This is a genomic window from Limnothrix sp. FACHB-406, from assembly GCF_014698235.1.
Classification (GTDB): Bacteria; Cyanobacteriota; Cyanobacteriia; order CACIAM-69d; family CACIAM-69d; genus CACIAM-69d.
In genome coordinates this window covers 115,344-158,919 of sequence record NZ_JACJSP010000009.1, presented here as the reverse complement: position 1 = coordinate 158,919, position 43,576 = coordinate 115,344, and the positions used below count along the sequence as shown (strand labels likewise).

The 43,576-nt window shown below is 55.3% G+C and carries 35 protein-coding genes; 19 read left to right on the top strand and 16 right to left on the bottom strand.

From position 1 onward, the window contains the following. Positions 1–110: 110 nt before the first annotated feature. From H6G53_RS11040 to petB, 6 genes are all read right to left on the bottom strand, one after another. Positions 111–536 (bottom strand): biopolymer transporter ExbD, encoded by a 426-nt coding sequence (locus H6G53_RS11040; RefSeq protein ID WP_190532872.1) that lies wholly within the window; start codon positions 534–536, stop codon positions 111–113. Between the two features lie 73 nt (positions 537–609). Beyond that, positions 610–1,338: a MotA/TolQ/ExbB proton channel family protein gene (locus H6G53_RS11035; RefSeq protein ID WP_190532869.1), complete on the bottom strand. Its 729-nt coding sequence runs from the start codon at positions 1,336–1,338 to the stop codon at positions 610–612. 143 nt (positions 1,339–1,481) lie between these two features. Continuing rightward, positions 1,482–2,663, bottom strand: a complete 1,182-nt coding sequence (locus tag H6G53_RS11030) for a hypothetical protein (protein WP_190532866.1) — start codon at positions 2,661–2,663, stop codon at positions 1,482–1,484. A gap of 270 nt (positions 2,664–2,933) precedes the next feature. Then, entirely contained in the window at positions 2,934–4,088 is a 1,155-nt protein-coding gene (locus H6G53_RS11025) for a sulfate ABC transporter substrate-binding protein (RefSeq protein ID WP_190532864.1), read from the bottom strand. A 452-nt stretch (positions 4,089–4,540) separates the two neighbouring features. Then, entirely contained in the window at positions 4,541–5,023 is a 483-nt protein-coding gene (gene petD / locus H6G53_RS11020; protein WP_099533292.1) for a cytochrome b6-f complex subunit IV, read from the bottom strand. A 215-nt stretch (positions 5,024–5,238) separates the two neighbouring features. Then, positions 5,239–5,886, bottom strand: a complete 648-nt coding sequence (gene petB, locus H6G53_RS11015; RefSeq protein WP_099533293.1) for a cytochrome b6 — start codon at positions 5,884–5,886, stop codon at positions 5,239–5,241. A gap of 315 nt (positions 5,887–6,201) precedes the next feature. On the opposite strand from petB, the gene ctpA reads away from it, so the two are divergent. Then, positions 6,202–7,476 (top strand): carboxyl-terminal processing protease CtpA, encoded by a 1,275-nt coding sequence (ctpA, locus tag H6G53_RS11010; RefSeq protein ID WP_370567814.1) that lies wholly within the window; start codon positions 6,202–6,204, stop codon positions 7,474–7,476. A 147-nt stretch (positions 7,477–7,623) separates the two neighbouring features. Here ctpA and H6G53_RS11005 read toward each other — a convergent pair whose 3' ends face one another. The 5 genes from H6G53_RS11005 to H6G53_RS10985 form a co-directional block, all read right to left on the bottom strand. After that, positions 7,624–8,400, bottom strand: a complete 777-nt coding sequence (locus tag H6G53_RS11005; protein ID WP_099533294.1) for a BMC domain-containing protein — start codon at positions 8,398–8,400, stop codon at positions 7,624–7,626. Between the two features lie 132 nt (positions 8,401–8,532). Continuing rightward, positions 8,533–9,561, bottom strand: a complete 1,029-nt coding sequence (locus H6G53_RS11000; RefSeq protein WP_190532862.1) for a hypothetical protein — start codon at positions 9,559–9,561, stop codon at positions 8,533–8,535. A gap of 36 nt (positions 9,562–9,597) precedes the next feature. Next, entirely contained in the window at positions 9,598–11,565 is a 1,968-nt protein-coding gene (locus tag H6G53_RS10995; RefSeq protein ID WP_190532859.1) for a ribulose bisphosphate carboxylase small subunit, read from the bottom strand. Between the two features lie 346 nt (positions 11,566–11,911). Beyond that, a complete protein-coding gene (locus H6G53_RS10990) occupies positions 11,912–12,247 on the bottom strand; it encodes a EutN/CcmL family microcompartment protein (RefSeq protein ID WP_099533297.1) in 336 nt (111 codons plus the stop codon). Between the two features lie 471 nt (positions 12,248–12,718). Beyond that, positions 12,719–13,027 carry a carbon dioxide-concentrating mechanism protein CcmK gene (locus tag H6G53_RS10985; protein WP_099533298.1) on the bottom strand — a complete coding sequence of 103 codons (309 nt, stop codon included), beginning with the start codon at positions 13,025–13,027 and terminating at the stop codon, positions 12,719–12,721. Between the two features lie 954 nt (positions 13,028–13,981). Here H6G53_RS10985 and H6G53_RS10980 point away from each other — a divergent pair. The 6 genes from H6G53_RS10980 (at position 13,982) to H6G53_RS10955 (ending at position 22,488) form a co-directional block, all read left to right on the top strand. Continuing rightward, positions 13,982–15,835 (top strand): NAD(P)H-quinone oxidoreductase subunit F, encoded by a 1,854-nt coding sequence (locus H6G53_RS10980; protein ID WP_190527173.1) that lies wholly within the window; start codon positions 13,982–13,984, stop codon positions 15,833–15,835. Between the two features lie 148 nt (positions 15,836–15,983). Further along, on the top strand, positions 15,984–17,495 hold the full coding sequence (locus tag H6G53_RS10975; protein WP_190527171.1) for an NADH-quinone oxidoreductase subunit M: 1,512 nt from the start codon (positions 15,984–15,986) through the stop codon (positions 17,493–17,495). A 273-nt stretch (positions 17,496–17,768) separates the two neighbouring features. Continuing rightward, on the top strand, positions 17,769–18,893 hold the full coding sequence (locus H6G53_RS10970) for a CO2 hydration protein (RefSeq protein WP_190355494.1): 1,125 nt from the start codon (positions 17,769–17,771) through the stop codon (positions 18,891–18,893). Positions 18,894–18,950: 57 nt separating this feature from the next. Next, complete coding sequence (locus H6G53_RS10965) at positions 18,951–19,337, top strand: DUF4346 domain-containing protein (protein ID WP_099533300.1); 387 nt, start codon at positions 18,951–18,953, stop codon at positions 19,335–19,337. Further along, entirely contained in the window at positions 19,291–21,756 is a 2,466-nt protein-coding gene (locus tag H6G53_RS10960; protein ID WP_190532856.1) for a hypothetical protein, read from the top strand. The genes H6G53_RS10965 and H6G53_RS10960 overlap by 47 nt, the downstream gene beginning before the upstream one ends. 138 nt (positions 21,757–21,894) lie before the next feature. Continuing rightward, positions 21,895–22,488 carry a Uma2 family endonuclease gene (locus H6G53_RS10955; RefSeq protein ID WP_190532854.1) on the top strand — a complete coding sequence of 198 codons (594 nt, stop codon included), beginning with the start codon at positions 21,895–21,897 and terminating at the stop codon, positions 22,486–22,488. A 4-nt stretch (positions 22,489–22,492) separates the two neighbouring features. Here the strand turns inward: H6G53_RS10955 and H6G53_RS10950 are convergent, their stop codons facing one another. From H6G53_RS10950 to H6G53_RS10940, 3 genes are all read right to left on the bottom strand, one after another. Further along, positions 22,493–23,176, bottom strand: a complete 684-nt coding sequence (locus H6G53_RS10950) for a Uma2 family endonuclease (protein ID WP_190532850.1) — start codon at positions 23,174–23,176, stop codon at positions 22,493–22,495. A 45-nt stretch (positions 23,177–23,221) separates the two neighbouring features. After that, positions 23,222–24,625 carry a (Fe-S)-binding protein gene (locus H6G53_RS10945; RefSeq protein ID WP_190532848.1) on the bottom strand — a complete coding sequence of 468 codons (1,404 nt, stop codon included), beginning with the start codon at positions 24,623–24,625 and terminating at the stop codon, positions 23,222–23,224. Positions 24,626–24,730: 105 nt separating this feature from the next. Beyond that, positions 24,731–26,029, bottom strand: a complete 1,299-nt coding sequence (locus H6G53_RS10940) for an FAD-binding oxidoreductase (RefSeq protein ID WP_242030833.1) — start codon at positions 26,027–26,029, stop codon at positions 24,731–24,733. Between the two features lie 502 nt (positions 26,030–26,531). Between H6G53_RS10940 and H6G53_RS10935 the strand changes: the two genes are divergently transcribed. From H6G53_RS10935 to H6G53_RS10915, 5 genes are all read left to right on the top strand, one after another. Next, entirely contained in the window at positions 26,532–27,116 is a 585-nt protein-coding gene (locus tag H6G53_RS10935; protein WP_190532842.1) for a hypothetical protein, read from the top strand. A 274-nt stretch (positions 27,117–27,390) separates the two neighbouring features. Next, positions 27,391–28,269: a hypothetical protein gene (locus H6G53_RS10930; protein WP_190355488.1), complete on the top strand. Its 879-nt coding sequence runs from the start codon at positions 27,391–27,393 to the stop codon at positions 28,267–28,269. Positions 28,270–28,770: 501 nt separating this feature from the next. Further along, positions 28,771–30,270 carry a TAXI family TRAP transporter solute-binding subunit gene (locus tag H6G53_RS10925; protein WP_190526973.1) on the top strand — a complete coding sequence of 500 codons (1,500 nt, stop codon included), beginning with the start codon at positions 28,771–28,773 and terminating at the stop codon, positions 30,268–30,270. A gap of 857 nt (positions 30,271–31,127) precedes the next feature. Then, entirely contained in the window at positions 31,128–33,173 is a 2,046-nt protein-coding gene (locus H6G53_RS10920) for an elongation factor G (protein ID WP_190532839.1), read from the top strand. Positions 33,174–33,508: 335 nt separating this feature from the next. Continuing rightward, entirely contained in the window at positions 33,509–34,567 is a 1,059-nt protein-coding gene (locus H6G53_RS10915) for a Fe(3+) ABC transporter substrate-binding protein (RefSeq protein WP_190355485.1), read from the top strand. Positions 34,568–34,837: 270 nt separating this feature from the next. Here the strand turns inward: H6G53_RS10915 and H6G53_RS10910 are convergent, their stop codons facing one another. Together H6G53_RS10910 and H6G53_RS10905 are read right to left on the bottom strand one after the other, a co-directional pair. Next, complete coding sequence (locus H6G53_RS10910) at positions 34,838–35,851, bottom strand: hypothetical protein (protein ID WP_190532837.1); 1,014 nt, start codon at positions 35,849–35,851, stop codon at positions 34,838–34,840. Continuing rightward, positions 35,848–36,363, bottom strand: coding sequence for a pentapeptide repeat-containing protein (locus H6G53_RS10905; protein WP_190526965.1), 516 nt, complete (start codon positions 36,361–36,363; stop codon positions 35,848–35,850). Before H6G53_RS10905 ends, H6G53_RS10910 begins: the two co-directional genes overlap by 4 nt. 770 nt (positions 36,364–37,133) lie before the next feature. On the opposite strand from H6G53_RS10905, the gene H6G53_RS10900 reads away from it, so the two are divergent. From H6G53_RS10900 to rpsF, 7 genes are all read left to right on the top strand, one after another. Continuing rightward, positions 37,134–37,397, top strand: coding sequence for a DUF3493 domain-containing protein (locus tag H6G53_RS10900; protein WP_099532774.1), 264 nt, complete (start codon positions 37,134–37,136; stop codon positions 37,395–37,397). Positions 37,398–38,105: 708 nt separating this feature from the next. Continuing rightward, positions 38,106–38,666, top strand: coding sequence for an LptA/OstA family protein (locus H6G53_RS10895; protein ID WP_242037334.1), 561 nt, complete (start codon positions 38,106–38,108; stop codon positions 38,664–38,666). 58 nt (positions 38,667–38,724) lie between these two features. Then, on the top strand, positions 38,725–39,453 hold the full coding sequence (gene lptB, locus H6G53_RS10890; RefSeq protein ID WP_099532773.1) for an LPS export ABC transporter ATP-binding protein: 729 nt from the start codon (positions 38,725–38,727) through the stop codon (positions 39,451–39,453). 153 nt (positions 39,454–39,606) lie between these two features. Further along, the gene (locus H6G53_RS10885; RefSeq protein WP_190355538.1) at positions 39,607–40,728 is read left to right on the top strand and encodes an LptF/LptG family permease; all 1,122 of its coding nucleotides are present in this window, start codon (positions 39,607–39,609) and stop codon (positions 40,726–40,728) included. A gap of 298 nt (positions 40,729–41,026) precedes the next feature. After that, positions 41,027–42,178, top strand: coding sequence for a tRNA guanosine(34) transglycosylase Tgt (gene tgt, locus H6G53_RS10880; protein ID WP_199291584.1), 1,152 nt, complete (start codon positions 41,027–41,029; stop codon positions 42,176–42,178). A 125-nt stretch (positions 42,179–42,303) separates the two neighbouring features. Then, complete coding sequence (locus H6G53_RS10875; RefSeq protein WP_190532834.1) at positions 42,304–42,777, top strand: Tic20 family protein; 474 nt, start codon at positions 42,304–42,306, stop codon at positions 42,775–42,777. Between the two features lie 173 nt (positions 42,778–42,950). Then, on the top strand, positions 42,951–43,289 hold the full coding sequence (gene rpsF / locus H6G53_RS10870) for a 30S ribosomal protein S6 (RefSeq protein ID WP_099532772.1): 339 nt from the start codon (positions 42,951–42,953) through the stop codon (positions 43,287–43,289). Positions 43,290–43,576 lie beyond the last annotated feature (287 nt).

Here is a 43,576-nt window from a genome sequence, read left to right as displayed (position 1 = left end):
AATGAGCGTAACATTGGTGTACTACTTTTTGATTGTTTGGGGTAAGAATTACATCTTCTTACCCCTTTTTTATAACCTGAATCTGTCATTCAACACTTCTGCATGACTATCTAGGGTGACTCGATCGCCAACGACACCCGATCGCCCCCGGCTTTCTGCAACTTACCCAAGAGTTTGGCGAGTTGCTCATAGGCAACTTTGTTATCGGCTTTTAATAAAACAGCACCTTCGGGACTTTTGCCCAAATAGGTTTGCACCTGCGAGATCAAATCTGCTTCGGAAACCAGTTGGCTACCCACCGAAATTTGCCCAGTATTCGACAGGCTCACCATCAAAGGATCAGGCGTTTTTTCTTTGCTAGCTGGGGGCGCATCTGCCTTGGGCAGGTTAATTTTTAGGGCGCTATTATTCCCCGTCAAGGTCATGGAGACAATGATAAAAAAGGTCAAAATAGTCATGATCACATCCATCATAGGCACCAAGTTAACCTCGGGAATCTGCGAAGAAGGCTGATTACGACGATTGCGGGAATACATATCCTGTGCTCCTAGAAAACTGTTTTCTGCGCTGCATCAATCAAGCTTTATTCATGACTTGACTTGGCATAAGTTAGTTAGTTGTTGCAGTTTTTTCAGATCTTAGATTGATGCCATTCAAGTTTGAGTCAGATTCTGCTTCTAACGCATTCGTGTTTGAATCATCTCGGTTGGCTTCATACCAAACCTGCCGATAAATCAGTTCGAGGGCAGCGCCTACCTGGGAAAAGTACTGCATTTGCTTAGTTTGGAAAGTTACTAAAATTCTGAGGATACTTAAGGCTAAAATCGCCGCGATCATTCCTCCAGCCGTTGTGGTGAGGGCTTCCCCAATCCCGGCTGCTGCTTTACTAGCTTCTTCTCCACCTCCGGAGCCGCCAATGTTGAGGTTGGCAAAGGTGGCAATCAAGCCAGTCACTGTTCCCAACAGACCCAGGAGCGGGGCAATGCCCACAACACTTTCGAGGAGTTTGTCCCCACGATGCATTTCAATAAACTCGCGATCGGCTGCTGTTTCCAGGGCGAGGCGAAAGGTTTCTGGGGTGGGATCTTGGAGCCGCAAAGGGGCTAATAAAAACCGCCCGATCGGCAATTCCTTGGCTTGGCGGGCGATCGCTGCTGCATCTGCCAAATCGTAGTGGGCGGCTTCTAAAACTTCCCGCACAATACGATCTTCACGGCTCAGGAGTTGATACCAAAACCACGATCGCTCTAGTCCGCAACCAACCGTGGCGATCGACATCCCGACAATGGGGATCATCACCGGCCCACCAACAGCAATCAACTGAAACAAATTCGACATCGATTCCTAGCTCCTATTTGGGTTCCTGAACAATGGCTACGATCGGGCGATCAATGAATCCATATTTTGTGGAAGTTGATCATTGGAAATTAAACAGGCGATCGCCCAAGTCAATTCTGGTTTTGTGCGGCTGGGTTAATGTCTCATTGAGGTGCAACCCGCCAAACAACCACGATCGTGCCGCTGTTGTCAGCCGTGGGCACTAGGTTGAGGTAAAGCACCAAGCTGGCTTTTTTCACGCGATAAACAAAACCGCCGCCATATTGCTGATTGGTTTCTTGGGGATCAAAGCCGTTGTTGACCAGGTTGGTGCGGAAATAGGCATCAAAGAACGTCGTGGGATCTTCGCCAGCCACAAACTTCATGGCAGCAATTTCCGATCGAACCGTGCCAGCCGGGAAGAAATCATTGGGTTGAGCAAACTGAGCGGCGGTTGCATCCTCTGCCGCCAAACCACTCAGCACGCTGTAGATTTCGTTTGGCACTTCGATCGCCTTGGTCAAATCTCCCAAGCCAACAGGCTGCTCTGACAAAACATAAATTGCCCCCAATTCCTCCGCATTCAAAATGCTCAAAAATTGCGTTAACCCATCACGGGAAACCTGCAAAACAATCCCGCCGTTGGCACTGCCATTAGCCGGTTGAACTGAATACTTGCGAGCCGCCAATTCCTTTTGGAAAAATTGCGACACTTCCGCCAAGGATTTGCCCGTACTGAGGCAAGACTGCAAATTAAAGCAGCCTGGTTTTGCCCCTGGATATTGTGGAAAGTCTTGCCAGGGGTTGGCTCCGGTGGCGGGTGGGGCGGTGGTCGCGGGTGCAGTGGTCGCGGGTGCAGTGGTGGCAGGCGGGGTCGTCGCGGGTGGCGGGGTTTGGCGAGGCCGCTGCACGATCGGTCGCTGGGCTGGACGTGAAATAGGGCGGCTAATGGCCGGTCGTTGAATGGGCGATCGCGCGGGCGGTGTGGGTCGTGCCGGTGTCAGGGGGGCTGCCTTTGCGATCGGCTGGCCCGGCATGGGCAACTGCACGATGCGCACCTTTTTCTCTTGAGGATTGGTGGGCGGTGCTTTTGCCTCATCTCCAGTGGAAATGAAGCCGAGCACAAGATGCAGACCCAATGCCAACGCCATCGTGCCCCAAAACAAACCCTTCGATTGCGGAACCGGACTTTCTAAAACATGCAACCAAGCGATCGCCTCGGGGGAATCGTCATCAGGATTCGCCGCCAAATCGACCTCGATCGAGGGCTGAAACTCTCCGGTCTTTCGTTCAAAAGCCAGAGAGTCCAAATTCGGTAATGAAGGAAACAGTTTAGGTAAAGCCACGATTAGGGAGCGAGGAAGGAAGCGTCACGTCAATTGACGAGATAATTCACTAGAGGCAAGCAATGAAGGCAAACAAAACCACACAACATCATCAGAGAAGTCATTCGAGGTTAACGTCTTTGCTTACAAGGAAAGGCTGCCTTCGCAAATTCACTCATTTTCGTGAACTTGCAAAAACTGCCTTTGAGTTAACCTCGACATTCTTCAACAAACTAGTCAAGCCACTCCAGAAAGTTAATTACTTTTGATGTTGCTCAAAAGCATCTTTCACTAGCGGTTGGTATAGATTTGGTCGAAGACTGCACCCTCATCAAAGAACTTTTTGTTGACGGCATCCCATCCACCAAAGTCATTGACCGTGTAGAGTTTGTTCACCTTGGGGAATTTGTTTTCAAACTCACGGACAACACTAGGCTCCACAGGACGGAAGCCAAATTTGGCAAATTCGCGTTGGGCTTCTGGCGTGAATAGGAATTTCACGAAAGCTTCCGACACCGCCCGAGTGCCACGACGGTCAACAATTTTGTCAACGACGGCAACGGGCCCCTCGATCGAAATGTTGGTTTGCGGAACCACATAAAACAGGGATTGTTGACCTTGCAGCCCGGCCAAAATCACTTCGTTTTCATAGTTCAGCAACACATCGCCTTGGTTGGCTCGGAAAAACACATCCGATGACTCACGGGCATCCTTGGGCAGCACCGGCACCTTGCGATAAACCTGCCGCACGTAGTCCAAGGCTTGCTCTTCGCTACCACCGGTATGGGTAACTGAACCCCAAAGACCCAGGAAATTCCAACGAGCCACCCCGGAAGTTTTGGGATTGGCGGTAATGATACTGACTTCAGGCTTCAGCAAGTCTGGCCAATTTCGCACAGCCTTGGGATTGCCCTGACGGGTGACGAACGCAATCACCGATCGCGTCACGATCGCATTATTGGGCGCTTCACTTTCCCAACCGGGGTTAATTAATCCACCCTTTTCGAGGCGCTTGGTGTCTGCGGCCAAGGCCAACGCCACCACGTCCGCTTCTAGACCATCCAAAACCGCGCGCGTTTGGGATCCGGAGCCACCATAGCTGGCGTTAACAACAACATCTTGTCCCTGTTCGCGTTTCCATTTCTCCACGAACAACGGAATGATTTTGTCGTAGGCAGCTCTGGTAACGGCATAGGTCACCAAGGTAATTTCTACAGGCTTGTTCTGGCTAATTTGTAACGGCTGATTTTGGGGAGACGGATTGCCTAGGCGTGCGCTCGCCGCATTGGTGCTGGTGGGCGACAGTGCCAAAACACTGAGTCCGCTGGCCACGGCCAGGGCGATCGATCGCAGGGCTGTGCGGCGGCCAAGGCGCTGGGCCTTTGAGTTCAGGGGGTCGAGCTGTGAGCGGAGAGCTTGCAGGGATTGGAGGAGAGACAATCGCATGGTGCTTGGCTGAAGGGGGGCAGGCTGTTTTTTATAAACCCCGGTATTCCGATCGGCTTTTAGGATTTATTGAGCAAGATGATACTCATGCCCCCAGGGAAAGTCAATCGAATTTGCTCAAAAACGGTCTAAAAATCAGGGAATTCTCAATTAGCTCCGCAAAACAAAAGCCGCCTATCAGTTTGCTAAGCTCAAGACAAGATCTTTAGAATACAAAAACGGAATACAACAACCAAAATAGGCAATTCGGCACTTGAGCTTAAGCCAGCAATAGAAAGATGAAACTAAACAGAAAGCTCAAACCAAGCAAAAATTCAATCAAGAATCCAATCAAGAACCCAATCAAAACGGGGCGATCGAACTGAATCGATCGCCCCGTTTGATATCAATGGCAACTGATAGCAACTAATCGCCGCAATCAGTTTCAGCAGTTGTCCAGCAAACCCGCTGCCTTAGAACAGGCCCAAGGTCAGGGACTTGTCGATCGGCATGATTGCGCCGATACCCAACCAGATGGCAAAGGCAGTTCCAAACAGGAACGAAGCCATGGCCACCGGACGACGGAAGGGGTTTTGGAACTTGTTCACGTTCTCAATGAACGGAACCAGCATCAAGCCCAGAGGAATGCCGCCCATGCAGGCGATACCCAACAGCTTGTTCGGCAGAATCCGCAGGATTTGGAACACCGGATACAGGTACCACTCCGGCAGAATTTCCAGCGGCGTGGCAAACGGATCCGCCGGTTCACCCACGATCGCCGGATCCAGCACAGCCAGACCCACCATCAGGGCGAAGGTTCCCAGGATCACCACCGGGAACACATAGAGCAAATCGTTCGGCCAAGCGGGTTCACCGTAGTAGTTGTGACCCATGCCCTTGGCCAGCTTCAGGCGCAAGTTCGGATCGCTCAGATCCGGCTTTTTGAGGATGGACATCGCTAAACGCTTCTCCGTGAAGGGAATTTAAAACGGCAGGTGGGACAAGGGTGGAGCCGGTTGCTCCCTGTGTTCTTTAGTCCGATCCTGAACGATCCTTAAGACCAATCCTGAAGACCAATCCTAAAAAAGCTCCCGAGGGAGTTCAAGACGGCGATACACAATTCAACAACCGGCGAATGAGCACCAAGCCAGCCACACCCGGTAGCGCATCTTTAGAGGGGGCCCGAGATCCCTTGCTTGCGGATCATCAGGAAGTGCATCAGCATGAACACGGCGATCATCCAGGGCAGGACGAAGGTGTGCAGGCTGTAGTAGCGAGTGAGGGTGCCTTGGCCAACGCTTTCGCCACCGCGCAGCAGTTCAACAATGGTCGAACCGACGACCGGGATCGCCTCAGGCACGCCGGACACGATCTTCACAGCCCAGTAGCCCACTTGGTCCCAGGGCAGCGAGTAGCCGGTCACACCGAAGGAAACGGTCAACACGGCCAACACCACACCCGTTACCCAGGTCAGTTCGCGGGGCTTTTTGAAACCACCGGTCAGGTACACGCGGAAGACGTGCAGGATCATCATCAGCACCATCATGCTGGCAGACCAGCGGTGGATGGAGCGGATCAGCCAGCCAAAGCTCACGTCGGTCATGAGGTATTGCACCGACGAGAACGCTTCTGCCACGGTGGGCTTGTAGTAGAAGGTCATGGCAAAGCCGGTGGCAAACTGGATCAGGAAACAGACCAGCGTGACACCGCCCAGGCAGTAGAAGATGTTGACGTGGGGCGGAACGTACTTGTCCGTCACGTCGTCGGCGAGTGCTTGGATTTCCAAACGCTCGTCGAACCATTCGTACAGTTTCGACATAGCTGCGGAGTCCCTTGCTGGAAACGGATGAGGCTGAAACTTAAAAATGCATGGCGCTTTTTAAAAAATTTAACACACTGGAAATCCTCCCAACCTGATACGGAGACCCGATCAGTGGTGCGATCGCGCGGAGGGGGGGATTTACTTTGCCTTCGGGAGTGCCTGGCTATGGCGCTGACCCATCCGGGGAGTCCGTAAGCCATTCTCAGGAAGGGGATGGCTCAGGGGGCGATCGCGCCGGGACGGGTTGTCACTCGACCGCGCAAGTTAAACAATTTTGGGTAGGGTTTGAGGAAGCCCCTTTCAGCAGTTAGGATCGGTTTCATGCTTAAGAATCTGATTCAAAAACCATTTAGGGTTGGACTCCTCCTAGGGTTATGGGTGCTGCTGCTGTGGCTGGGTGGGCCCACCGATCGCGCTTGGGCCATGACCCAGGAGCAAAAGCTGCTGAGTGAAGCATGGCGAATTGTTAACCGCGCTTATATAGACGACACGTTTAATCATCAAAACTGGTGGTGGATTCGTGAAAAGGCGCTGAAAAAGCCCTTGCGCGATCGAACGGAAACCTATGGAGCGATTCAAGAAATGCTGGCGGTCTTGGGGGATCCCTTCACCCGATTCCTGTCGCCGGAGCAATATCGCAGTTTGCAAACCAACACCTCCGGGGAACTGACCGGGGTGGGGTTACAAATCGCGCTCGATCCCGAAACGGGCGCTTTGACGGTGGTGGCTCCCTTGGCGGGTTCACCGGCCGATCGCGCGGGAATTTTGCCCCAGGATCAAATTCTGAGCATTAACGGCATCCCCACCAAGGCCATGAGCTTGGATGAAGCGGCGGAGCGGATGCGCGGCCCCTCGGGCAGTCAGGTGCGATTGCAAATTCAGCGATCGGGGGAACCGGAACCTAAGGACTACGACTTGGTGCGCGATCGCATTGCGATTAATCCGGTAGTGGCGGAGTTGCGGCGCGATCAGGGGCGCAATATTGGCTACCTGCGCCTCAGCCAGTTCAATGGCAACGCAGCGGCGGAAATGGCCACCGCCATCAAGCAACTGTCGCGACAAGGGGCTGAGGGGTTTGTGCTCGATCTGCGCAATAATCCCGGCGGACTGCTACAGGCGGGCATTGCGATCGCCCGACAATGGATTGATAGCGGGCCGATCGTTTATACGGTGAATCGCCAAGGGGTGTTCGACTCCTTCGAGGCCAGCGGCAATGCCCTCACCGATGCGCCGTTGGTGGTGTTGGTGAATCGGGGAACCGCCAGCGCCAGCGAGATTTTGGCCGGGGCGTTGCAAGATAGCGGCCGGGCCCAATTGGTGGGCGAACGCACCTTTGGCAAGGGGTTAATTCAATCCCTGTTTGATTTGGCCGACGGCTCCGGATTGGCGGTAACCATCGCTAAATATGAAACCCCATCCCACCGGGATATCAACCAAGCCGGCATTGAGCCGAATCGCCCCATTGATGGCCCACCCCCGCTGCCGATTGGGGATCGATCCGCCCCCGATCGGGTCGATCCCCAATATGATGCAGCGGTGGAGACCCTACTGGCCAACTTGACGGGCACGGTAACGGCCCGTCGCTAAAATCAGCCGCAAAATCAGCCCCTGGCGCAATCATCATGCTCAGGGGCTATTAACTTGGCTATTCAATTTGCAGGTTTTGGCTGGATGCAGATTGGCCGGATGCAGATTGGCTTCAATCAGGCAACCATCACGAAACCCAAGCGCGTCCTAGAGGCGCTCCTCAAAGCGTTCCAACTGCTGAGGCTCACGCATCGGCAGCTCCACTGGTTCTAAGCGTTGCAGCTCCGGCAGGGCCACCGGTTGCATCACCCGCCGCTCCACTTGATGCAGCTCGATCGGGATCGCCCGACGAGTTTCCACTGTCGCTTGCCAATGTTCCGCCAAGGGCAAGGCCCGTTCCAAGTCTTCCAAGGCGCGGGGAATCACCATCACCGCGTGGAGTTGGCCAATCCGTTCTGCTTCAGCCATGCCAATTTGAATCGCCATGCCCACGTCAGCCACGGAGCCGCGAATGATGGCGGTGCAAAGGCCGTCCCCGATCGTCTCGTAGGCGGCCAACCGCACATCGGCTCCCTTGAGCATGGCATCGGCGGCTCCCACCATGGCCGGAAAGCCGACGGTTTCTAATAAGCCCACCGCTTGGTTAGCAAACGGGCTGCGGGGCATTTCCGCCAAAGCGTCCCAACTGGGTGGCCGAATCGGCAACACCGCATCCAAGTTGGGCAGCGGCCGCGGAATCACGGTTTTGCCCACCAGTTGCCCAAATTGTCCGGCAGTTTCTGCGCCAGCTTCCACAGCAATTCGCACATCGGCGACGTTGCCCCGCACGATCGCGGTGCAATGGCCGCTACCGGTTTTCTCGAAACCCACCAGGGTCACCCCCGACGATTTCAGCATCATGTCCGCAGTGCCGACAATTGCCGGAAAACTGCGGGTTGAGACCATGCCGAGGGCAGATTGATTTGCGGGAGTGGCAGCGGTCATCGGAGAAAAGGGAGGGACGCAAGGGGAACGATCGGGGCAATTCGGGGCAATTCAGAACATTGCTGCCTCTATCTTAGGCCTGCCACAGGTTCGGCCCGCCACAGAGATTGGCGCGATCGGGTGAACAGAGACTCAGGGTTCATCCCGATCATCCGCGCCTGGTGAGTGGACAGAGGGCAGTTGACCGGCTCCATGGGTTCCGTTCAGGGATTGCTGATAGGGAAACATCATGGACAGCAACCGATTCACGTGGCTGCGTCCATAGACTTCCACCTTTTGCTCCACAATTTGATGCTCAGTGGTTTGGGTAACGATCGCGCTTGGGGTAGGCGGCGGCTCGGCCACAGTCGGTGTCGAGGTCAGCGGCTCTGAGGTGGTTGAGGTTGCTGAAGTGCCGGGAAGAATGGCTGGCGTGGCGATCGGGCGCGGCTGGATGGGGCTGACACCGGGAGCCAAACCCGGCGGTGCTTGGTAGGGCACGGGTTCCGGCAAGGGCGGCGCGGCGGGCGGTGCAGGCGGAAAAGGACTTCCGGAAAATCCCGGGCGATAGAAACGGCCACTCCGATCCTGGCGTTCTTCATCGTCCTCATCCCAGGGAGAGGGCAACGGATCGGGCGGGTCGTCGGTCACCGGGGCGTTTGGTTGTGGGCTGGGGGCGATCGGGGTTTGGTTGAACTGAGCGGCGGCCGGTAAATCTTCAGCCCTCAAATCTCCCGTATTTAAATTCTTAGCCCCTGGATTTTCAGCCCCTGAATTTCCCGGATTTGAATTTTGAGTTCCTGAATCTCCTAGGTCTGAATCTCCTAGGCCTGAATCTCCTAAGTATTGACCCGGCGCAATTAGCTGACCAGGGGCGATCGACTGGTTCAAAACAGTCGTGCTGGGGCCAATGCAAGCCGATCGGCCCACCCGTACCGCGCCAATCAGCAGCACAGCGGCCCCCAGATGGGCCGAGGCTTCCAGGACAATTTGCCCCCCTTGACAGGCATGGACAACTGCGCCCATCCCGATCGTCACGTGGGGGCCGATCGTAATTCGGCTGCCCGGATCCGCCTGTAACAGCACCCCGGGGGCGATCGTCGCCGTTGGATCAAGCGTCACTTCGCCGGAAATCCAGGACTGGCGATCGTCCACCGGATGTAGCGGTTGCAGGGTCATCATGCGGCAGCCGAATAGGGGGATGGGGGCCTCCGGGTCTTAGCGACCGGGACGCTGAACCACTTCTTCGTAAACGCGCTTCTTGGCCGTCGGGTCGATGCCAATCACACGCACGTAGCTCGTGGGGTTATTTGCCAAGCAAGCCGTCAGGGCCGCCAGCACTTGGTTAGCCGAGGAGCCTTCCAGACCGCCGCAGCTCGTCCAAGCATTAGCCCGGAACCGACGCGCATCGGCATATTCAGCGCCAATTCGGTAGCCTTGGCTCAGGAGCTTTTGGATTTGCTGGGCCACGGCAGCGGGCACGTTTCCGGCACTTACCGGAGCAGAGCCATTGGTGCTGGCCGCCGCAGGAGCGCTGAAGCTCACCGCATTGTTGGCCGCTTGCACGCCGGGACGCTGAACAATGATTTCAGCGGCGCGGCGCTTGCTGCCGGGTTCCACAGCCACCAAACGCACATAGGCGGTGGCGTGCTCAGCCATGCAGGCGCTCAAGGACGTGATCGCCTCCCGTTCCGAAGTGGCTTGCACCGAACCGCAAGTCGTCCAAGCGTTGGCTCGGAAGCGACGCACATCGGCAAATTCCGCCGTGATTTTGCAACCCCGGGCTACCAGTTGCCGAATTTGGGCTGCTGCTTCCGCCGAAATGCCACCCGTAGCCACCGCTGCACCATTGCTGGCAGCGGCTGCCGAAGCACCGGTCACCGCCTTGGCTCCGGAACCGTCGGGCCGTTGAATCACCGATTCAAAAACGCGCTTCTTAGCCCGTTTATCAATCCCAATCAGGCGCACATATTCGCCCGCGTGGTCGGTCAAGCAGCCTTGGAGCTGGCTCAACACCTGGGACTCGCTGGTGGAGTCGATCGGCTTGCAGCTCGTCCAAGCATTGGCCCGGAAGCGGCGCGGATCCGCATGTTCCGTACCAATTTGGTAGCCCTGGGCTAGCAGTTGGCGCACTTGGGTGGCCAAATCGCCACCAACCGCACCATTGCTGGTCGGAGCTTTGGAGCCGTTGCCGTTACTGCTCGGTTGGCTGGCTTTGGCACTGGTGACCGTGCCTTGGCCCACCTTGTCGCCCGGGCGATGGACAACCGATTCATAAACCCGTTTCTTAACCGCAGGATCAATTCCGATCACCCGCACATATTCACCCGCGTGATCACGCAGGCAGCCTTCTAGGGCCGTCAGCACGTCGCTTTCATAGGCCGATCGCGGCAGGGCGCAGCTCGTCCAGGCATTGGCCCGGAAGCGGCGTGCGTCGGCATATTCAGCGCTGACTTGGTATCCCTGAGCCAGCAATTGGCGAACCTGTTGCACCAACTCGGCGCTCAACGTCGTCGTAACCACGGAACCCCCAGAACCTTCAGAACGATAATCTTGAACAGCAGAACCGTTGGCGGGCCAATTGCCCGTCGGGTTGGCGATCGCCCCCTCAGGCCAATGATCCAACCCGGCCAACTGGCGCACAAACTCCCGATCGCGCTCCCGAGCCACCGGCAACGCATCGGCCTGTTCCTGCGTCAGAATCGTTGAACCCGACGGCACGTAACGCCCCGACGGAATTTCCACGTCTTGAATCAGCACATGCATCATCACAATACAGCCATCGCCGACCCGCGCATTAAACACGGTCGATCGAAAGCCAATGAAGCAATCGCTGCCGATGTAGGCGGGGCCATGAATCAGCGCCAGGTGTGATACTGTCGCCGATTCACCAATCCAAACCGCATAATCTTGGCCGTCATCCCCCAACACACAGCCGTCGGCCAACCCATGGATCAACGCTCCATCTTCCACCGATGCCCCCGCACCGATGTGAAACGCTGCGCCCCGATCGGCTCGCACCGATGTGCCTGGCCCCACCCTTGCCCCAGCGGCGATCGTTACTTGACCAACCACATTGGCGAACGGATGAACTTGAGCCGTGGGATGGATGGCGGGCCGCACGGATTGATCGGAAGCCAGTGACTTCCGATCAATAACCGTTCCATTTGCCCCTCGCGATCCCATGCTTAAAACCTCCGTCACGACTTCACTAACAATTGCTGCGATTCGCTAGCGAATGCTGCAACCAGGAAGCTTCCTACTCAATCGCGGTGCAGGTGGCTGCGTTTGCGACCCAGGCTGGCAGGGCCGAACTGGCTGCCTTCCATGTCGTTGATTTAGATGATCAAGTGACTCCATTGAGTTGACCTGATCACTAGATCGCCGCACTTCAGTTGCCATTCACCCAAGTTGCCATTCACCCAAGTTGCCATGAGTCCCCATTGCCATTAGCCACTCTTAATTGCAAATCCCTGGAACAGACCTAGAAGTAAGTCCATAGACCATTCCTGGTAACTCCGCACTGGTGACCCTAATTCGGCAACCGGGCATTATTGGGCAACAGCAGCCGGTCTTCATCACTCTTGCTGTACAAGCGCATATTCTCAGCGCTCACGGTGTCGATGATCGCAATGGCCGCCGCGTCAATTGGACGACCTTCGCCCCCCTCCACTTGACGAGCAGCACTGCCCCGGGCCACCAGCACCCATTCATCCATGCCAGCCCCCACCCCGTCAGCCACCACCTCATATTTCGGCGTGAGCTGACCAGCCGCATCGACCAACTGCACTAACAGAAACTTCACACCCCGTAGGCTGGGTTCCTTTTGGGTGCTAACCACCGTGCCGCAGACCCGTGCAATTTGCATAGCAACTGATTCAAACCAGCACTGTGAACGATCGCGAAAACAACAGGCACTTTGAAGCTTTTTTTACGAGGACTCACCCTCAACACTCCTATCCGTTTTAGCCACTGACCTGATCGAAGCGATCGCCTCGATCAGAAAGTTCTAAAAACGCTTTGCAATTCAATAAATTGCATTGTTTCGGAATATCGGGACAAGCACTGACTAACCGACAGTGCGATCGAGTCGTTATCAGACCCAAACAAAAATTTTTGGCCCGTTGGATGAAGTTAGGTCTTAACCAATTTCGATAGGGCGATCGCGTCATGCCAGCGCATTCGGAACCTTGATCTCAACACCAATGGTTTAAGCTCCCCAGTGCCCTGGGGTTTGCCCGCTGATGGAGACGACTGATTCTCATGCTCGATCGCTTAAAAACTGCTGCCCGCTGAAATTGCGTCAAAGCCTAACGCAGCCAACTTCGCGCTTGGATGACTATTCCGAGAACTGTTGCACTGCCTCGGTGTAGCGGATCGGCAGCACATACTCCAGGTTTTCGTGGGGACGGGCAATGATGTGGGTCGAAACCACTTCACCACCGTTCACGCGGCGCACAGATTCCACGCCAGCGGCCACGGAAGCTTGCACTTCCGACACATCGCCACGGACGATTACGGTCACGCGGGCGCTACCAATCTTTTCGTAGCCCACCAAGGTCACCCGAGCGGCCTTCACCATCGCATCAGCGGCTTCCACAACGGCGGGAAAACCACGGGTTTCAATCATTCCGACTGCAATAGGCATTGCCGAACTCCTTATGTTGTGTCGTAAACGCGAATGTTGTAGAACGCCTTGGTTGTTTCCAAGGACGATCGTCCCTGCGCTAGTGCGATCGCGGCATTTATCGTACCCCCCTTGGGGATCTGGCGCTAGCCATTATTTCTCAAGAATTGGAAATAATACGCACGATAGAGCGCGGGTTTTCGTAAAAAAACCCACTGAACCCGCGATTCCCCCGCAGAATAGCGTTGACGAACTTCCCAAGCCTAGTTACGGCTCCCTACGCATTAGGCTACAGGGGGCAGCACCTAAGGCAATTCGCCCCGCAACGATTCGTTACGGATTGCTACCTGGGCAGGAATGAACGCTTTACTAACTAGTTTGCCTATTTCCTAGTGTAGTGAAAAGCGTCCCCAATCAGCTTTTTTAATCTCAATCGTTTTGATAACTTGCGGTTAAGCCCTCGTTCGCTTATCAGAAAATCAGAAAAATTAATCCCCCTGCAAAGGAATTGCAAAGTTGATCTCGATTGCCCAAGGCATCCCATCAACGCCTTTGCATGACCTTTGCATGAAATGATCAAAAACATTGGATCATCGTCTTCAACGTTGATATCCTCCCCAGCCTAAAGGCGTAGGGATTCCGGCCCTAACCGAACAACCGAAGTTGCTCGACTAGACCATGGGGTCAAAATACCCGATCGCCCCAGGTATGGCTCCCTTGGCAGCGGCACGAACCCAGCTACAGGGGATGCCAAACTGAGGATCGCAGAGGATCAAAACCGATCCAATCCCTTGCTAGGCTTAACGATGGCCGGCCAACTTGCCGTCCGTTTTGCGCCTGATTGTTTTTAGCTCTATTGCTGGCTATTGCTGGCTATTGCTGTCTTTTTCGCCTGATTGCGCCTTTTTGCGCCTTTTTAAATTTTCCTGTTCACCCTTACCTTGAGCGCGATCGCCCATGACCGCCTTACCCCCTCTGACTCAATGGCTGGTGCAAACCGTCTGGCTTGTGCCGGCCTATGGCTTGATTGGGGCGTTGATGACCCTGCCTTGGGCCACGGGAACCATCCGACGCACGGGGCCCCGGCCCGCCGCCTACATCAACCTATTGATGACGATTTTGGCCGCCATCCACGGCGGTTGGCTGTTTCGGGAGTTTTGGGGTCAGGAGGCGCAATACCTCAGTTTTAATTGGCTGGAGGTGGCGGATTTCAAGCTCTCCTTTGTCTTGGAGGTTTCTCCGGTCAGTTTGGGGGCCATGGAGCTGGTCACAGGGCTGAGTTTGGTGGCGCAGGTCTACTCTCTAGGTTACTTGGAAAAGGACTGGGGCTTAGCGCGATTCTTCGCCATGATGGGCTTTTTTGAAGGGGCCATGAGCGGCTTAGCGATTAGCGATTCTTTGCTGTTGAGCTACTGCCTGCTAGAGATGCTGACCCTTTCCACCTATCTGATCGTGGGCTATTGGTATGCACAGCCCTTGGCCGTTACAGGGGCCCGCGATGCTTTTCTGACCAAGCGGGTGGGGGATATTTTGCTGCTGATGGGGACATTGGCCCTTTCGACCCTCAGCGGCAGTTTGAATTTTTCGGACTTGGCGGATTGGGCCCAAACGGCTCAGTTAACGGACTGGCAAGCAGGTTTGCTGGCGATCGCCCTCATTGCGGGGCCCACGGGCAAATGTGCCCAATTTCCGCTGCACCTGTGGCTGGACGAAGCCATGGAAGGGCCCAATCCAGCTTCCCTGATGCGGAATTCGATCGTGGTGGCCTGTGGAGCCTATGTGCTGATTAAGCTGGCTCCGGTGTTGGCCCTGTCGCCCTTGGGGTCGGCGATTCCCATTGCCTTGGGAACCATGACGGCGATCGGGGCTTCGTTGGTGGGAATTGCCCAAATTGACCTGAAGCGGGCCCTGTCCCACACCACCAGCGCCTATCTGGGGTTGGTGTTCATTGCGGTGGGGTTGCAACAAACGGATGTGGCGTTGCTGTTGCTGCTGACCCATGCGATCGCGAAGGCGGCTCTGTTCACCAGCATTGGCGGTGTCATTCTGAACACCAGCACCCAAGACATGACCCAAATGGGCGGCCTGTGGTCAAAAATGCCCGTTTCGACTATGGCTTTTGTGGCTGGCTCCATGGGGATGGTCGCCCTGTTGCCCTTGGGATCCTTTTGGGCCATGGAGCGGTGGCTCAGTGAGCCAGCCATGCCCAGTTGGTCGATCGCGGTGGTCTTGCTGGTGAATGGCTTGACAGCACTGAACTTGGCCCGGGTGTTTGGGCTGGTGTTTGGTGGCTCCACACAACCCAAAACTCGCCGGGCCCCGGAGGTGGGCTGGACTATGGCCGTGCCGATCGTGTCCTCGATCGTCCTGACCCTGTTGGTTCCCTTGATGTTGGAGCGGTGGCAACTGCTGTTAACCCGGGTGGGAATGCTGCAATTTCCGATCACAGAAACGATCGCCCTGGTGACTTCGGCGGCCCTGGGCGCGGCGATCGGGATTGCCATCTATAGCTTTGGGGTTGTGGCGCGGCCGGTGAAGTTGCCGATTCCAGCCCTGCAAGACCTGTTGGCCTACGACTTTTATATCGATCGAATCTATCGGTTCACCATTGCCCTCGTGGTCGGGGCGGCGGCCCGGTTCACGGCCTGGATCGATCGCTACGTCATTGACGGCCTGGTGAATTTGGTCGGGGTAGCGGCCCTGTTTGGTGGCGAGGGCTTGAAATACAGCACCTCCGGCCAATCCCAAGGCTACGTTTTGGTGGTGCTGATCAGCGTCAGCATGATGGTGGTCTTGGCTGGATGGTCTCTGGCGCAACTGTGGTTCTAGGAACCCAATGGGCAAGAAACGGAAGATTCAGAAGCGAATAGCAGGCGAGTCACGGGCGAGCCACGGGCCAATAAACGGCTGATTGATGGCTGAGATAGATGATTGGTTGCTGATGATTGATGGCTGAGACAGAGAGGCAAAAACTGTGCTGCTGAGTTTGTTGGTTTGGATTCCCATTGTCGGCGCGATCGCGATCGCCCTTTGGCCCGGCAAAGTCAACGCCACCCAGGCCCGCCAGGCGGCCATCTTGAACTGGATTGGCCTGACAATTATTACCGGAGTGATCGTGACCCAATTTGACCCCGGCACCGATCGCCTGTCCCTGGTTGAATCCTTCCCCTGGATCGATCGACTCGGCCTCAGCTACAGCCTCGCCATCGATGGCCTGTCCTTCCCGCTGGTGGTGCTCAACACCATGCTGGTCGGCATCGCCATCTTCAGCACCAACGAAGCCATCAACCGCCCCCGGTTTTACTACAGCCTGCTGTTGTTACTCACCAGCGGTGTCTATGGAGCTTTCCTAGCCCAAGACCTGCTGCTGTTCTTCCTGTTCTATGAACTAGAACTCATCCCGCTCTATTTCCTAATTGCCATTTGGGGCGGGGCCCGGCGCGGCTATGCGGCCACCAAATTTTTGATCTACACGGCCGTTTCTGGAATCTTGATCTTGGCCGCCTTCCTAGGATTAGCCAGCGCCGCCGGTTTCAGCACCTTTGGCTATGAACCCCTGCGGGAATTTGCGATCGCCCAAGCCACCGCCCCCGAATCCCTCTTGCCTGCCGCGTCCCAACTCTTGCTGCTGGCGCTGCTCGTGGTGGGCTTTGGCATCAAAATTCCCCTGGTTCCTCTCCATACCTGGCTGCCCGATGCCCACGTGGAAGCCTCCACACCCATCTCCGTTCTGCTAGCCGGTGTGCTGCTGAAGCTGGGAACCTATGGCTTAATCCGGTTTGGGTTGGGCATGTTCCCCGAAGCCTGGACCCAAATTGCACCTTGGATGGCCGCCTGGGCCGTGGTGAGCGTGCTCTATGGTTCCTTTGCCGCCATTTCCGAAGGCATCGCCAATGGGGACATGAAACGCCTGGTCGCCTACAGTTCCGTGGGGCACATGGGGTTTATTTTGCTGGCGACGGCAGCGGCCACCCCCGTCAGCCTCATGGGTGCGGAATTTCAGATGGTGGCCCATGGCTTGATTTCTGGCCTGTTGTTTCTGCTGGTGGGGATTGTTTATAAAAAGGTGGGCACTCGCCAACTGAGCGCCCTCAGCGGGTTGTTTAATCCCCAACGGGGGTTGCCGGTGGTGGGGTCGCTGATGGTGTTGGGGGTGATGGCCAGCAGTGGCATTCCCGGAATGGCGGGCTTCATTGCGGAGTTTTTGATCTTCCGAGGCAGCTTCCCCACCTATCCGATCTATACCTTGCTCTGCATGGTTGGCACGGGGCTAACGGCGGTCTATTTCCTGATTTTGCTGAATCAGTCGTTTTTTGGGCGGCTGACGGAGCGGGTGGCCAATTTGCCCTCGGTGAGTTGGCTCGATCGGGCCCCGGCCATTGCCTTGGCTGTCCCGATCGCCCTGTTTGGTCTGCAACCCAGTTGGCTAGCCTACTGGAGCGAGCCGGTCACCACCGCGATCGCCCTAGCGGCCCATCACAGTCCCTAAATAATCACCGCTTCAGGCCCCGTTTCAGGGCTTTGCACTGCCCGATCGCCCGTCATCACCCCGCGATCGGGCACGAACATCACCAACCGCCGGCCGATTCTGATTGCTCCTTTGGGATCCTCATATAATCAGATCATCAGAACTGTCAGTTCCCAGAAGTCAAACTACGAATTCAAACTGCGAATTTAAACCGCGAATTTAAACCGCAAATTCAAGCTGTGAATTCAAGCTGCGAACTTCAACACCATTGCCCCAGCTTAAGGTTTTCAACCCATGCTCTCTATGACTGCCACCCATCCCCTAAACAGCACGATCGAGCGGCTCTTGCAAGGGGAAGCCATGCTGAAAGATAGCCCCAGCAACGTGCTGGAAGTGGTGGGCATTCTGCATAGCTACGGCATTGTTTTAGATGCCTATTCTAACAACCTAAACTATATTGCTCTGCATCAGTTTTTGCGATTTTTTCCATTTTTTAAATACTTTAATGGCGAAATTTCGCTACCGAAGTTACTGAAACATTGGCGGCATGATCGAATCAATTTTGAATATGCCGAATATTGCATGAAGGCTATGTTCTGGCATGGGGGCGGCCGATATGATAACTATCTAGATTCACCAGAATTTATTGCCCTGGCCAAAAAAGCGATTCGGGCCCGTTTTGCCAAAAACCCGATCGTCTTGGGAATGGATCAGCTCTTTCCTGAGTTTTTGCTAGAACAAGTGCGGCAATTAGCCTATTACCGAGCCTTGGGGCAATTTTGGCGAATCATGAGCGACATGTTCATGAGCCTTTCAGATCAGTACGATCGCCGCAAAATCACCACCATTCCCCAAGTGGTTCAACATATCCAAGATGGTCTGGTGGCGGGGGCCAATTCCCCCATTGAATATGCCGTGGAATTGGGCGGGGTGACCTATGACATTGTGCCCCGATCGGCCAAGATGACCTTCCTAATGGATGCGGCTGTGCCCTACGTGGAGGCGGTCTTTTTCCGAGGAACCCCCTTCAGCGGCACGATTTCCTACAATGCCCAAGCGGCCCGCATTCCCACCGAACAGGGCGATTTTGCCTATGGTGCGCTCTATGCTGACCCGTTGCCCGTGGGCGGCGCAGGCATTCCGCCAACCCTCCTGATGCAGGACATGCGGCATTTTGTGCCCGATTATTTGCACCAATTCTATGAAAATAGCCTGCGCCATGAAGACGATTTATTGGTGAAAATTTGCCAATCATTTCAAAAGTCCATGTATTGTGTCACCACGGCGGCTCTGCGTGGCTTGGCTCCCCATCCCCTGGAGTCGGTTGACCCGGCCCATCAATCGGCTAATATTGCCTACTTGAATGGTTGGATGGATCGGTTTATTTCGTCGCAGCTTGGCAATGTGAACCGTGATTAGGCATCAAATTCATCTGATAATTGATCCATTCATCTACCCGTCAATATGTCAGTTGATATGACCCTCAATTCTGTGGAAACACGCCAGGCGATCGACGATGAATTATCCAAACGGCCTTTAGACCTTGACCCGGCTGGCTATTTCGTGATCTACCTCGATCGGGAACAGGCCTTAATTTGCGCCAAACACTACAGCACCGTGATTAACGATCGGGGCTTGGCCACGGATCCGGTCACCGGCAAGGTGATTCCGGCGAAGGGTTCTGTTCCGCGCACGGCCGAGGCCCTCTATACCGGACGCACCGCCAAGGAACTCTGTGTGAAATTGCTCGAACAAACCCAGCCGATACCGGTTTCAATGCTGGATCATGCGGCTTATTTAGGCCGAGAGTTCATGCGTGCAGAACAGGCTTTGGCCACCGGTGCGGAATATATTCAAGACTAAGACCAAGGCCCTGGCAGCGGCCTGGCGCAGCGCCCGAACACAACATCCTCAGGGGTGGTGGTTGGCGGCGCTGTTGTATGGTCTGCTGGGGGTTTTGATTTTGGGGCCCCAGCCCTGGCTCCCGGTGGTGGGAGCGGGGGACACGGATCTCTGGGAAGCGATGGGATTTTATGTGCGGGAGCATTGGCACTGGTGGCCCCTGCCGCATATCGATTTAGTCAGCGATCGGGCGTTTTATCCCTACGGGGGGCAAGTGGCTCTCCAGGCCTGGGGTCTGGAGCGAGATTTGTTCTATGCCTTGCTCTTCAGTCTGGGCGGGGCGGGCCCTTGGCTGAAGCTATATTTTCTGCTGTCGGTGGCGATCGCCCTCTTTGGCATCGCGCGAATTTTGCAGCCGGACTTTGGGGAACGGCGGGCAATTTTAACGGCGATCGGGGCGGTGTTTTTGAACATCTACGCCCTGATTTGTAAGTTTCCGTTTCACAGCAACATGGCGATCGTCCATTGGCTGGGTCTGAGCCTGGCCACGGATTTTGTGTTGGTGTGGCGATTTGTGCGGGGCCGGGCGATCGGGCGGGCCTGGTGGCTGGGGCGCGGGGCGTTGGCGCTCCTGAGCTTGGGCCAGGACTTGGGCTATGTGGCAGGGTTTGGGCTGCTGTCGCTGGTGCTGTCGGGGGGATGGATGTTGGCGGTGAGGTGGTGGCGGTGGCGAACCCAAGCAATTGAGCTGGCCGCCGATGCCCACCAAGACGCAAAGAACCCAGATTGGCAGCTCCGGCTTGGCTATTGGATTTATGGCTGGCCGCCCTTCCGCCCGATCGAGTGGGGATTGATCGCCCTCATCATTTGGGCCGCTTGGTTATATCTGCTGCCGGTGATTCCCATCGTGCAGTTAGCCAAGGAGTTGGACTGGAGCAACACCTTCGATCGCGCTTGGTTTGCCCATCCCCTGCGCCTTTTGGCCCCCTATTGGCCGCAAATCAACCCGATCGCGGCGGCCGGCTGGTGGCGAGCCGTGCTGCCCAGTCCCCTAGAAACAGATTTTGATGGGGTGGTTGGCTGGGGGTTGTTGCTGGCGGGGGCGATCGGCTGCTGGCAACGGCGGCGCTGGTGGGCGGCTTTTGTGCCCCTCGGTTTGCTGATGGGCTGTTTAATCGCCTATCGCCCCTGGGATTTACCGATTTTGCAGTGGTTTCCCTGGTTTTCGTTTAATCGCGTGGCCGGACGGGGTACGGTGGTCTTCCCGATCGTCCTGGCCCTATGCAGCCTGGGTTGGCAGCCGGATGCGGGCCGATCGGCCCGAACGCGACAATGGAACCGCTGGGCCGCCTTGGCCGTGGCAGGCATCTGCTTGCTGGACTTGATCGGCGGCTATGGCCTCAAGCTCCGCGCACAACCCCTAGACCCCAGCTTTCAGCCCTATATGGCCCTAGTGGCCCAGCAGCCGGGCACGGCTGTTTTGGACTGGCCCTTTTGCGTAACAGGGGGAAACGGCGTGGGCAGTGGCGATGGCACCTGCCCTTTTTTTGCCCATCATCCCAGCACCCACGCCCTCAGCCGGTTTCACCACAAAGCCACCGTGGGGCAATACTTGGGGCGATTGCACCCCAGCCAGCTCACCCCCTACCTCGAAGCCGGTTGGCAATATTTGGCCCTGCCCGATCATCCGGATTTAAACCAAACCCAACGCCAGCGCCGCTGTTTTCGCAGGGACGAGTGGGAATTTTTTCGACGATTCTTTCAATTAGGCGATTTTGCGGGCATTAATCTCTATATCGATCGCCTAGCCCGGGGATGTGAAAAGGAGTTTTATGCCCAATTGGGCCACCCGATCGCCCAAACCACCGTGCCGGGCATGGGGCGTGTGGTGTTTATTCCCAAGCCAGCCCCCTGGCAAGGCCTAGTTGATTTGGATCAGGCGCGACTGTTGCGTTTTTCGCCCTTTCTCGACCCAGCCCCCGTCAGCCCGGATCCTGCCAATCGCGATCGCCTGGATCCGGAAGCCGCCCCCCTGAAAACCGCCGTGCCGGAGCTAGACCTCGTGCAGTTCGGAACCGTGCGCGGTGTGGAAATTCGCGGCGGGTTAGATCGCAATCGCCAAGGTCAACGCTGGGGTTTGGCCCCCATGACCGTCCTGGATTTGCAGAGCGATCAGTCTCAAACTCGACAGCTCAAAATTCAAGCGACAGTTCCTGTGACCAATCAGCAACTCAGCATCTTTTTAGATGATCAACTCCTGTGGCGCAGTGAGCTTTTATCCCGTAACCAAGCCCTGGATTTGAACTTACCGATCGCCCTACCGGCCGGCAGGAGTCAGCTATGCTTGGTTTATGAACAATCCATCATTCTGCGCGATCAAATTCCTGCGGCTGGCAACCGCCCGATCGCGTTAACTTTCCAGCATTTAGCAATTGAATAATTGTCAATTCAAGTTACTTAAAATCACAATAATCACTAGCCCAAATCACGATCAGACAAAATCCCAAGCTATCTCGAACTTTAATGGAATCAAGATTTCAAACAAGAACCAAAATAGCCAATATCAGGACAGAACTCGATGGTTACAACTCGCGATCGCCTCTTGACCTTTGAGGACTATCTGAATCATCAAGCCGATGACTCAGCCAGTGATGTTCGTTATGAATTAGTGGATGGTGAACTAATTCCCATGAATCCACCCAGAATCGAGCACTTTTTGATTGCTCAGTTTTTAAGTGACTATCTTCGCCAGGTAATTGGTCAAAACAACCTACCTTGGATGGTATTTGCCGAAATTGGTGTCAGAACGGGATTTAGGCGATCGCGCGTGGTGGATTTATGCGTTGTGCAACGGGAGCAGGTGCAGGAATTAGCAGGGCGATCGGCGGTTTTTGAAACGCCGCCCTTGCTCGCTGTGGAAATTGTCAGCCTTGATTCGATCGGGCGGGATTACCGCTACAAGCGATCGGAATATGCCGCAGCGGGAATTCCTGAATATTGGATTGTGGATCCCCTCGAAAATCGCTTGACTATTCTGCAATTACAAGAAGGGTTATATGACGAAATTCCCCAAGATCAGTCTGGGTTAATTCTGTCGCCAACCTTGGCTCAATTCAACCCATCACCACCCCTGATGGTTGAGCAAATTTGGCAAGCAGCCAAGGTTGATTAATGCCTTAAAGGGCTGAATCATCAGACACCGAAGCCAACTCAGACGCATTGTCTAGATTGCGATCGAGCCGAACTTCCTCATAGATCATCGCCAAAGTGCTGTTGAAGTTCAGGCTTTGGAGTACAAAGGAAATTTCAGCTAGTAAGCACTGTTGCTGATCGAAATCGATCGCCTTGGGATTAAACTCAGTTGCCCCATAACGGGTGAACTCCCAGCAATTCGGGGCAGCATTCTCGGGCCGATAGTAGCGATCGAGAGCCGGGCGATCGCTGCTAATCAACACATATTCCTTGAGGGATTCCATCCGCGCGTATTGCTGAAACTTTTGGTCGCGATCGAACTCAGCCGTTTCGGGCGACAAGACCTCCGCAATCAAGCAAGGATATTGAATCGCTTGGCGCGATCGAAAATCCCGAGGATCGCAAGTCACCACCAAATCAGGATAGAAATAGGGCCCTTTTTCCGAAACGTAAACCTTCACATCACCGATAAAGACTCGGCAGGGTTTACCGCGTAGGTAAGCTTTCAGTGCAAAAAATAGATTTCCAGCGATCGCATTGTGGTCAAGCGTGCCGCCAGCCATGGCGTAAGCTTCACCGTTGAGGTATTCATGGCGCTCCGGCTGTTGTGCTTCCCACGCCAGAAATTCTTCGGGGGAGAAATAGCGGGAATCCATTGCATCAACCATGGCCGGACTGACAGGCTGGCTTATTGAGATGGGATGAAACCCAGTCTAGCGATCGCCCTTGGGCAATGCTTCACCCCGCATGGCACGATCGAGCAGTTCGATCGGGTGTAGCACGGGCACGGTTTTGCCCTGCAATCCCAGGTGTTTTTGAATTTGCAACGAACAGCCCGGATTGGGCGAGGCGATCGCGTCGGCTCCCGTGTTGGTCAGGTTTTGCACCTTCAGTTCACCCAGCTCGTCGGCAATTTCCGGTTGCAGCAGGTTGTAGATCCCGGCACTGCCACAGCAGAGTTGCGAATCGATCGGCTCGCGCAGGGTCACGCCGGGAATTTGCCGCAGCAGGTCGCGGGGTGGGGCGCTGATTTTTTGGCCATGCAACAGGTGGCAAGCATCGTGATAAACCAGCGTCACCGGCTCCGGGGCGATCGGCTGGAGCGGCGCAATCCAGCCCACTTCCGCGAAAAATTCGTGGATGTCGCGCACTTTGTCCACAAAGGCCGCAGCCCGATCGCGGTACTCCGGATCGTCTTGCAGGATGTGGTGATATTCCTTGAGCGTGTGCCCACAACCGGCGGCGTTGATGATGATGTAGTCCACATTGGTGGCCGCGAAGGCATCGATCATCTGGCGGGCGATCGCCTGGGCCTGGTTGGTTTGGCCCTGGTGGGCGGGCAGGGCCGAGCAGCAACCCTGGCTGGGCGGAATCACCACCTCGCAACCGTTGGCCGTCAGGGCCCGCAGGGTAGCGGCATTCACCCCGCTAAAGAGGGTGCGCTGCACACAACCGAGAATCATCCCCACCCGATAGCGCTGGGTTCCTTGGGCGGGAATGGTTTCGGGAAAGTCGCGGTTGAGGGTGTCCCAGCTCAGGCGCGGCAAAATTTCTTCCATGGCCGCCAGGTTGGGCAGCCATTTTTTGAGCAGGCCGGTCGATCGCACCAGGGTTTGCAAGCCCGACTGTTGATAGAGCAACAGAAACGGCATCAACAGTTTCAGGCGATCGGGATAGGGAAAAACCTGGAAAATCAGCGTTCGCAGGGCCTGTTCCGGGAGGGATCGGGGCACGTTGCGCTCCACCTGGGGCCGGGTGGCGCTGATCAGTTGGTCATACTTCACCCCGGACGGGCAGGTGGTGACGCAGGCCAGGCAACCCAAGCAGGTGTCGAAATGCTGGGCGGTGGTGCGATCCAGCTCGGCCGTGCCTTCGTTGATCGCATCCATCAGATAGATGCGGCCGCGGGGTGAGTCGGTTTCCTTGCCCAACACGCGGTAGCTGGGGCAGGTGGAAAGGCAAAACCCGCAATGGACACAGGAATCGAGCAGCTTGGGATCGGGCGGCGAGTCGGGGTCAAAGCCCGATCGCTGACCGGCGGCCAATTCACCCAAGTGGGGATTTTGGGCCAGAAAGTTGCTCTCTTTGGCGGGAATCGGGCGATCGCTCGTTTGCATGGGTCGGTGGGGTGAAACCAATGGGCGATGGCAATGAACAAACCGTGAACAAATCGTAGGGGCGCACCGCCGTGCGCCCTCCATAATCTGGGGCTAAACCGGGCGCTAAACCACGAATCGGCCGAGATTCAGGAGCTGGTGCGGATCGAACTGCTGTTTTATTTTCCCCATTAGGGCTAGGGCAGAACCGCGATCGCCCCAGCGATCCGATTGCTTAAACTGATGGGTCAGTTCAGGGGGCACTTGCAGCAGCGTCAAAAATCCCTGTTCCGCTTCGCAGGCGGCCCGCAATTGCCGAATCCAACGGGAAGTCCGCAGCCAGTCGCCCTCGATCGCCCCGAAGCTGGCCCAACCGAGGCCGCTGCTGGCGTGGATTTGCCCTTGGCTGACCGGGCCGCTGGCCAGGCGATCGAGCAGGGCCGGGGCCGCCGTGGGCAATGCACCAAACTTGAGCGTGATCGGGCGATCGGCTGTGGGGGCAGTGCTGGCGGCGCGGCTGGCCTGCCAAAAGTCCGCCTCCTCCGGTTCGCTCAACACCCGGGATTGCAAGCCCAACTGCTCGGCCAGGGCGATCGAGCGGCGTACCTGTTCCGCCACGCTGGGGGCCACACTGCCAAACCGCAGCGCCAAGCTCATCGCCCGCTCCGGCAGGGCCGGGTTGCCCCAAATCCAATCCAGGGCGATCGGGGTGAGGGTGGAATTGCGGAGGCCTTGGGCCGCCTGGGCCAGGGCCGGGCGATCGCCCCACAGCAACAGGGTTTGGCACTGTTCGGGAATCGGGTAAGTCCGCACGGTCAGGGTCGCCAGCAGGCCCAGCGTGCCAAAGGAACCGGTAAACAGCTTCATCAGGTCATAGCCCGCTACGTTTTTGACCACGCGGCCGCCGGCTTTGGCGATTTGCCCATCCCAACGAACGATCGACAGGCCCAACAGCAAATCCCGAATGCCGCCGTAGCGTTGGCGCAGGGAACCCGTATCCGCCGTGGCCACAATGCCGCCCAGGGTGGCCGTTTCCGCAAAGGCCGGGTCGATCGGCAGCCACTGACCCGAGGGAGCCAAGGCCGCTTGCAGATCCCGCAGTTTCATGCCCGCTTCCACGGTGGCTACCAAGTCCGCCTCGTCATGCATCACCAGGCGATCGAGCCGGCCCAATCCCACGGGTAACACCGATCCCTTGGGAACATCGCCCCAAGCCAACTTGCTGCCGCTGCCGAAGGGGGCGATCGGCTGGCGTTGGGCCGCACAGGCCGCCATCACCTCGGTCAACTGCTCGATCGACTCGGGCATCACCGCCGGGCGAGCCAACTGGCCGATCGATCGAGCAATTAACTGATCGATCGATGGATCTAATAAATCATTGAAAGCATTGGGATCATTCAGATCGTTTGGATCGATCGCACGCATCACGGGCCCAACCTCAAGACAATCAGCAATTGATTTGAAATACCTTGAAATGCATTGAAAATGCTTTGATCAGGTTTTCTAGAATTCACCCCAGGCAACGGGTTAAATTTAGCCTTAAAAAACGCCGAAATTTCCAGAAGGTCAGGGACGATGGAGCAAAATCCATCATTCTTCAAGGTTGCCGTTTTGCTGTCCCCAGCAACCGTTCCGCACCGGAGCGATCGGGTCGACCGCCCATCAAGTCCCCATCGATCATTAACCAATTCTTAAATCATTGACTGAATTGATCGAATGTAATCGATTGGATTAATTGGACTAATTGGACTAGTTAGATGGATCCCGAGGCCAATTCGATCCGAATTCAATTCCCCTGCTTGCGCCGATCGCTGCCAAGTGTGGTGAACCCATCTTCTCGGGCGGTGGGCACATCTGTCCGGTGATGAAAAACGCTGCCTAGACTGGAAAACAAGTGACCAAACCCTCATGATAAGGAAATTTGCCCATGAATGCGCCGTCTAAGGCCGGTCGTTGGCTGGCGGGTGCTGTTTTGACCCTGTTGCTGGTGGTGGGCGGTTGTGTGGCCCTCAACGATCGCAGCGATCGCGGCCCGGCTCCCAGTCCCACATCAACCACGGTGGTCGATCGCTCCGGTGATCAGTCCACCGATCGTGGTTCCGATCGTCGATCACCCAAACCCAGCCCCAGCGTCAGCCCCTCGCCCATTGATAAAAAGCCAGTGGCGGGCGGCAAGCTGAATAAGTATTTCCCGAAAACTAGCGATGGCTACAGCCTGGTTTTCCAACAGGAAAAGAAAGGATTTGCGGAAGCCAAACTGAAGAAGTCGGGCGAAGAAGTGGCCAAGTTGTCGATTAATGACTTGGCGAACAATGCGAGCGGTCTCAGCAAATTCCAAAGCAGTGATGATGACATTGACGGCTATCCTGCCGTTCAAGTGGGCAAAAATCAAACGGCTGTCTTGGTGGGCGATCGCTATCAGGTGAAGGTGCAGTCTACGACGCTCAAACCAAGCGATCGGGAAGACTGGATTGAGAAATTTAATCTCTCAGGCTTGGCCCGTTTGAAGTAGTTGGCTTTTCTATTTTCCGAATTGGCGCTTAGTTTGGACTTAATAGCGTGGCAAGCTGATTTTGATCAATCAGGTCAAATAGCTATCACCGTTGCCTAACCATTAGGCAGCAATGGGCTTAAGCCCATTGTTATGACGACTGATTCCGAAACTTTGCCCCTACGATCTAAAACAGTCACGCTATTAACTTGCGTCTAGCCCTTGCCTAGTTTCGGTTGAGCTTGTTGTTTGTTTCTTGTTTGGAAACCCTGTGTCTTAGTGAGGATCAAAATTCATGGGTAAATCCATTGTGCAATTGGTTGATGAATTGCCCACCAGCGGCATGACCATCACGGTTCTGAATGCGTTGGATTTTGTGGTTCCCGGCGAGTGGGACAACTTGATTGGGTTCGATCGCACGATCAAAACCGTCACGGGCGAAGATGATCCGGGCTTAATTTCCCAAATCAAAGACCGGGCGATCGAGCTTTATAACGACGAAGGCGAGGGCTATCAACGCGCCGTTTGGCTCTATCAAACCGTGGACACGGCCGCAAGTGCCTTGGGCACGGCTGCCATGGCCAATAAGGTGGGGCAAGATATTTCGTTTTTGGGCTTTTTGCAAAATTTGACCCCCAAACCCGAAAAGGCCCAAGCGATCGATTTGGGAATGAAAATTGTGGTGGAATTGCTGGCCTATTGCCAAATTAATGGCATTCCTGGCGACAGCATTGGCGACTTTTTGGGTTCCTTGGCCGACTACGGCGGGGAATCCAAAATGCGGATGGCCGCCATGGTTTGCTTGGATGGCTTAGTGCCCTTGGGCCCGAACTTCATCAAAGCGGCCGGCGATTGGATCGGCAGCGCCACCCAATCCAGCTTGGAAGAAAACGAGGCTTTCCGGAATATTCAAAAGATGATTCCGGGCACTGACAAGGTGGCATTTGTTGGCCAAGCGTTCAACTCGGTTTCGAGCTGGATGGGGAACTTTGTGAGCGATCGCGGTCTCAGTCCCCAAACCATCCTGCAACACCTACAAGGGTTTGTGGATATTGCCGATGACAAGCTGGATTATGTTGGTGCATTTTTGGACATGAGCACCAATTATTACTATCACACGGGTGTCCAAACGGTTGCCAAGCGCCTGATCGATCGCGCCTATGCTGAAATTTAGCGCTTGAGCTGGATTTGCTGAATTCAAGCAACGATTGATTATTGGCTAGATTTTTATTAATCATCTGATCAACAATCACTTGGTTAAAAATCACCTAATTCAACGTTGTTCAAATTCCAGTCGCTAAAGCGTTCAAAAGGCGACATTCAAAAAACGGGGCTGCTAAGCTGGAGTCGTGATCCTAATTCATGACATGACCCAGGGTGGCCCCGCTTTTTGTTTATATTTTGATTGAATATTTTCAGTGACCCGTAGCCCGTAGGGTGGGCAATGCCCACCGAATCGTTACTTCATGGCATCTGCGATAGGGCGTGCCAATTATTTTAGGTAAAGCCTGTATTCTGGTTGAATATTTTTAGGTTCAATATTGTTAGGTTGAATGTTTTTAGATCGAACTATTTAGATATATGGTGTAAGCGCATATTTCTTGGACACATAATTTTGGACGCATAATTTTGGACGTATGGTTTAGTATTTTGGGAATTTGCCGGGGGATTTTTGATGGTGAAGCTCAAACAACGGGGCTGGGGCTTGGTGTCGCTGGTGATTGTGGGGGTGATTGGGGTTGGCGGTTGCGGCCAGTCCAAAAACACGGTCTCGATTTCTGCGGGCAAGGCCGGTGTGGGCTATGACCTGATTAGCGAGCAATTGGGGCGATCGACCGATCGAATCGTGAGCCTGAAGCTGACCGACGACAAAAACTCCAATGGTTCCCGCGATAACCTCGATCGCCTGGTGCAAGGTCGGGTTGATTTTGCCCTCGCCCAACTCGACGTTTCCCGCGATCTGCTGCGCAGTGGCCAGGTGGAAACCGTCGCCATTTTGGGTCATGAATATCTGCATTTGTTGGTGCGGGCCGACTCTCCCTTCAAAACCCTGACCGACATCAACGGCAAACGGGTGGCGATCGGGATTCAGGGCAGCGGCACCAACTTCACCACTACCCAAATCTTGACCCGCAGCGGCTTGCGAGTGATCACCAGTGCGCCTCCCCTGAAGGAAGGTCTGGCCAAGTTGAAGGCCGGAGAGCTGGATATGGTGGCCTACGTGGGCCCCTTGGGATCCAGCAGCATCATTCAAAATGCCATTACCAGCGATCCGCCCCTGCGTTTGCTGGAAATTCCCCCCTCCATTACCAATCACCTGGCGGTGCGCTTCCCTGAGTCCTATCGCTCTTCGGTGATTCCCGCCGGAACCTATGACCCCCTGCGCCCCGAGCCGCCCCAGGATTTGCCGGTCTTGTCCACGGGAATTGGCTTGATGGCCCGAGGCGATGCCCCCGCCGACCAAGTGGGCCTAATGGCTTGGTCGATTTTGGCCACGGCGCGTCAATATGCCAGCTTTTATCCAGAATTGGCCGATGGTGATCCGGCTGGCCTGTTGCAACGGGGTGGGGTTTATATGGCTCCGGACGCGACAGAAACCTATGAAAAAGGGGATCCCCGATCGGCTTGGCTGCGGTTCATTGAAGAAAACCAGGTTGTTCAGGAATATTTGCTGGTTTTGGGCTTGAGCAGTGCAGCGGGGTTGTTGGTCACTTGGCTGCGATCGCGCCGATCGCGCCAGTTGGTGAAAAGCAGTCGCCAAGCCTTGACCGAAATTAAGGAAGTTCATGGCAACAAAACCAAGGCAGCCCTGGCGGCGGCCCAAGATTTGGCAGAGCGCTATCGGTTGATGTTCATTGACGGCAATCTGTCACCGGAAACCTACGAGGAGATCGATCGCCCCGTTCAGCTCTATCTCCAAAGTTGCCAGGCGCTGATTGAACAGGAAGACCGCCAAACCCTCAGCGAAACGGTGAACCTGCTGGACGATTCCGAAGCATTGCTGAATATGCCGCTATCGGTGGCGGTTCAGCGGTTGCAGGAATTGGAAGATCGCTACTCGCAAATGTTGCTCTCCGGCACGATCGAACTGATGACCTATCTGCAATTCCGGCAATGGGCGTTGGCGGTTTTGCAAGCCAAGTCCCATGAACCGGAAACCCCAGCCATATCCTAGGTTTCGGGAGCCAGCGGCCAAGTCGCTGGCTTCTGGGTCACTAAAATTGAGGATCGTGGATGGCGGATCGATCGCTGGATCCAACTCCCAACCCCAAGCGCCGCCCGATCGATCGGTAAATTTTTAACCAAAGGAATTGACCTAGCTTGAATCGGCAGCGATTCAAATACGAGTTAATTTTTATTCACAATCCCTAACAAAAAACCAAAAACAGTTGATAAACTGCGCGAATTTATAAACAACCATTGAGTAATTGGCCTAAAGAATTCTGCAAGCACTCATAATCAAATCAGAGCCAAATCAGAACCCAGTCAGAACCCAATCAGATTTCTTGTAGACAGTCCCGATCGCTCCTCCTTTTCCCTGTCAACGGGCGATCGCACCATGATTCTTTCTACTCGCCAATCATCTGATCCATTCAATCTAGTCAACTCAATTTTGCAAATTTCATCCAGTGGCTTTGAGCACTGAGCCTACGACGCTCGCCCCTGGCAACGCTCCATTACGGCGTTAATTGAATCTTTGCTGAGTATTTGACGAGTATTTGACGAACATTGGCTGAGTATTTGACGAACATTGGCCGAGCATTAGCCGAGCATTTTTCTCTTGTTCTCGCTCATTGGGAATCGGGAATCTTTTAGGCATGAATTAGGCATGAATTTGATCTTGATCTGATTTCTCATCAAATTTTGCAAGATTTTGAATTTGATATTGATCAGACATCACACTGATCAACTCTGCACTTCATCCCTAGTCCTATTTTCCCTAGTTCTATTTTCTCAATCTGCAATCATTTCAGCCTGCATTGAGCTGACATCAATTTTTTACTGGGAATTTTCATTCCCATGGAGGTTTTCATGAAAGGTGACCGTACCCCCCGCATCAGAAATATTGCCATTGTGGGTCCCTACTCCAGTGGCAAAACGACGCTTTTGGAAAGTATTTTGTTTTTGTCGGGCGCAACCACGCGCAAGGGCAGCATTAAAGATAACAATACGGTGGGTGACAGTTCCCCGGAAGCGCGCGATCGGGGCATGGGCCTGGAGCTAAATGTGGCCAGCGCCGCTTATAAGGATGTGCAATTTAATTGGATTGACTGCCCAGGTTCCGTGGAGTTGGCCGCAGAAACCTACAACGCTTTGGTCGGGGTTGATGCGGCCGTGGTGGTTTGCGAACCAATGATCGATCGCGCCATTGTGTTGGCTCCTTTGTTTCAGTTTTTGGACACCTGGAAAATTCCCCATGTGTTGTTCATTAACAAAATGGATCGGGCATCGAGTCCCATTGCCGATATTTTGTCGGTATTGCGGCCCGTTTCCAGCCGCCCGATCGTGCTGCACCAGTACCCGATTCGCCAAGGCAACAGCCCGATCGGCTACATCGATTTAGTCAGCGAAACGGCCTATCACTACCACCCCGACGCGGAAGGCGATGACCCCGTGCCGCTGCCCGAACATTTGCGGGCGGAAGAACAAGCGGCTCGCCACGAAATGCTGGAAAGCCTGGCCGATCATGACGATGTGCTGCTGGAAAAATTGCTGGAGGATATTCAACCCAGCGAAGAAGAAATTTTGGTGGATCTGAGGCTGGAGTTGGGAGCCGATCAGATCGTGCCGGTGTTTGTGGGCATGGCGGAACAGCACTTGGGTGTGCGACCGCTGTTGGATGCCCTGCTGCGGGAAGCCCCAGACGCAACGGTGACGGCCACCGAGCGCGGGGTGGACGCGATCGCCTCCGATGCCGATAGCCCGATCGTGCAGGTGCTGAAAACCATGTATGCCAGCCAAGGAGGCAAGCTATCGATCGCCCGGGTCTGGAATGGCGCGATCGAAGATGGCATGAGCCTCAATGGCGTTCGCATTGGTGGTCTCTATCGCCTGATGGGCAGCCAACAAAAATCCCTGACCCGGGCCGAAGTGGGCGACATTGTGGCCCTTGGGCGGTTGGACGGGGTGGCCACCGGAGAGGTGCTGGCGCTTGATCGGGCGATCGGGCGGGATGAGTTGCCCAAAGCGGAATTACCGCCGCCGGTTTTTGCTTGGGCGATCGTTCCCGAAAACCGCAGCGACGAAGTGAAGCTCACCGCCGCCCTGGCCAAACTCACGGACGAAGACCCCGCCGTCCGCTGGGAACAACATGGCGACACCCACGAAATCATCCTTTGGGGCCAAGGGGAAATTCACCTACAAATCGCCATCGATCGACTGCGACGCAAGTACAACCTGCCCATGGCTCCCCACCTGCCCCAAGTGCCTTACAAGGAAACCATTCGCAAACCCGTTTCCCGGATCCATGGGCGCTATAAGCACCAAACCGGCGGCCATGGTCAGTTTGGGGATGTGTATTTGGACATTCAGCCCCAACCACGCGGCGCAGGCTACGACTTCCAGCAAAGGATTGTGGGCGGTGTTGTGCCCAAGCAATATATCCCCGGTGTGGAATCAGGGGTGCGAGAAGCGCTCGATCGCGGGCCCCTGGGCTTCCCGATCGTCGATGTGGCCGTGACCCTCACCGATGGTTCCTACCACTCCGTTGACAGCTCCGAGCAAGCCTTCAAGATGGCGGCCCACGTGGCCATGAAAACGGGCATTCCGGCAGCCCAACCGGTGCTGCTGGAGCCGATCGACCTGGTGGAAGTTGCCATGCCCAGCGAGTTCACCGCCAAGGTCATGCAGCTAGTGACCGGGCGGCGCGGCCAACTGATGGGCTACGGGCCCAAGGACGGTTGGGCCGGCTGGGACACCATGCAGGCCTATCTGCCCCATGCGGAAATGCAGAGCCTGATTTTGGAATTGCGATCGCTCACCTTGGGCGTGGGAACGTTCTCTTGGCAGCATGACCACTTGCAGGAAGTGCCCGACAAACTCGCCGATCGGGTCTTGGCCCAAACCGGCAAAGGCTAGAAACGGTCGCTCGTTTCCATCCATTCCCAAAACTTTCCATTTCCCAAACTCCGATCGATCCTTTTGAAACCTTAAAAGCGCCTGGCCATCGTCTCGATGGGCCGGGCGTTTCCTTTTGCAGCCCCCGCTCGCTCGCTCGCTCAACACTTCCCCAGCGGCTCTCCCCTCAAACACCGCGCCCGCCACCGAGGACAGTTCCGAAACTACCTCAAGATTGTTCAAGCCATTCAGAGAGTCCTTAGGAAAAATTCCAGAGAATTTTGAGAATATTTCTCAGTATTGATATACTGCTTTCGCCACCCAAAATTCAATTACTGCATTCCTAAGAGCGAAAAATGACGAGTAAACTGACTCGGCGGGTGTTCTTGGCAGGGGGATCAGCCCTAGCCACCGTGGCCCTGAGCGGACTGAACCGGGCCAACGCCCAAGGTGCAGGGGAAGTGAACCTGTACTCCGGTCGCCACTACGACAGCGATCGCCAACTGTATGAAGCCTTTACCCAAGCCACCGGCATCAAAGTCAACCTGGTGGAAGGCAGCGCCGATGCCCTAATCGAGCGCATCCAATCGGAAGGGGTCAACAGTCCCGCCGATGTTCTGATTACTGTGGATGCCGGTCGCCTTTGGTTAGCCGACAAGGCCGGTCTGTTCCGTCCCGTGTCCCAAAGCGCTGCCCCCAACCTTTATCGGGCGGTTCCCAGCAACCTGCGTCACCCCAATGGTCACTGGTTTGCTCTGTCCAAGCGGGCCCGCGTGATCATGTACAACAAAGACTTGGTGAACCCCGCAGACCTCTCCACCTACGAAGCCTTGGCCGATAGCCGTTGGCGCGGCAAGATTTTGGTGCGGACTTCGAGCCATGTGTATAACCAATCCCTAGTTGGCGAGCTGGTGGGCGCATTGGGCGAACCCACCACGGAAACCTGGGTGCGCGGCCTGGTGGCGAACTTCGCTCGGCCCCCGGAAGGCAACGATACGGCTCAGATCAAGGCCTGTGCAGCGGGTCAAGGGTCGATCGCGATCGCCAACACCTATTACCTGCCCCGTTTGGTCAATTCCAAAGATGCCGCTGAGCGGGAGATTGCCGCCAAGGTGGGTGTGTTTTTCCCGAATCAACAGGGACGCGGCACTCACGTCAACATCAGCGGCGGCGGCGTGATTAAAACCGCCAAGAACCCGGAAGCAGCCGTGAAGTTCCTTGACTTTTTGGCAACCCAAAAGGCCCAAGAACTCTTTGCCCGCAGTGGCTATGAATATCCGGTGTTGTCCGGTGTGGCATTGGATCCCACCCTGTCTAGTTTTGGACAGTTCAAGTCTTCTAGCGCCAGTGCCAATGAGTTTGGGGGCAACAACGATCGCGCCCTCCGGCTGATGGATCGGGCCGGTTGGCGCTAGGGCCAGTTGACCAGCGGGGGCTGATTGCGCGATCGGCCCACGGCGTTCCACTGTCTATGTTCAGCAAGCATCTATCCCAAGCGAGGCTATGTCTCGGCTTGGGAGTTTTTCATGGCAATTTTTGATCGAAACCTTGCCTTGGTGGAAACGTTTCCATGGCAATTTTGCCCAAAGCTTTTCTAGCAAGCTGCTTTCCGAAAATCTCTTTTCGAGAATTTCTTTTTAAAAATCTCTCAATCTCTTTTCAAGACTCTTTTTTTAATTAACTCATTAATTAATTTCCGCACCCGCCGCCGCTTGGATAGCATCCAGGGATAGCAGTCGATCGCGGCTGCCGACAATGATGGCCCCCACCTGACCACGCACTTGAGTGGAAATTACGTAGTAATAACCCACCACTTGATCGGCTGAATCGCGACGGGGATCCGACACCACAAATTCCCGAGCCTGTTCCGTGTTTTCGTAGATTGCGGGAATTTCGGCCACCGTCACATCGGGGCCCAGGGAATTTTGGATCACCTCTGGCGTGACGCTGTGAATGCTGAGGTTTTCCGGCAGGGAATAGCACCCATCGGGGCGATCGGGGGCACAAGCGGCCCCGCCAGCATTCAACCCCGCCAACGCCGGTAAACCTTGGGGCGTGGGGCTAGGGCTAGGTTCGGGGCTAGGACTTGGGCTGGGCGTGGGGCTGGGTGTGGGATTGGGGCTTGGGCTGGGTGCTGCTGACGGAGCCGGGGCCGGTTTGGCGGTTTGGGGCTTGGGAACCACCACCCGATTGGGCTGATTGACTTTCGGTTTCGGTTTTGGGGTTGCGGCGCGATCGGCCCGGCGTTGGGCCGGGGTCGATCGCGCGGGGCTGGGGGAGGGGGTCGATCGGGCCGGGGTGGTTTTCGGCAAATTGGTGACCCGAATGGGGGCCTCTTGGGCGCTTAGGGGCAGGGCCACCTTGTCCGGCTCCTTGGGCATTGGCAGCAACAACACCGCCCCATGGAGCACCACGGACACCACCACGCCCAGGCCCATGGCCCCCCAAAGGCTGATTTTGGCACTGGGAGACCAGTCCACCAACTCGGGCCCTCGCCTTGGGGGGGCGTTTTGTTGCGATGCGCTGCTGGGTGATGGGTTTCTGGTGGGGGAATGGCTAGGCGGGGACTCCTCCATCGGGTCGATCGCCCCTGCATCGGGCCCCTGGCTCCCCACGATCGCCGATCGAGCAGTCCTAGGAACTTCTTCTGAACGCACAGTCACCAAGGCCTGATCGGAAACCGGAAGGTTACTGCTCATTTTCCTTGGCTCCCATCCGGCAAGGTTGTGCCCAGGGTTTTGACCCCGCTGAGATCAAGCTTGGAGGGGCTGGCGTTCAGCAAATCTGCGCCGCTCAAGTCGGCTCCCGTCAGCTTGGCTTGGGTCAAGTCAGCCCCCCGAAGATAGGTTTTGGTGAGCCGGGCTTCGCTGAGGTTCGCCCCCGTCAGCTTGGCTTGGTTCATGCCCGCCTGGCTCAGGTCGGCTTTGGTTAAATTCGCTTGCTGAAAATTGGCCCCGTCCAGCTTGGCCTGGCTCAGGTTCACCCCGGTCAAATTGGCCTTTTGAAAGTTGGCTCCATTCAGGTTCGCCCCGGCAAAGTCTTGATTGCTCAGATCCTTACCCGCAAAATCACACCTCGGGCAGTCCTTGGGGTTTCCGGGCGATCGCTGGGCCGTGGGCTGGGTGGGGCAACCGCTCAGGGTCAACCCCAGGGCGATCGAAACCGTGAGCAACATTCCGCGCCCGATCGCGCCCCCAAGTTCCCATTTCAATGAGCGCTCCCTCTTACCGGTTGCCGCGCGATCGCCCACAATCGCCCCTCTGATGCCAAGCCCCATGCCCAAACCCGAAGTCGTGAAAGTGTTCCCAAAACCGTTTTAACTCAAAGATTTCTCAATAAGCGAACTGCTTTAAGGTTGAGTAGGATTTAGATCCTTGAGAATTAGTTTCAGTAAGCATAGCATATTCTTACTGAAGTACTTTCTGAAAGCCTTTTCCAGGTAGCTTCGCCAAGGGATTGAAATTTCTCTCAGAGGCTGTCTGAACAGTATTTTTGGACACAGATCAAGCACTAATCGTCGTTAGGGCAAGGGACTGAAGCTTCTTGTCTTCGTTAGTGGGTAAGACCCGCAAAGCAAAACCAGATACTCTAAAATTCATTCGTTGTATTACAAGTTGCATTGTAAGGATTCACCAAAACCAATCAAGAACCAGCCCCAATTTGCTTAAAATAAAGACAATTCTTGAATTGATCAAAGCAAGCAATCATAAAAATCAAAAACAGAGATTAACTAAAAATCAAATTAACTAAAAAAATTAATTGAGAATTTTTAATAACTGAACTGCCATCGATCAACCCTTGATTAGCACAAATCGATCCTTGATCAGCACAACCGGCAGTTAAGAGAATTTCAATCATCAACAATCCTTTAAGTCACCAGATCAGGCGATCGAGTGACCTGGTGATAAAATAATCAAACGGTTTCCCAAAGCCGTCCAAATAGTCCAAATCAACGCCAATTCCATCAGGCAATCCCCCAACATGGCCAATCGTCCTCGCCCCCTAGATGCAGAAACCATGGCTCGACTGCGAGCAGAAGCCGCCGCTCCCTATCGAGGTCTTCGACGCTTGTTCTATGGTGCTTTTGCTGCTTCGGGAGCACTGGGTGGGTTCATTTTTTTGCTGAAACTGTTAGCGGGCGAAAACCCAGCGGATGTTTTGCCTAATTTGGCACTGCAAGCGGGTGTGGTGGCATTGATGGTTTGGTTATTTCGGATCGATCGGGGACGGGAGCGAAATCAATAAGCATCATCAATGACTTGGGTAAATTAATTAGAGCAATTAATTAGAGCATTTAATCGTCAGAAAACAACTTACAAATCGCAATTGATTGATCGCGATTCATAGGCAACCATTCATAGATTACGCACAGACGATTTTTAGGTAGTTCATCGACCATCTGCCAGGGTCATCAAAAGCCAATTCCCAAAAACCACCAGCAACGAACCAGCAACAACGACAGACAAACTAGAGGCAAACTACAGACAACGATCGCCAGATACATTCAGCCGCTAATGGGAACCGGGGCGATCGGTTCTGAATCTTTAGAGTTCTGAGGCGGGGAGGCAGGGGCGAAATGACCGACCGCACGAACCTTTGAGACATGGGCCGCCACCACCGTTTGGCAAATGGGCAATGACGAACGGTTGACGTTGCAAGCGTTCGCTAAACTATCTGGGGCGATCCTATGATCTCGATTCATCTCAACGCTGCGGATCTCAAGGCTACGCGATCGCCGTCGGGTGATCTCCCCTCTTGGGTTAATGTGGGTTGTCTCTGGTATGTTGCCAAATTCAATAGACCACTGAAGCAGCAGCCCCCTCAAGCACCCTGAAACGTCGATCCAGCGATCGAACCAATCAGTTGCTAAGTGGGCTACTGGGTGATCGTTGAGTTAGCCATCTTTAGCATTAGCCGTCTCTTCTTTGCCTTTAAACCTTCGTTTTTGAACCAATGACTATGGTGGGTCAACCAGTGGGCAGAACTCGATCGAGCCAAAGGGCCGCAGCCAAGCGGGCCCGGCGGGCCATGGGAGCCAGTCTGATGGCGGCGGCGATGGGAATTGGGCAGGTGTCCCAGGCGATCGCCCAGCCAGCGCCCCCCACGCAGCCGGTTCCAGTGCGCCAGCCGATGACGGTCATCTCCGACGTGCAAGAGGCCAACTCGATCGCGGGAATTGTGACGGCGCGGGGCAACGTTCAGGTGGACTATCCCGCTCGGATGCTCAAAGCCACCGCCGCCCAGGCACAATATTTCAGCAACGAACGCCGCTTGGTGATGTCGGGCGATGTGTTTGTGCTGCAAGACGGCAATAGCCTGCGGGCCGAAACGGTCACCTACTATGTCGATGAAGGGCGATCGATCGCGCTGCCCTTGCCCAACCGCCAAGTGGAATCGGTCTACTTAGTGTTGGACACCACCACGCCCACGGTCTTGCCTTCGTCTTCGGGGCCGGCGGGGGGACTGCCTGCCGCGCCGGCCGTGCCTTCGCTGTTTGCCCCCACCGCGCCCTAAAATTTACCGCTGTTCGATCGCCGCTGGCCGGCTTGCATCCTTTCGTGGGGGTACACCGTTGAAGATTGTTCTTGAAAACGTCCAGAAAGCCTACGGTGAGCGTCTAATTGTCAACCGCGTTAGCCTCACGGTGGAACGGGGGGAGGTGGTTGGGCTGCTGGGGCCAAACGGCGCAGGCAAAACCACCGTTTTCTATATGGCCACGGGGTTGGAACGGCCCGACAGCGGCCATGTGTGGCTTGATGACCAAGACATTACCGAACAACCCATTCACCAACGGGCCCGCCTCGGCATTGGTTACCTGGCCCAAGAACCGAGTGTGTTTCGCCACCTGAGTGTGGCGGATAACTTGCGCCTGGTGTTGCAGCAAGCCAAGCTACCCCGAGAGATGCAGGAGCGCCGTCTCCAGCAGTTGGTGCAAGATTTTGGGCTGGAGAAAGTGGCCCACACGCCGGGAATTCAGGTGTCAGGGGGTGAGCGCCGCCGCACGGAAATTGCCCGCGCCTTAGCCGTGGGATTGGAGGGGCCCCAGTTCCTGTTGCTGGATGAACCCTTTGCGGGCATCGACCCGATCGCAGTGGCCGAAATTCAACGCATCGTGGCCGGACTACGCGATCGGGGCATGGGGATTCTGATTACCGATCACAACGTGCGGGAAACCCTGGAAATTGTCGATCGCGCCTATATTTTGCGGGAAGGCCAGATCCTCGCCTCCGGAAACGCCACCGAGCTGTATGGCAACCCCTTGGTGCGGCAATATTACTTGGGTGACAAATTTCAGCCCTAACGTTCCACCCCTGCCTCAGCCCCCACTCCAACCCTCGCCTTCTCGCAGGCCCCTCAGCCGCTATTCCCGACCAGACACCCTATGACCTCCAACACCGTACCCCAGCCATCCTCCGCCCCCCCTTGGCAAAACTGGCTGCCACAAATCAGCGTGATGGATCGTTACCTGGCCAAGGAATTGGCCATGCCCTTTCTGTTTGGGGTTGGTGCATTCTCCTCGATCGGGGTTTCCGTCGGCACGGTTTTTGACCTTGTGCGCAAAGTCGTAGAAGAAGGATTGCCCATTCACCTGGCCATGCAGGTGATGTTGCTGCAAATGCCCTACTTCATCGTGCTGTCTTTCCCCATGTCCACCCTGTTGGCCTCCATGATGGCCTTTGGGCGGCTGTCCAACGACAGCGAATTGGTGGCCCTCCGCAGTTGCGGCATTGGGGTTTATCGAATTGTTGCGCCGGCCTTGGTACTCAGTCTGTTTGTCACGGGTTTAACTTTTGTTTTTAACGAAGCATTAGTGCCCGCTGCCAACTACCAAGCCACCACCATTTTGGAGCGGGCCCTAGGAACCGACGATAATCAACCCTCTTTCCGGGAAGAAAATATTTTCTATCGGGAATTCAGCGAAGTCGAAAAACCGGACGGTGAGAAAAAAAGCATTCTCAGCCGTGTGTTTTATGCCGAGCGCTATGACGGCAAGCAGATGCTGTCCCTGACGATTATCGATCGCTCCCAGGCGGGCATCAGTCAGATTGTGACCGCCAAATCTGCCGTTTGGAATCCCCAAGAACGGGCCTGGGATTTCCGAGATGGCACGATTTATTTGGTGGCTCCCGATGGTTCCTACCGCGATATTTTGCGTTTTGAACAACAACGGTTGCAGCTACCCCGAACGCCCCTTGATTTGGCCGTGCGCGATCGCTTCTCCAATGAGCTGAATATTGCCGAAGCCCAGGAACGTTTGGCCATTTTGCGTCAGAGCGGCGAGCGAGCAGAAATCACCAAGTTAGAGCTGCGAATTCAGCAAAAATACGCATTTCCCTTCATTTGCGTAGGCTTTGGTTTGGTGGGTTCAGCACTGGCCAATCGTCGCCATCAACGCCTTGGCCGCGCCACCAGTTTTGGGGTGAGCGTGGTGGTCATTTTCGCCTATTATTTGTTGGCTTTCCTGATGGATGCCTTGGCCCGCACAGAGTTTCTGTCTCCGATGGTGGCGGCTTGGTTACCTTTGCTGGTGGTTGGGGCGTTGGGTACGGGGCTACTGGTGCGGGCGGCACGCTAAATTCCCCAGTCCAACTCCATCCAACCCAATTCAATTTTCCCAATTCAATTCAATCCAACTCAATCCAACCGTTCATCCAAAGCTAAATTCAACATTCAATTCAGGAACCTACCCGAGTTTTCGGGATAAGGGACTTGGAGAATATTTGAAAAGTATCTTAAAGCCCTGATCAAGTCCCAATCGTCTTGGGCAGCAAGGGGCTTAAGCCCCTTGTCTGGATTAATCGTTGGAGTTCGCAAAAATCCGTTTTGGGTTTTCAGAAATTCGCTCAGCAGTCCGAAAAATTTTGCCCCCGTTCATGAGTGCTATTGCCCCCGATTTTCGGTTCGAGTTAGTGGCTGAATGTTCCCAAACATCGGCCCGCGTTGGTGTTTTTCACACGCCCCACGGCATTGTGGAAACTCCCCGTTTTATGCCCGTGGGCACATTAGCCAATGTCAAAACCCTGTCGCCGGATCAAGTGGCCGCCACTGGGGCCCAGATGATTTTGTCGAATACCTATCACCTGCATTTGCAACCCGGTGAAGGCATCGTGCAGGCGGCGGGCGGACTGCACAAGTTTATGAACTGGCAGGGGCCGATTCTGACGGACTCGGGCGGGTTTCAGGTGTTTAGCCTCAGTGAAATGCGGCAAATTAGCGATCGGGGCGTGACGTTTCGATCGCCCCACGACGGCAGCATCATTGATTTCACCCCTGAAAAATCCATTCAAATTCAAAACGCCCTCGGATCCGATGTGATCATGGCGTTTGATGAATGTCCGCCCTACCCAGCCACCCGCGAACAGGTGGAAAAGGCAACCGATCGCACCTACCAATGGCTGCTGCGGTGCATCGAGGCCCATCAGCGTTCTGATCAAGCCCTATTCGGCATTGTCCAAGGGGGAACCTACGCGGATTTGCGAGCCAAGGCGGCGGCGGATTTGGCGGCCCTGGATCTACCCGGCTACGCGATCGGGGGGGTGAGCGTGGGGGAACCGCCGGAACTGATTGAGCACATCGTGAAAGCCACCACGCCCCTGCTGCCTCCCCACAAACTGCGCTACTTGATGGGGGTGGGGACTTATCGGGAAATGGCCCAGGCGATCGCTGCCGGGATTGATGTGTTTGATTGCGTGATTCCCACAAGGCTGGCGCGGCACGGGGCGGCCCTGGTGCAGGGTGAGCGCTGGAACCTGAAAAACGCCCAATTCCGGGAAGATTTCCGGCCGCTGGATGAAACCTGCCCTTGCTACACCTGCCAAAACTTCAGCCGCGCCTACATCGGCCACCTGATCCGCGCCAAGGAAATTTTGGGCTACACGCTGCTGGCAATCCACAACGTGACGGAGCTAATCCGATTCACACAACGGATTCGATCGGCTATTTTGGCGGGCAATTTTGCCGATGAATTTGCCCACTGGTTGCGCCCGGCTGATGACCTAGCCGCCGCCGCCCGCCTCGATGATTGAGCATCCACCCATGATCCACGGGCGATCGCCAGCAGAAGCGCGATCAAGTGGGGCGATCGCACCATGGCCCGCCCAAAACCAGCGTCTAAAATAGATCAATTCATTGCTCTCGGGAGATGCCGATCGTGAACTGGCGCGGAACGACGACAACTTGGCGCGATCGCCTGTTTGGTGCTTTGGTCTATGCCCTGCCGCTGGTGGATGTGGCGAGGTTTAGTGACTCCATCTTCCGGGAACTGCCATTTTTGCAGGTGTTGTATGTGCCGCTGCTGCCCCTGCTTCAGCTCTACCAAATTCCCTTCATGAGCTTCATCATCTTTTTGGTGCTGTTCCTGTTGGTGGTTCGTAACAGCAACATCAGCTATTTCATTCGCTTCAACACCATGCAATCGATTCTGATTTCGATTTTGGTGTCACTCTGTAGCTTAGTAATTGGCGTGATCTTCCAGCCAATGGGGGGGTTCATTGAGGAGACCTTGGGCAGCACCGTATTTTTAGGAGTTGTAGCGGCAGCCATTTACTCGATCGTTCAGTCGGCTTTGGGGCGCTTGGCAGAAATTCCCAGCCTCTCGGAAGCGGTGCATATGCAGGTGCGCTAATCGCTGTTCACAGCATTGGGGCGATCGGGAGAATTCGGGCGATCGGGCAGCCCCTCGGTGGGGTATGATATACAGCCCGTGAATCCTTGTCGATCGGCAACAGCGGGGCCCTCAGCATTGCCCCCCAGTCAGCCCGATCGACCATTCTATTGTCCGCAAGGAACTACCCATCCATGTCTGCAAATCGCCTCTACGAAACGATGTACATCCTGCGCCCCGACCTCAACGAAGAGGCCGTGGATGCCAACATCAACAAATATCGGACAATGCTGACGGAGCAAGGAGCCACCGGCCTCGAAATCCAACACCGTGGCAAGCGCCGGCTGTCCTATGAAATCAACCGTTGCCGCGAAGGTGTGTACATCCAAATGAACTACGAACACGCCACCGGCAGCCACATCGCCCCCATGGAAAAGGCCATGCGCCTCAGCGAAGACGTGATTCGCTACCTGACGATTAAGCTCGATCCTCGCAAGGTGAAGGCCGCCGCCGAAGCGGAATCGGCTGCTTAAATCCCAAGCTCGATCGAGTGGGGTTTGAGCTTCCATTCAAACCAAAACAACTTAAGGGCCAGGGCGTGGGAGCTACCGCGCCCTTTTTTGCGCTCATGTTTGCGCCCATGGTTTTGCCCAAACCCTGATCCCAGCCAGCCAACTTTTTGGGAAATCGTTACTCTAGGGCCAGGGAAATCGATCGAACGCATCCGTTCCGCAGCGTCGGGCTGGCTCCGTGAAGATGCATCCCTGATTTTGCAACAGTGCTGGCCTGAAGATTTGCCCAATTGACTTGACCAAAATTC

Excerpts from the sequence above, each read along its gene's own strand:
- rpsF (WP_099532772.1), top strand. The coding sequence starts at position 42,951 with ATGTCTGCAAATCGCCTCTACGAAACGATGTACATCCTGCGCCCCGAC.
- H6G53_RS11025 (WP_190532864.1), bottom strand. The coding sequence starts at position 4,088 with ATGCGATTGTCTCTCCTCCAATCCCTGCAAGCTCTCCGCTCACAGCTC.
- H6G53_RS10895 (WP_242037334.1), top strand. The coding sequence starts at position 38,106 with ATGACTATGGTGGGTCAACCAGTGGGCAGAACTCGATCGAGCCAAAGG.
- H6G53_RS10900 (WP_099532774.1), top strand. The coding sequence starts at position 37,134 with ATGGCCAATCGTCCTCGCCCCCTAGATGCAGAAACCATGGCTCGACTG.
- tgt (WP_199291584.1), top strand. The coding sequence starts at position 41,027 with ATGAGTGCTATTGCCCCCGATTTTCGGTTCGAGTTAGTGGCTGAATGT.
- H6G53_RS10885 (WP_190355538.1), top strand. The coding sequence starts at position 39,607 with ATGGATCGTTACCTGGCCAAGGAATTGGCCATGCCCTTTCTGTTTGGG.
- H6G53_RS10970 (WP_190355494.1), top strand. The coding sequence starts at position 17,769 with ATGCTCTCTATGACTGCCACCCATCCCCTAAACAGCACGATCGAGCGG.
- petD (WP_099533292.1), bottom strand. The coding sequence starts at position 5,023 with ATGTCCATCCTCAAAAAGCCGGATCTGAGCGATCCGAACTTGCGCCTG.
- H6G53_RS11000 (WP_190532862.1), bottom strand. The coding sequence starts at position 9,561 with ATGATGACCCTGCAACCGCTACATCCGGTGGACGATCGCCAGTCCTGG.
- H6G53_RS10925 (WP_190526973.1), top strand. The coding sequence starts at position 28,771 with ATGGTGAAGCTCAAACAACGGGGCTGGGGCTTGGTGTCGCTGGTGATT.
- H6G53_RS11035 (WP_190532869.1), bottom strand. The coding sequence starts at position 1,338 with ATGTCGAATTTGTTTCAGTTGATTGCTGTTGGTGGGCCGGTGATGATC.
- H6G53_RS11005 (WP_099533294.1), bottom strand. The coding sequence starts at position 8,400 with ATGACCGCTGCCACTCCCGCAAATCAATCTGCCCTCGGCATGGTCTCA.
- H6G53_RS10965 (WP_099533300.1), top strand. The coding sequence starts at position 18,951 with ATGACCCTCAATTCTGTGGAAACACGCCAGGCGATCGACGATGAATTA.
- H6G53_RS10915 (WP_190355485.1), top strand. The coding sequence starts at position 33,509 with ATGACGAGTAAACTGACTCGGCGGGTGTTCTTGGCAGGGGGATCAGCC.
- H6G53_RS10920 (WP_190532839.1), top strand. The coding sequence starts at position 31,128 with ATGAAAGGTGACCGTACCCCCCGCATCAGAAATATTGCCATTGTGGGT.
- H6G53_RS10990 (WP_099533297.1), bottom strand. The coding sequence starts at position 12,247 with ATGCAAATTGCACGGGTCTGCGGCACGGTGGTTAGCACCCAAAAGGAA.
- H6G53_RS10940 (WP_242030833.1), bottom strand. The coding sequence starts at position 26,029 with ATGCGTGCGATCGATCCAAACGATCTGAATGATCCCAATGCTTTCAAT.
- H6G53_RS10945 (WP_190532848.1), bottom strand. The coding sequence starts at position 24,625 with ATGCAAACGAGCGATCGCCCGATTCCCGCCAAAGAGAGCAACTTTCTG.
- H6G53_RS10935 (WP_190532842.1), top strand. The coding sequence starts at position 26,532 with ATGAATGCGCCGTCTAAGGCCGGTCGTTGGCTGGCGGGTGCTGTTTTG.
- H6G53_RS10910 (WP_190532837.1), bottom strand. The coding sequence starts at position 35,851 with ATGAGCAGTAACCTTCCGGTTTCCGATCAGGCCTTGGTGACTGTGCGT.
- H6G53_RS10985 (WP_099533298.1), bottom strand. The coding sequence starts at position 13,027 with ATGCCTATTGCAGTCGGAATGATTGAAACCCGTGGTTTTCCCGCCGTT.
- H6G53_RS10955 (WP_190532854.1), top strand. The coding sequence starts at position 21,895 with ATGGTTACAACTCGCGATCGCCTCTTGACCTTTGAGGACTATCTGAAT.
- H6G53_RS11040 (WP_190532872.1), bottom strand. The coding sequence starts at position 536 with ATGTATTCCCGCAATCGTCGTAATCAGCCTTCTTCGCAGATTCCCGAG.
- H6G53_RS10930 (WP_190355488.1), top strand. The coding sequence starts at position 27,391 with ATGGGTAAATCCATTGTGCAATTGGTTGATGAATTGCCCACCAGCGGC.
- H6G53_RS10950 (WP_190532850.1), bottom strand. The coding sequence starts at position 23,176 with ATGGTTGATGCAATGGATTCCCGCTATTTCTCCCCCGAAGAATTTCTG.
- petB (WP_099533293.1), bottom strand. The coding sequence starts at position 5,886 with ATGTCGAAACTGTACGAATGGTTCGACGAGCGTTTGGAAATCCAAGCA.
- H6G53_RS10995 (WP_190532859.1), bottom strand. The coding sequence starts at position 11,565 with ATGGGATCGCGAGGGGCAAATGGAACGGTTATTGATCGGAAGTCACTG.